At 62.0% G+C, this 57,671-nt stretch carries 41 protein-coding genes and 3 pseudogenes (2 of these 44 running past the window's edge); 20 read left to right on the top strand and 24 right to left on the bottom strand.

Annotated elements, in window-relative coordinates:
- The 5 genes from peaA to ACF8R4_RS16715 form a co-directional block, all read left to right on the top strand.
- Window positions 1-116, top strand: partial view of a quinohemoprotein amine dehydrogenase subunit alpha gene (gene peaA / locus ACF8R4_RS16735; protein ID WP_392492953.1) — the 3' portion only. The gene continues 1,450 nt to the left of window position 1, outside the view; 116 of the gene's 1,566 nt are visible here — the last part of the coding sequence; the start codon falls outside the window, past its left edge; its stop codon occupies window positions 114-116.
- Between the two features lie 48 nt (window positions 117-164).
- On the top strand, window positions 165-1,595 hold the full coding sequence (gene peaB, locus ACF8R4_RS16730; protein ID WP_104834658.1) for a quinohemoprotein amine dehydrogenase maturation protein: 1,431 nt from the start codon (window positions 165-167) through the stop codon (window positions 1,593-1,595).
- Window position 1,596: 1 nt separating this feature from the next.
- The gene (qhpC, locus tag ACF8R4_RS16725) at window positions 1,597-1,920 is read left to right on the top strand and encodes a quinohemoprotein amine dehydrogenase subunit gamma (RefSeq protein ID WP_012272119.1); all 324 of its coding nucleotides are present in this window, start codon (window positions 1,597-1,599) and stop codon (window positions 1,918-1,920) included.
- Window positions 1,921-1,952: 32 nt separating this feature from the next.
- Window positions 1,953-3,074, top strand: a complete 1,122-nt coding sequence (peaD, locus tag ACF8R4_RS16720; protein WP_060500959.1) for a quinohemoprotein amine dehydrogenase subunit beta — start codon at window positions 1,953-1,955, stop codon at window positions 3,072-3,074.
- A gap of 76 nt (window positions 3,075-3,150) precedes the next feature.
- Window positions 3,151-4,824: a fatty acid CoA ligase family protein gene (locus tag ACF8R4_RS16715; protein WP_060500957.1), complete on the top strand. Its 1,674-nt coding sequence runs from the start codon at window positions 3,151-3,153 to the stop codon at window positions 4,822-4,824.
- Between the two features lie 51 nt (window positions 4,825-4,875).
- Here the strand turns inward: ACF8R4_RS16715 and mobA are convergent, their stop codons facing one another.
- The 3 genes from mobA to ACF8R4_RS16700 all read right to left on the bottom strand — a co-directional run bounded on the left by mobA (window position 4,876) and on the right by ACF8R4_RS16700 (window position 9,828).
- Entirely contained in the window at window positions 4,876-5,451 is a 576-nt protein-coding gene (gene mobA / locus ACF8R4_RS16710) for a molybdenum cofactor guanylyltransferase MobA (protein ID WP_060500955.1), read from the bottom strand.
- Between the two features lie 61 nt (window positions 5,452-5,512).
- Window positions 5,513-8,641, bottom strand: coding sequence for a multidrug efflux RND transporter permease subunit (locus tag ACF8R4_RS16705; RefSeq protein ID WP_392492951.1), 3,129 nt, complete (start codon window positions 8,639-8,641; stop codon window positions 5,513-5,515).
- Window positions 8,642-8,652: 11 nt separating this feature from the next.
- Window positions 8,653-9,828 (bottom strand): efflux RND transporter periplasmic adaptor subunit, encoded by a 1,176-nt coding sequence (locus tag ACF8R4_RS16700; RefSeq protein WP_392492950.1) that lies wholly within the window; start codon window positions 9,826-9,828, stop codon window positions 8,653-8,655.
- 159 nt (window positions 9,829-9,987) lie between these two features.
- Between ACF8R4_RS16700 and ACF8R4_RS16695 the strand changes: the two genes are divergently transcribed.
- Together ACF8R4_RS16695 and ACF8R4_RS16690 are read left to right on the top strand one after the other, a co-directional pair.
- Window positions 9,988-10,689: a response regulator transcription factor gene (locus ACF8R4_RS16695; protein WP_060500948.1), complete on the top strand. Its 702-nt coding sequence runs from the start codon at window positions 9,988-9,990 to the stop codon at window positions 10,687-10,689.
- A gap of 6 nt (window positions 10,690-10,695) precedes the next feature.
- Complete coding sequence (locus ACF8R4_RS16690; RefSeq protein ID WP_392492948.1) at window positions 10,696-11,994, top strand: ATP-binding protein; 1,299 nt, start codon at window positions 10,696-10,698, stop codon at window positions 11,992-11,994.
- Here ACF8R4_RS16690 and ACF8R4_RS16685 read toward each other — a convergent pair.
- The 4 genes from ACF8R4_RS16685 to nrfB form a co-directional block, all read right to left on the bottom strand.
- Complete coding sequence (locus tag ACF8R4_RS16685; RefSeq protein WP_060500945.1) at window positions 11,969-13,060, bottom strand: diguanylate cyclase; 1,092 nt, start codon at window positions 13,058-13,060, stop codon at window positions 11,969-11,971. The two genes, ACF8R4_RS16690 and ACF8R4_RS16685, sit on opposite strands and share 26 nt — an antisense overlap.
- A gap of 136 nt (window positions 13,061-13,196) precedes the next feature.
- Window positions 13,197-14,036 (bottom strand): DUF4434 family protein, encoded by an 840-nt coding sequence (locus tag ACF8R4_RS16680; RefSeq protein WP_104834663.1) that lies wholly within the window; start codon window positions 14,034-14,036, stop codon window positions 13,197-13,199.
- The gene (locus ACF8R4_RS16675; protein ID WP_200929386.1) at window positions 14,036-17,041 is read right to left on the bottom strand and encodes a phage receptor; all 3,006 of its coding nucleotides are present in this window, start codon (window positions 17,039-17,041) and stop codon (window positions 14,036-14,038) included. Before ACF8R4_RS16675 ends, ACF8R4_RS16680 begins: the two co-directional genes overlap by 1 nt.
- Complete coding sequence (gene nrfB / locus ACF8R4_RS16670) at window positions 17,038-19,212, bottom strand: cyclic di-3',5'-guanylate-activated glycosyltransferase NrfB (protein ID WP_164524572.1); 2,175 nt, start codon at window positions 19,210-19,212, stop codon at window positions 17,038-17,040. Before nrfB ends, ACF8R4_RS16675 begins: the two co-directional genes overlap by 4 nt.
- Window positions 19,213-19,404: 192 nt before the next feature.
- Here nrfB and ACF8R4_RS16665 point away from each other — a divergent pair, with 192 nt between their 5' ends.
- Together ACF8R4_RS16665 and ilvA are read left to right on the top strand one after the other, a co-directional pair.
- The gene (locus ACF8R4_RS16665) at window positions 19,405-19,836 is read left to right on the top strand and encodes a PACE efflux transporter (protein WP_060500938.1); all 432 of its coding nucleotides are present in this window, start codon (window positions 19,405-19,407) and stop codon (window positions 19,834-19,836) included.
- A 181-nt stretch (window positions 19,837-20,017) separates the two neighbouring features.
- Entirely contained in the window at window positions 20,018-21,577 is a 1,560-nt protein-coding gene (ilvA, locus tag ACF8R4_RS16660; RefSeq protein WP_082426453.1) for a threonine ammonia-lyase, biosynthetic, read from the top strand.
- A 137-nt stretch (window positions 21,578-21,714) separates the two neighbouring features.
- Here the strand turns inward: ilvA and ACF8R4_RS16655 are convergent, their stop codons facing one another.
- The 3 genes from ACF8R4_RS16655 to ACF8R4_RS16645 all read right to left on the bottom strand — a co-directional run bounded on the left by ACF8R4_RS16655 (window position 21,715) and on the right by ACF8R4_RS16645 (window position 25,157).
- On the bottom strand, window positions 21,715-22,896 hold the full coding sequence (locus ACF8R4_RS16655) for a hypothetical protein (protein ID WP_164524571.1): 1,182 nt from the start codon (window positions 22,894-22,896) through the stop codon (window positions 21,715-21,717).
- 63 nt (window positions 22,897-22,959) lie between these two features.
- Window positions 22,960-23,427: a VOC family protein gene (locus ACF8R4_RS16650; RefSeq protein WP_060500934.1), complete on the bottom strand. Its 468-nt coding sequence runs from the start codon at window positions 23,425-23,427 to the stop codon at window positions 22,960-22,962.
- Window positions 23,428-23,537: 110 nt separating this feature from the next.
- Window positions 23,538-25,157, bottom strand: a complete 1,620-nt coding sequence (locus ACF8R4_RS16645; protein ID WP_392492946.1) for an NADP-dependent glyceraldehyde-3-phosphate dehydrogenase — start codon at window positions 25,155-25,157, stop codon at window positions 23,538-23,540.
- 457 nt (window positions 25,158-25,614) lie between these two features.
- On the opposite strand from ACF8R4_RS16645, the gene ACF8R4_RS16640 reads away from it, so the two are divergent.
- The 3 genes from ACF8R4_RS16640 to ACF8R4_RS16630 all read left to right on the top strand — a co-directional run bounded on the left by ACF8R4_RS16640 (window position 25,615) and on the right by ACF8R4_RS16630 (window position 28,792).
- Window positions 25,615-26,769 carry a hypothetical protein gene (locus tag ACF8R4_RS16640; protein WP_104834670.1) on the top strand — a complete coding sequence of 385 codons (1,155 nt, stop codon included), beginning with the start codon at window positions 25,615-25,617 and terminating at the stop codon, window positions 26,767-26,769.
- Between the two features lie 73 nt (window positions 26,770-26,842).
- On the top strand, window positions 26,843-27,961 hold the full coding sequence (locus tag ACF8R4_RS16635) for a glycosyltransferase 61 family protein (protein WP_060500927.1): 1,119 nt from the start codon (window positions 26,843-26,845) through the stop codon (window positions 27,959-27,961).
- A 42-nt stretch (window positions 27,962-28,003) separates the two neighbouring features.
- Window positions 28,004-28,792 (top strand): AraC family transcriptional regulator, encoded by a 789-nt coding sequence (locus ACF8R4_RS16630; protein ID WP_060500925.1) that lies wholly within the window; start codon window positions 28,004-28,006, stop codon window positions 28,790-28,792.
- On the opposite strand, the gene ACF8R4_RS16625 is transcribed toward ACF8R4_RS16630, so the two are convergent.
- The gene (locus tag ACF8R4_RS16625; protein WP_060500923.1) at window positions 28,785-29,366 is read right to left on the bottom strand and encodes a LysE family translocator; all 582 of its coding nucleotides are present in this window, start codon (window positions 29,364-29,366) and stop codon (window positions 28,785-28,787) included. The genes ACF8R4_RS16630 and ACF8R4_RS16625 overlap by 8 nt on opposite strands.
- Before the next feature lie 270 nt (window positions 29,367-29,636).
- Here ACF8R4_RS16625 and ACF8R4_RS16620 point away from each other — a divergent pair, with 270 nt between their 5' ends.
- The gene (locus ACF8R4_RS16620) at window positions 29,637-31,208 is read left to right on the top strand and encodes a TerC family protein (RefSeq protein ID WP_060500921.1); all 1,572 of its coding nucleotides are present in this window, start codon (window positions 29,637-29,639) and stop codon (window positions 31,206-31,208) included.
- Here the strand turns inward: ACF8R4_RS16620 and rarD are convergent.
- Complete coding sequence (gene rarD / locus ACF8R4_RS16615) at window positions 31,171-32,058, bottom strand: EamA family transporter RarD (RefSeq protein ID WP_060500918.1); 888 nt, start codon at window positions 32,056-32,058, stop codon at window positions 31,171-31,173. The genes ACF8R4_RS16620 and rarD overlap by 38 nt on opposite strands.
- A 33-nt stretch (window positions 32,059-32,091) precedes the next feature.
- Window positions 32,092-33,678, bottom strand: coding sequence for an EAL domain-containing protein (locus ACF8R4_RS16610; protein WP_392492942.1), 1,587 nt, complete (start codon window positions 33,676-33,678; stop codon window positions 32,092-32,094).
- Between the two features lie 299 nt (window positions 33,679-33,977).
- On the opposite strand from ACF8R4_RS16610, the gene hppD reads away from it, so the two are divergent.
- Window positions 33,978-35,054, top strand: coding sequence for a 4-hydroxyphenylpyruvate dioxygenase (hppD, locus tag ACF8R4_RS16605; protein WP_016714000.1), 1,077 nt, complete (start codon window positions 33,978-33,980; stop codon window positions 35,052-35,054).
- A 22-nt stretch (window positions 35,055-35,076) separates the two neighbouring features.
- Here hppD and ACF8R4_RS16600 read toward each other — a convergent pair whose 3' ends face one another.
- Entirely contained in the window at window positions 35,077-35,883 is an 807-nt protein-coding gene (locus ACF8R4_RS16600; protein WP_060500914.1) for a CSS-motif domain-containing protein, read from the bottom strand.
- Window positions 35,884-36,016: 133 nt separating this feature from the next.
- Entirely contained in the window at window positions 36,017-36,703 is a 687-nt protein-coding gene (locus tag ACF8R4_RS16595) for a type 1 glutamine amidotransferase domain-containing protein (protein ID WP_060500913.1), read from the bottom strand.
- Between the two features lie 194 nt (window positions 36,704-36,897).
- On the opposite strand from ACF8R4_RS16595, the gene ACF8R4_RS16590 reads away from it, so the two are divergent.
- Window positions 36,898-38,961 carry a PAS domain-containing sensor histidine kinase gene (locus ACF8R4_RS16590; RefSeq protein ID WP_164524569.1) on the top strand — a complete coding sequence of 688 codons (2,064 nt, stop codon included), beginning with the start codon at window positions 36,898-36,900 and terminating at the stop codon, window positions 38,959-38,961.
- A 5-nt stretch (window positions 38,962-38,966) separates the two neighbouring features.
- Here ACF8R4_RS16590 and ACF8R4_RS16585 read toward each other — a convergent pair.
- The 6 genes and pseudogenes from ACF8R4_RS16585 to ACF8R4_RS16560 all read right to left on the bottom strand — a co-directional run.
- Window positions 38,967-39,664: pseudogene (locus ACF8R4_RS16585) on the bottom strand (response regulator); the annotation flags it as partial.
- A 10-nt stretch (window positions 39,665-39,674) separates the two neighbouring features.
- Window positions 39,675-40,730: a tetratricopeptide repeat protein gene (locus ACF8R4_RS16580; RefSeq protein ID WP_392492939.1), complete on the bottom strand. Its 1,056-nt coding sequence runs from the start codon at window positions 40,728-40,730 to the stop codon at window positions 39,675-39,677.
- A 288-nt stretch (window positions 40,731-41,018) separates the two neighbouring features.
- Window positions 41,019-42,434, bottom strand: a complete 1,416-nt coding sequence (locus ACF8R4_RS16575) for an efflux transporter outer membrane subunit (protein WP_104834675.1) — start codon at window positions 42,432-42,434, stop codon at window positions 41,019-41,021.
- The gene (locus tag ACF8R4_RS16570) at window positions 42,431-45,610 is read right to left on the bottom strand and encodes an efflux RND transporter permease subunit (protein ID WP_200929382.1); all 3,180 of its coding nucleotides are present in this window, start codon (window positions 45,608-45,610) and stop codon (window positions 42,431-42,433) included. The genes ACF8R4_RS16575 and ACF8R4_RS16570 overlap by 4 nt, the downstream gene beginning before the upstream one ends.
- Window positions 45,611-45,622: 12 nt before the next feature.
- Window positions 45,623-46,864 carry a multidrug efflux RND transporter periplasmic adaptor subunit MexE gene (gene mexE / locus ACF8R4_RS16565; protein WP_019099270.1) on the bottom strand — a complete coding sequence of 414 codons (1,242 nt, stop codon included), beginning with the start codon at window positions 46,862-46,864 and terminating at the stop codon, window positions 45,623-45,625.
- Between the two features lie 464 nt (window positions 46,865-47,328).
- Window positions 47,329-47,457, bottom strand: a pseudogene (locus ACF8R4_RS16560) (transposase); the annotation flags it as partial.
- Between the two features lie 404 nt (window positions 47,458-47,861).
- Here ACF8R4_RS16560 and ACF8R4_RS16555 point away from each other — a divergent pair.
- Window positions 47,862-50,174 carry a phosphatidylinositol-specific phospholipase C domain-containing protein gene (locus ACF8R4_RS16555; RefSeq protein ID WP_392492937.1) on the top strand — a complete coding sequence of 771 codons (2,313 nt, stop codon included), beginning with the start codon at window positions 47,862-47,864 and terminating at the stop codon, window positions 50,172-50,174.
- Between the two features lie 219 nt (window positions 50,175-50,393).
- Here the strand turns inward: ACF8R4_RS16555 and ACF8R4_RS16550 are convergent.
- The 3 genes and pseudogenes from ACF8R4_RS16550 to gspG form a co-directional block, all read right to left on the bottom strand.
- Window positions 50,394-50,580: pseudogene (locus ACF8R4_RS16550) on the bottom strand (IS3 family transposase); the annotation flags it as partial.
- Window positions 50,552-51,742, bottom strand: a complete 1,191-nt coding sequence (locus tag ACF8R4_RS16545) for a type II secretion system F family protein (RefSeq protein ID WP_060499876.1) — start codon at window positions 51,740-51,742, stop codon at window positions 50,552-50,554. The gene ACF8R4_RS16545 and the pseudogene ACF8R4_RS16550, both read right to left, overlap by 29 nt.
- 11 nt (window positions 51,743-51,753) lie before the next feature.
- Window positions 51,754-52,179 carry a type II secretion system major pseudopilin GspG gene (gspG, locus tag ACF8R4_RS16540; protein WP_003253843.1) on the bottom strand — a complete coding sequence of 142 codons (426 nt, stop codon included), beginning with the start codon at window positions 52,177-52,179 and terminating at the stop codon, window positions 51,754-51,756.
- 185 nt (window positions 52,180-52,364) lie between these two features.
- Here gspG and ACF8R4_RS16535 point away from each other — a divergent pair, with 185 nt between their 5' ends.
- The 4 genes from ACF8R4_RS16535 to ACF8R4_RS16520 all read left to right on the top strand — a co-directional run.
- Window positions 52,365-52,958 (top strand): lytic transglycosylase domain-containing protein, encoded by a 594-nt coding sequence (locus tag ACF8R4_RS16535; RefSeq protein ID WP_060499939.1) that lies wholly within the window; start codon window positions 52,365-52,367, stop codon window positions 52,956-52,958.
- Window positions 52,959-53,108: 150 nt separating this feature from the next.
- On the top strand, window positions 53,109-54,569 hold the full coding sequence (locus ACF8R4_RS16530; RefSeq protein WP_164524565.1) for a HAMP domain-containing sensor histidine kinase: 1,461 nt from the start codon (window positions 53,109-53,111) through the stop codon (window positions 54,567-54,569).
- A 284-nt stretch (window positions 54,570-54,853) separates the two neighbouring features.
- Window positions 54,854-56,347, top strand: a complete 1,494-nt coding sequence (locus ACF8R4_RS16525; protein ID WP_060499940.1) for a sensor histidine kinase — start codon at window positions 54,854-54,856, stop codon at window positions 56,345-56,347.
- Window positions 56,316-57,671: the 5' portion of a sigma-54 dependent transcriptional regulator gene (locus tag ACF8R4_RS16520; protein WP_104834679.1), read on the top strand. 72 nt of this gene lie beyond the right edge of the window; only the first 1,356 of its 1,428 coding nucleotides appear in the window; its start codon is at window positions 56,316-56,318; the stop codon falls past the right edge of the window. The genes ACF8R4_RS16525 and ACF8R4_RS16520 overlap by 32 nt, the downstream gene beginning before the upstream one ends.

Raw genomic sequence — 57,671 nt, 5'->3', positions numbered from 1 at the left:
TGACCAACAACGCTGGCAACCTGAAGGTCATCGCCACCCTGGCCGACGGTGGCCAGACTGGCGAAGGGCACATGATCGTCACCGTTCAGCGCTGGAACAACCCGCCGCTGCCGTAACGGCAGGGCGCAACGGTTTTCCAACGGATCGATTATCGGGAGGTCGCCATGGGCGCACTACTGAACCTGGTCGAACGCAACCTGCATGAAGTGCAGGTTGATGCCGACCGCATGCTGTTCCATATACCCAGCAGTTCGCTGTTTGCCACAGATGCCGTGACCGGCAGCATCATCGACGCCTTGCGCCAGCAAGGTTGTTCGGCCGAGGAGCTGATGCAGCGCCTGGGCCAGCAGTTTGCCGGCGACGATATCCAGGACACCCTGCGCGAGCTGATCGCGCTGGAGCTGGTCAGCGACGGCTCGCCGCTGACCCCGGAAATCGCCCTCAGGCAGGTCGAGCGCACCGCGCTGAATACCGTGGTGCTGAACGTCAACACCGGCTGCAACCTCAGTTGCACCTATTGCTACAAGGAAGACCTGGACAAACCGTCCGCCGGCAAGAAGATGAGCACCGCCACCGCCGAAGCCTCGGTGGAGATGCTGCTCAAGGAATCGCCCAACGAGGAGCGCTACAGCGTGGTGTTCTTCGGTGGCGAGCCCTTGTCCAACCGGCCGTTGATCGAGCATATGGTGGCTTACTGCGAGCGGCGTTTCGCCGAGGCGGGCAAGGCGGTGGAGTTCATCATGACCACCAACGCCACGTTGTTGACCGAAGAGATCATCGACTGGCTCAATGCCCACCGCTTCGGCTTGTCGATCAGTATCGACGGCCCCAAGACCGTGCACGACCGCAACCGCATCACCGTGGGCGGGCAGGGCACCTATGACGTGGTGCGGCGCAAGGCCGACCTGTTGCTGTCGCGCTACACCAGCCGCCCGGTGGGCGCGCGGGTCACGCTGACCCGTGGCATCACCGACGTCGAGACCATCTGGAACCACCTGTTCAACGAAATGGGCTTCGCCGAAGTCGGCTTTGCCCCGGTCACCTCGGGCGACATGGCCGACTTCAACCTCACTGGCGAAGAGCTGGTGCAAGTGTTCGCCAATATGAAAGCGCTGGGCCGCAAGTACCTGGAGGCCGCGCTGGAACACCGCAACATCGGGTTCTCCAACCTCCACCAGCTGATTACCGACATCCACGAAGGCCACAAGAAGGCGCTGCCGTGCGGTGCCGGGCTGAAGATGCTGGCGGTGGACCACGAAGGCGAGCTGAACCTGTGCCACCGCTTCACCGGCTCCAGCCTGCCGACCTTCGGCAACGTGCACCAGGGCGTGAAGCAGGCGCAGCTCAACGACTTCCTGTCGCAGCGCCTGGACCGCAGCAACACCGGCTGCGAGAGCTGCCGTATCCGCAACCTGTGCTCTGGCGGCTGCTACCACGAAAGCTATGCGCGCTACGGCGACCCGCAGCACCCGACGTATCACTACTGCGAACTGATGCGCGACTGGGTCGACTTCGGCATTGAAGTCTACAGCCGCATCATGGCCGCCAACCCGGCCTTCATCGATCGCTACATCACCCCGCGGAAGGCGCACTGACATGAAGCACTTGAAGCCCCTGAACAACAAGGCGCGTATCCTCGAACAGGCCGCTGCCGAAGACCGCGTCGAAGAAGTCATGGCCATGAGTGCAGTGGCCGGCTGTACGGCCACCACCGACCCGGGTTGGGAAGTGGACGCCTTTGGTGGCGTGAGCTCGCTGTGCCAGCCGATGGAAGCCGACCTGTATGGCTGCTCCGACCCTTGCTGGTGGCCGGCCCAGGTGCCGGACATGATGAGCACCTATCAGGACTGGAACGCCCAGGCCACCAACTCGGCGGATGACTGGCGCAACCTCGGCACTGTGTTCCCGAAAGACAAGTGACCGGCCCAACAAGAATGACAAGGGGAAACCGCATGAAAGCTGGACGCTGCGCGCCACTCGCGCTCACCATCGCCGCCATGGCGTGTACCGGCCTGGCACAGGCCGACGATACCGCGCCGGCACTGAAGGCTGGCCACGAATACATGATCGTGACCAACTACCCGAACAACCTGCATGTGGTCGATGTGGCCACTGATACGGTGTACAAGAGCTGCGTCATGCCCGACAAGTTCGGCCCCGGCACCGCAATGATGGCGCCGGACAACCGCACCGCCTACGTGTTGAACAACCACTACGGCGACATCTACGGCATCGACCTGGACACCTGCAAGAACACCTTCCACGCCAACCTGTCCAGTGTGGCGGGTGAAGTGGGCCGGTCGATGTACTCGTTCGCCATCAGCCCCGACGGCAAGGAAGTGTACGCCACGGTCAACCCGACCCAGATGCTGAACGACCACTACGTGGTCAAGCCGCCACGGCTGGAAGTGTTCAACACTGCCGATGGCTTGCAGGCCAAGCCAGTGCGTACCTTCCCGATGCCGCGTCAGGTTTACCTCATGCGCACCGCCGACGATGGCACCTTGTATTTTGCCGGGCCGGACATCTACAAGATGGACGTGAAGACCGGCAGGCATTCGGTGGCCTTGCCGCTGCGCAACTGGAACCGCAAAGGCTACAGCGCCCCGGACGTGCTGTACTTCTGGCCGCACCAGAACCCGCGCCACGAGTTCTCGATGCTGTACACCATTGCCAAGTTCAAGGACGCCAAGCAGGACCCGAACGAGGCCGAGCTGTTGTACGGCTACCTGAGCGTCGACCTGAAGACCGGCAAGACCCACACCCAGGAGTTTGCCGACCTGACCGAGTTGTATTTCACCGGCTTGCGTTCGCCCAAGGACCCGAACCAGATCTACGGCGTGCTCAACCGCCTGGCCAAGTACGACATCAAGCAGCGCAAGCTGATCAAGGCGGCTAATCTGGAGCACACCTATTACTGCGTCACGTTCGACAAGAAGGGCGACAAGCTGTACCTGGGCGGCACCTTCAACGACCTGGCGGTGTTCAACCCGGAGACGCTGGAGAAGGTGAAGAACATCAAGTTACCGGGTGGTGACATGTCGACCACGACGCCTCAGGTGTTCATCCGTTAAACCGGAGTTGCCTTCTTCGCGGGCTTGCCCGCGAAGAGGCCAGTACAAACACTATAAAAACAACAAGAGAACACCCATGCCCCAGCCAAGCTACTCCAAGGGTAACCAGGACAAAGCCCTGCTCAGCCAGTGCATCGGTGATGCCTTCGACACCACCGTCGCCCGCTTCCCCGATCGCGAAGCTTTAGTAGTCCGCCACCAAGCCTTGCGCTACACCTGGCGCCAACTGGCCGCTGCAGTCGACCAGCACGCCCGAGCCCTGATGGCCTTGGGCGTGCAACCCGGCGACCGCCTGGGCATCTGGGCACCCAACTGCGCCGAGTGGTGCATCACCCAGTTCGCCAGTGCCAAGGTCGGCGCGATCCTGGTCAATATCAACCCGGCCTACCGCTCCAGCGAGCTGGACTACGCCCTCGGCCAGTCCGGCTGCCGTTGGGTGATCTGCGCCGACGCGTTCAAGACCTCCGATTACCACGCCATGCTGCTGGGCCTGGTGCCGGGCCTGGGCACAGGCCAGCCGGGGGCGCTGATCTGCGAGCGCTTCCCGGAGCTGCGCGGCGTGGTCAGCCTGGCCACCGCACCACCACCAGGCTTTCTGGCCTGGCATGAATTGCAGGCCCGTGCCGATGCAATCAGCCGTGAGGCCCTGGCCGAGCGCCAGGCGCAACTGCACTGCGACGACCCAATCAACATCCAGTACACCTCGGGTACCACCGGGTTCCCCAAGGGCGCGACCCTCAGCCACAGCAACATCCTCAACAACGGGTACATGGTTGGCGAAAGCCTGGGCCTGACCGAGCACGACCGGCTGGTGGTGCCGGTGCCGCTTTACCACTGCTTCGGCATGGTCATGGCCAACCTTGGTTGCATGACCCACGGCAGCACCCTGATCTACCCCAACGATGCCTTCGACCCACTGGCCACGCTACGCGCTGTGGCAGAGGAAAAGGCGACCGCGCTGTATGGCGTGCCGACCATGTTCATCGCCGAACTGGACCACCCACAACGCGCGGAATTCGACCTGTCGAGCCTGCGCACCGGGATCATGGCCGGTGCCACCTGCCCGATCGAAGTGATGCGCCGGGTGATCGGCGAAATGCACATGGCCGAGGTGCAGATTGCCTACGGCATGACCGAGACCAGCCCGGTGTCATTGCAGACCGGGCCGGACGATGACCTGGAGCGCCGTGTGACCAGTGTCGGCCGCACCCAGCCACGGCTGGAGAACAAGGTGGTCGACGTTGACGGCAACACCGTTCCGCGTGGCGAGATAGGCGAGCTGTGTACCCGTGGCTACAGCGTGATGCTCGGTTACTGGAACAACCCCAAGGCCACCGCAGAAAGCATTGATGGTGAAGGCTGGATGCACACTGGCGACTTGGCGGTGATGGACGAGCAGGGCTATGTGCGCATTGTCGGGCGCAGCAAGGACATGATCATTCGTGGCGGCGAAAACATCTACCCGCGTGAGCTGGAAGAGTTCTTCTTCACCCACCCGGCGGTGGCCGATGTGCAGGTGATTGGCGTGCCATGCAGCAAGTATGGCGAAGAGATCGTGGCCTGGGTGCGGCTGCACCCGGGGCATACCGCCAGTGAGGATGAACTGCGTGAGTGGGCGAGGGTGCGGATTGCGCACTTCAAGGTGCCCCGGTATTTCCGCTTTGTCGACGAGTTTCCGATGACGGTGACGGGCAAGGTGCAGAAGTTCAGGATGCGTGAGATCAGTGTCGAGGAGTTGTCGGCCGGATGACTTACTGCCTGTTCCGGCCTGTTCGCGGGCTCGAACAGGCGGTAGATGACTTCAGCCTTGTAGCAACTCCGGACTGTTGAAATTGCTTAGCCGGGGATCACTGTCGGGACATTCCAACCCCTGAATCACATCGCGCAGCAAGGCCTTCTGCAAACTCCGCTCACCCGCTGCCCATGCCTGCTCCAGCAACGGCAGCACCCGCCGTGGCAGCACGCTGAACATCGGCTGCCAATACCCCCCTTGGCGCACCATCGCCGCACTGTCACTCGCCACCGCCAACCGCAGCAAATCCTCGATCAACACCCGGTCAACCTGCGGCGCATCGCACGCCAGCAGCACCACCCACTCATGCCGCGCCACCTTGAGCCCGGCAATCACCCCCGCCAACGGCCCCGGGAAGCCCGCCTCGGCATCGCCCACCAACTGGTCGGCATACGCCCGGTAGGCCTCCTGATTGCGGTTGCAGGAAATCACCAGATCATCGCTTAATGGCCGCACCACCCGCTGCACATGCGCCACCAGCGGTTCGCCCTTCCATTCGATCAGCCCCTTGTCACGGCCGCCCATGCGCTGGCCACGGCCGCCGGCAAGGATGAGGGTGGAGCAGGGGGGGATTGCATCAGGCATGAAAAAGGGCTCCGGGCAGTCATTGCCGGGAACCCTCCCATTTCACGCGGGGCTTGTCCAGTCAGCTTTCGCCGCCAACCGGTTGCGTGTCGGCGTTACGCGCCTGACGACGCCCAGCCAGCCGCATCACCACCACAAAGAACACCGGCACAAACACCACCGCCAAGGTGGCGCTGAGCATGCCGCCGATCACCCCGGTACCGATGGCCTGCTGGCTGGCCGAGCTGGCGCCGCTGGCGATGGCCAGCGGTACCACGCCGAGGATGAATGCCAGCGAGGTCATCACGATGGGGCGCAGGCGCAGGCGGGCGGCCTGCACCGCAGCGTCGACGGCATCCACGCCCTGGTCGACCAGGTGCTTGGCGAACTCGATGATCAGGATGGCGTTTTTCGCCGACAGACCGATCAGGGTAATCAGTCCAACCTTGAAGAACACGTCATTGGGCATGCCGCGCAGGGTCACGGCCAGCACCGCACCCAGTACGCCGAGGGGCACCACCAGCAGCACGGCGGTGGGAATCGACCAGCTTTCGTACAGCGCTGCCAGGCACAGGAATACCACCAGCAACGACAGCGCCATCAGCATCGGTGCCTGGCTGCCGGACAAGCGCTCCTGCAGCGACAGCCCCGTCCATTCCAGGCCGGCGCCAGGCGGCAACTGGGCGACCAGGCGCTCGACTTCCGCCATCGCCTCGCCCGAGCTGTAGCCTGCTGCCGGTTCGCCGGAAATCGACACCGCCGGGTAGCCGTTGTAACGGGTCAGCTGCACCGGCCCGCTGACCCACTTGGCCTGGACGAACGCGCCCAGTGGCACCATCTTGCCGCTGTTATTGCGCACGTGGATTTTCAGCAAGTCTTCGACCTGGCTACGCTGGTCGCCTTCGGCCTGCACCACCACCCGCTGCATGCGGCCCTGGTTGGGGAAGTCGTTGACATAGCTGGAGCCCACCGCCACGTCCAGCACCGAGCCGATATCGGCAAACGAAACGCCCAGGGCATTGGCCTGGCGGCGGTCGATTTCCAGTTGCACCTGCGGGCTTTCGGCCAGCGATGCTTCACGCACGTTGGTCAATACCTTGCTTTTGCCGGCATTGGCCAGCAGCGTGTCGCGGGCAGCCATCAACGCGGCGTGCCCCATGCCGCCACGGTCCTGCAGGCGAAATTCGAAGCCGGTGGACTCGCCCAGGCCGTCGATAGGCGGCGGCAGCACGGCATAGGCCACAGCGTCCTTGAGCTGGGTGAAGGCCATGGTCGCGCGGTCGGCAATCGATTGGGCGCTGTCGTCGGCACCACGCTCGGACCAGTCCTTGAGCGTGGTGAATGCCAGTGCTGCGTTCTGCCCGCTACCCGAGAAGCTGAAACCCAGGATCAGCGTGGTGTTGCCTACGCCCGCTTCCTCGGCGTTATGCGCCTCGATCTGCGCGGCCACCTGTTCGGTGCGCATGCGGCTGGCGCCGGGTGGCAGCTGAATGTCGGTAATGGTGTAGCCCTGGTCTTCGGTGGGCAGGAACGCTGTGGGCAAATGGCTGAAACCGTAGCCCAGCACCGCCAGCAGCACCGCGTACACCAGCAGGTAGCGGCCGCTGCGCTTGAGCGCCTGCATCACCCAGCGTTGGTAGCCATTGCTCAGGCTTTCGAAGCGGCGGTTGAACCAGCCGAAGAAGCCTTTGCGCTCATGGAGCTCACCCTTGGCGACCGGTTTGAGCAAGGTGGCGCACAGCGCCGGGGTCAGGCTGAGGGCCAGGAATGCCGAGAACAGGATCGACACCGCCATCGACACCGAGAACTGCTGGTAGATCACCCCCACCGAACCTTGCATGAAAGCCATGGGCAGGAACACCGCCACCAGCACCAGGGTGATGCCGACGATCGCGCCGCTGATCTGGCCCATGGCCTTGCGCGTGGCCTCTTTGGGCGGCAGGCCTTCTTCGGCCATGATGCGTTCGACGTTTTCCACCACCACGATGGCGTCGTCGACCAGGATGCCGATGGCCAGCACCATGCCGAACAGGGTCAGCACGTTGACGGAGAAGCCCATGGCCAGCATGACCGCGAAGGTGCCCATAAGCGCCACCGGCACTACCAGTGTGGGGATCAACGTATAGCGCAGGTTCTGCAGGAACAGGAACATCACTGCGAACACCAGCAGCATGGCTTCGAAAAGGGTGTTGATGACCTGCTCGATCGACACCTTGACGAACGGTGAGGTGTCGTAGGGGATGTCGTACCTGACGCCTTCCGGGAAGTAGCGCGCCAGGTCCTGCATTTTCGCCCGCACCAGGGTGGCGGTTTCCATGGCGTTGGCCCCCGGCGACAGCTGCACGCTGAACGCGGTGGCCGGCTTGCCGTTCAGGCGGGTGCCGTACTGGTATTCCTGGGCGCCGATCTCGACCCGGGCGACGTCACCGACAGTGACCGTGGAACCGTCCGGGTTGGCGCGCAGGACGATGGCGTTGAACTCCTCCGGTGTGCTGAGCTGGCCTTTGACCACCACGTTGGCGGTAATTTCCTGGGTGTCACGGGTGGGCAGGTCGCCAATGCTGCCGGGCGCGACCTGGGCGTTCTGCGCGGCGATGGCCTCGGCCACGTCGTTGGGCGTGAGGTTGAAGCCGATCAGCTTGCGCGGGTCGATCCAGATGCGCATGGCGCGTTCCGAACCGTACAGCTGGGCTTTACCGACGCCCTTGAGGCGGCGGATTTCGTCCATCACGTTGCGCGCGAGAATGTCCGACAGCGCGGTTTCGTCGAGTTTGCCATCTTCGGAGGTGAGGGTGGCCAGCAGCAGGAAACCGGTAGACACCTTTTCTACCTGCAGACCCTGCTGGGTGACCGGGCGCGGCAGGCGCGACTCGACCACCTTCAGGCGGTTCTGCACGTCAACCTGGGCCAGGTCCGGGTTCGTGCCCGGGGCGAAGGTGGCGGTGATGGTGGCGCTGCCCAGGCTGCTTTGCGACTCGAAGTACAGCAGGTTGTCGGCACCGTTGAGCTCCTGCTCGATCAGGCTGACCACGCTTTCGTCCATGGTCGCGGCGGAGGCGCCTGGGTACACGGCGTAGATTTCCACCTGCGGCGGGGCCACGTTCGGGTACTGGGCTACCGGCAGCTGCGGGATGGCCAGCGCGCCGGCCAACAGGATGAACAGTGCGACCACCCAGGCGAACACCGGGCGGTCGATGAAGAATTGCGGCATGAATCAGGCCCTCACTGGCCGGTGTGCTGTGCGATGGGCGCTGCGCCCGTTGCGTTGTCGACCTGCACCTGGTCACCGGCCTTGACGTGTTGCAGGCCTTCGACCACTACCTGCTCGCCTGGCGTCAGGCCTTCGCTGACGACCCAGCGATCACCCTGGGCGCTGCCCAGTACCACCTGGCGGTCGCTGACCCGGGCCTGAGCGTCGACCACCAGCACCTTGGGCACCCCGGCACTGTCGCGCAGGATGGCCCGCTGCGGCACGCTCAGGCCTTTGGGCTGTACGGCCTGCTCCAGGCGCACACGCACATAGCTGCCGGGCAGCAGGTCGAGGTCCGGGTTGGGGAACTCGCTGCGCAGGGTGATCTGGTTGGTGCTGGGGTCGACACTGATGTCGGAGAACAGCAGCTTGCCTGGCAGCGGGTAGGCACTGCCATCGTCCTGGATCAGCGTGGCGCGGGCCTGGCCGTCACCCACCTGCTGCAGCTCGCCTGCGCGCAAGGCCCGGCGCAAGGCGTTGAGCTCGCGGGTGGACTGGGTGACGTCGGCGTGGATCGGGTCCAGCTGCTGGATGGTCGCCAGCGGCGTGCTTTCGTTTTGCCCGACCAGGGCGCCTTCGGTGACCTGGGCACGGCCGATACGGCCGGAAATCGGCGCGGTTACCGTGGCGTAGCCGAGGTTCAGGCGGGTGCGCTCCAGGGCGGCCTTGGCGGCGGCCACGTCGGCGTCGGCCTGCAGGAAGCTGGCCTTGGCGTTGTCGTATTCCTGGCGGCTGACGGCCTTGTCGTCGACCAGCTCGCGGTAACGCTGCTCTTGCAGGCGTGCCTGGTACAGGGTGGCCTCGGCCTTGGCCAGGGTGGCCCGGGCACTGTCGTGGTCGGCCTTGAATGGCGCCGGGTCGATCAGGAACAGCACATCGCCTTGCTTGACGTCGGTGCCCTCGCGGTAGACGCGTTTGAGTACCACGCCCGCGACCCGTGCGCGCACTTCGGCGGTGCGCGGTGCCAGGATGCGGCCGCTGAGTTCGCTGATTATTGCCAAGGGCTGCAATTGCAGGGTTTCGACCCGCACCTGCGGGGTAGGGGCCTTTTCGTCTTGCTCGGCGCTGTCGCCACAGCCAGCCAGGGACAAGCTCAGAAACGCCAGAAGCGCCACTGGGCGCAGGCGAGGGGAGAAAGTAGTAGGCATGCGGATCTTCCGATGATGACCGGGTATATGCTACGGCAGCTGTTGCACTGACGGCTGTTAATACCTGTAGGGTGAGTGTGAAAAAGTGTGAAGATCAATCCTCCGGGCCAGTAGGGTTATATATTCTGCGTACACCTGTACCCAGATTCCCAAGCACCTATGCCGAATATTTTCCTGGTCGAAGACGACAGCGCCCTGTCCGAACTGATCGCCAGCTACCTTCAACGCAACGACTTTCATGTCCAGGTGATCGCCCGGGGCGACCATGTGCTGGACGAGTACCGCCGACAAAAGCCGGACCTGGTCATCCTTGACCTGATGCTGCCGGGCATCGACGGCCTGCAACTGTGCCGCTTGCTGCGCCAGGAGTCGCAGAGCCTGCCGATTCTGATGCTGACGGCCCGTGATGACAGCCATGACCAGGTTTTGGGCCTGGAAATGGGGGCCGATGATTACGTCACCAAACCCTGCGAACCACGCGTGCTGCTGGCCCGGGTGCGTACGCTGCTGCGTCGTAGCAGCATCAATGAGCCGCGCCTGGACAACGACCTGATCCTGATCGGGGGGCTGCGCATCGACCTGGCCGAGCGCACGGTTAGCTGGCGCGGCGAAGAAGTGGAGCTGTCCAGCGGTGAGTACAACCTGCTGGTGGTGCTGGCGCGTAATGCGGGCGAGGTGATGAACCGCGACCGTATCCTGCAACAACTGCGGGGTATCGAGTTCAATGGCACCGATCGCTCCGTGGACGTGGCCATCTCCAAACTGAGGCGCAAGTTCGACGACAGCGCCGGCGAAGCGCGCAAGATCAAGACCGTGTGGGGCAAGGGTTACCTGTTCAGCCGTGTCGAGTGGGAGTGCTGATCGACCATGCTCAAGATCCTGGTGCGGCTGTACCTGGTGATCATCGTTGCCTACGCCGGTGCGTTGCTGTTCATCCCCGACACCATTGTCGGCCTGTTCCGCGACCGCTTCATGGCCTACAACCTGGACCAGGCCAAGGGCGTGCAGGCGTTGATCGTGCGCCAGTTCCGGCAGGCCCCGCGCGAGCAGTGGCCAGCCGTGGAGCAAGAACTGGCCAGTGATTTCGCGCCGCTGGAATTGCAACTCCTGCGCATGGACCAGGCCGGCCTGAGCGATGAAGAACAGGTGCGCCTGGAGCATGGTTTGTACGCGGTGCGCATTGCCGAGTGGGGCTACTACGAAACCGTGCTGGCACCGCTGGACAAGGAATGGCTGGTGCGCCTGCACTCACCGCCAGACCCGCTGGACATCAACGTGTTGTCGTGGGGGGTGACCGTGCTGATTGGTGCGGCCATGCTGGGGTGTCTGCTGCTGTGGGTATGGCCGCACTGGCGCGACCTGGAGCGCCTGAAGGAAACCGCTCGGCGCCTGGGCCAGGGGCAGATGGCCGAACGTACGCATATTTCGCCGCATTCCAACATTGGTGAGTTGGCTGGCGTGTTCGACACCATGGCCAGCGACCTGGAGCGCCACGTCAACCAGCAGCGCGAGCTGCTGAATGCAGTGTCGCACGAATTGCGCACACCCCTGACCCGGCTGGATTTCGGCCTGGTATTGCTGTTCGACGAGGTGCCGCCGGCCAGCCGCAAACGCCTGCTGGAACTGGTGGGGCATGTGCGTGAGCTGGATGAACTGGTGCTGGAACTGCTGTCCTACAGCCGGCTGTACAATGCCGACCAGGCCCGCGAGCGGGTCGAAGTGTCGTTGCTGGAGCTGGTCGACAGCGTGCTCGGTGGTTTTGCCGAGGAACTCGACGGCCGGGGTATCCGTTGGGAAGTGCAGGCCGAGGGTAATCTGCCCCGGTTCGTGCTGGACCCGCGCTTGACGGCGCGTGCGGTGCAGAACCTGGTGCGCAATGCCATGCGTTATTGCGATGAAAGCCTGTTGTTGCGGCTGCGGCTGGAGGGCGATGGTGCCTGCCTGCTGACCGTGGAGGATGACGGCATTGGCATACCGGTTGAGGAGCGCGAGCGGATTTTCCAACCGTTCTACCGCCTGGACCGCAGCCGGGATCGCAACACCGGCGGGTTTGGCCTTGGGTTGGCGATCAGCCGGCGAGCGATCGAGGGGCAGGGCGGCACCTTGACGGTGGCGCAATCGGCGCTGGGTGGTGCGCAGTTCAGGATTCGGCTGCCAGCCGGGTAGTCCACAACACAAACCGGTCCTTGCCCGTGTGCTTGGCTTCATACAGCGCCTGGTCGGCCTTGATCAGTGCCATGGTCAATGTATCGCCCGCGCTCACCTGCGCCAGGCCGATACTGATGGTTACCGGATGTGTGCCTGCATCTTCACGCACTCTGCGTACCAATGCCTCTACCTGCTGTTCAGCACTTTGCTGGTCCAGCCCCTCAAGAAAAATGGCAAATTCCTCACCGCCCAATCGGGCAAACCCGGAACCGGCCATGGCCGCCTTGATGTGCAGTGCCACGCGTCTGAGCACTTCATCACCCACGTCGTGGCCAAAACGGTCATTGACCTTCTTGAAGTTGTCTATGTCGACCATCGCCAGATACTGCCCGGGCGTCGCCCGTTTCAATTGCTGCTCTGTTTCGGCCATGAACGAGCGGCGGTTGGGGATTTCGGTCAGGGCGTCGACATAAGCCTGCTCAAGCAGCACCTTCGACAGGTAGAAGTTGTGCAGTTTGGCCTTGCGGATTTGCAGGTAGCTGTAGCTCACCAGGCCGCTGAGGAAAATGGCGTAGCTGATGAGCATGGCGCCTTCGAGGGCGCCCGGTTCAATGCGCGTGTGGTAGAAAGGGTTGAGCATCACCCAGGTGATGACCATGGCGCAGAAGAACGACCAGCGTCGCACCGGCTGCACCGACACGGCGTACAGCACGGTGGAGACGCCGAGCACCAGCCACACCGGGCGCAGGGCTACCGGGATGCCTTCGATCACCAGGCGCATGCCCAAGGTGATGACGGCAATGAACAGCAGGTTGAGCACGTCGAAGTGATGGCTGCGGCGTGTGAAGTGCAGCACGATGGTCAGGCAGCCCAGCAGGGCGATGAACAGGTAGGACAGCCAGGTGAAACCCTGGCCGCCGAGGAAGCTGACGATCAGGTCGAAGACCAGCCAGATCAGGATACTGATGCAGAACACCAGCAGGCAGAACGGGCGCATGGACTCGAATTCGTGCTGGCGGAATTCGGCGCGCAGGGCGGCGGGGGCGACCTGCTGGCGTACGTGTGCTTCGATGGTTTTGAACATCGGGGGCTCCTGGGAGTACTGCTTTGCCAGGCCCGGCCCTATCGCGGGTAAACCCCCACAGGTCCCCCACAGCGTTCGAGTGCTGTGCGGTCTGTGTGGGAGCGGGCATGCCCGCGAACAGGCCGGGCCTGGTGGCTCAATTCTGTGGCAGAACGTTCCGCGCCCAGGGCCGGTAGCGCAAGGCAAACACCGCCTCGGCATGGCACCCGCTACCCAGCTTCGGTTCGGCGGGCTCAGCCCTGAATGCCTGCCCTGGTCCGCTCACCTGGCGGAACGCCTCGCGCACCACGCCCACCCGGCACGGCAAAGCCTGTTCATAGCCTTGGCGTACCAACGCGGGCAAACGCCCGGTCCCGGCGCCATCCTGCCACCAGACAGTCAAGCCCAACCCGGCCAGTTGCTCCAGCCACGCGGCGTTGATTCTTGGCGACAATTTGCCCGCGCTGAACGCACTGATATGCAACGGTTTGTCCAGCTGGCGGTTGAAGGCCTGCAACTGGCTGTACAGCGCATCGCGCCGTTCAGCCTCACGAAAGTGCTGGTCGTCCAGCTCCATCGGCAGGTACCAACCGTCCACCGGCAACTGCCAGGTCTGGCGCAATTGCTGGTACTGACTGAGCGAGCGACCCAGCTGCGCTTTCCAGTAGCTGTTCATCCCTTCGCCGTCCAGTTCGTCGAGGCGCTGGTAGTAGGCCGGGTCCATGTACAACCCCACGATCAGTTGCAGGCCTTGGGCACGTGCGCTACGCAGGCTGTTTGCCAGCCAGCCCTGGGCACCGCCAAAATCGCTGTCACCATACGCGCTCCACTGCACGATCAGGGTCTTGCCACCCTGCGCCACGGTGGCGTGCCACAGCTGTTGCCACTGGGCAGGGGTGATACTGGCGTCGCGGTTCAGGGGTTGGTAGAACAGGCGCTGGTCAGCTGTGGCCGGCAGGCACAGGGCAAGCAGGCAGAGGGCGAGGATCGTACGCATCAGAAGGTCATCTCCGCACCGACCAGCACGCCGTTGGCGCGCTCGTAAAGATTGCCGCCCAGCGACTGCTGGTATTCGGCACGCACTTTCAGCGAGCCGCGGTAGGCGTTGTAGCGGTCGTCATCGAACCACCACTGCCAACGCACACCCACCCCCGCACGGGCGTCCTGGCGCCAGTCGTTGCTCGGGTCCTGGCTGGAGAACTCGACAAAGCCGTAGGGCATCAGGGTTTGCGGTGAGCTGCTGGGCAGCTTCCAGGCATGCCCCTGCTGGTAGCGCGACAGCCAGGCATGGTCGCCGGCACGTGTCCACCAGGCGGCGTCGAGGTAGAGGAAGCGCTCGTTCCAGTCGTCTTCATCCACCCGCCAGTCGTTGCGCCAGTCACCTTGGTCAAGGAATGAGGCCGTGGCGCGCAGCAGCAGGTCGTTGCTCGACTCGGCGTTGTGGCGCAGGTCGCCCCAGTTGCCGCCGACCTTGGCCGGGCTCAACAACTGCCCCAGGCTCAGGCTGCGATAGTGTTCTTCGTCGATCTGCCGCTGGTGATACAGCTCGGCGTACAGGTTGAGGTTGGCCTGGCCGAGCGGCTTGTAGCGCAGGCCAACACCGGTACCCATGCTTTGCGCGTAATCGGTACGGCCCTGACCACCGAACAGTACCCGGCCATACACCGACAGGGTGCTGCCGTTGCGGCTGGGCTCTTCACCCAGGGCGTGGTCCCACATGACCAGCTGCACGTTCTGCGATTGTGCGCGGCGCGAGCTGCCGCTGCGCTGGCCGTTGTCGAGGAACTTGTCGTTGGTCGAGGTGCCGGCGGGCGACCAGGTGCTGGCTAGGGTGATGGTGTCACGCCGTGACAGGGCTTCGTGGGCCCTGCGCTGGCGGTATTTGCGGGCTTCCAGGCTGCCGTATTCGTCGTCACCGTCGACCAGGTTCTGCTCCACATCGAGGATACGGCGCAGTTCGCGGCGTGCCGAGGCGCTGTCTTCGGCTTCGTCGTAGCGCAAGGCCAGCGTTTCGCCGAGGCGGTAGTCCTCGGGGAAGTCGTGGGTCGCCTGCTCCAGGTACGGGATCGACTGGCGGCGCTGGGCCTTGTCTGTGGCGCCGGCCAGGCGCATGCCGTAATCGGCGCGGTAGCGTGGCTGATCGGGGGCCAGGCGCACCGCTTCGGCCAGCCAGGCCATGCTTTGCGCGCTGTCGCCGGCCAGCTGCGCGGTGCTTGCGGCCGCGTAGTAGTGGTCGGCGCGTGGGTTGCTGGCCAATGCCTGGCGCTGGAAGCCCAAGGCGGACGGGTAATCGCCCTGGCGCTGGGCAATGGCGGCGCCCAGCGCCCAGTCATCAGCACTGTGGTGCGCGGCGGCGTCCCAGTAGCGTCGAGCGGCTTCTGCATCGCCGGCATTCAGCGCACCACGGGCGGCGGTGAGGCGGGCGTTGTCGGTCCAGGCGCTGTCCGGGACGCTGCGCCAGATGGGCAGGGCCGCCTCGGAGTCGCCCGCCGCTTCAAGGGCATAGGCCAAGGGCAGGCGATCGCCGCTGCCGCCCAAGCGTTCGGCGGCCTGGTAGTAGACCACCGCTTCGCCGGGCTGGTCAGGCATGGCGCAGCGGCCCAGTGCGCGGTACTGGCCGGGTTCGCTCGGGGTGGCCGGTATCGCCTGGTGCACGGCATCGCACTGACCGGCTTCGGCCAGGCGGCTGAGTAACTGGGCGCGGGTGTTGGCATCCACTCGTGGTATCAGGCCAAGCATGCGGCGGCTGTCCAACGGCCCGTCAGTACGTGTATACAGGTTGCCCAGGCGTTGCAGCAACGACGGGCTGAGGCGGCCTTGGCGGCGGTCGTAGGCGTGCTCCAGCAGTTCCCGGGCGTGTGCCACCTGGCCTTGTTCCACCAACAGGAAGGTGGCTTGCTCCAGCGCGGCCAGGTCGTCGCTTTGGCGGTAGCGCTTTTCCCATTCGCTGGCGGTACGCGGTTGCGGCGGCTGTGGCGGGTCGCCGTACAGGCGTTGCTTGAGCACGGCGTAGGCGCGTGCATCGGCCGTGGTCGTGCAGCCTTTGAACTGCTCGCGGGCCAGATCCGGATCATGGCGCGACAGCCAGTCCACGGTCTCCAGGCAGGGGCGCTGCAGGGCGTTGCTCAAGCGCATTACCATTGCCGCATCATCGCCTTCGCGGGCCAGCTCCCACAGTTGCTGGCGCTGCTCGGGTTGATTCAACTGATCGGGCGGCAGCGACTGCAACCAGCGTTGGGCCTGTTGGTTGTGGCCGACGGCAATGGCGCGGTTGGCCATGGCCAGGCGTGCCTGGCTGGCTGCCTGAGGGGAGGGTGCGCTGGCCAGCAGCGTGTTCAGCCCTTTTTCGTCCACCTGCTGGATATATGCATTGGCCAGGCGTTGCCAGTCTCCGGCGGGTAACTGGCCCTTGTCGGCGAGCGGCTGCAGTTGCTCGATGGTTTCCTTCCAGTTGCGCAGCTGTTCGGCAAAGCTGGCACGGGCCAGGCGCAGTACCTGACCATCATCGCGCGGTGGCAGCTGGTTCAGCCATTCCAGCGCTTTGCCAGCACCCCCGAACTTGGCCAGGCTCAGGCTGTAAGCCTGCCACAGGCGCACCCGGTGCATGGCATCGCTGGTGGCCAGCCATTGCTCGACCTGGCTGGCTGGCGGTGGGTCCTGCTCGATCCACGTCAGGCGAAGTTCGAGCAGCGCGTCGGCGTATTCGGGGCTGCCTTGCAGTTGTTCGGCCAGTGCTTCGGCGTCCTTGTAGCGGCGTTGGTGAGCCAGGGCTTCTACCAGCAGTGCGCGGGCTTCGTCGTTGTTCGGCACGCGGCCCAGCACGTGACGGGTCAGGCGCTCGACCTCGGCCCAGTTGTCTTTCCTGGCCTCACGATAACTGCGGTCCATGAACGGAAAGCTGGTGAACCGCTGGAAATCGGTCATCGGTGCCGAGGCGGCGACGGGCAGTGCGGCGGAGCACAGCAACAGGCCAGTGAAGGTGAGAGTAAAACGCGGCTTCATGCCACCTCCCGGGTCAGGTCAAGGGCAGCCTGCTGTTCGCTGGCCTGTTCGTCGAGTGCTTGCTGCAACACCTGCTCGGTGATGATGCCGCGCGCGATCAGGTGCTCGCCCAGGCTCTGGTGTTCGGGGTCGAAGTCGATCAGTGCCTGGTTGAACAAGGTGACGGGCACCATACCGCGCACCTGCAGCAAGGTACCGAGCATGACCTGGTGGTGGCTGACCCGTTCCAGCAGCGCCTCGTCGTCCTGATGGCGTGCGAGCGTGGCCAGCATGTCGCGGGTTTCCGGCTTCTGCCAGGGGCTTGGGTAGTGGTAGCGCAGGCCCAGGGTTACCCGGCCTTGTGGTGCCAGGCGCACGCGTACCGGGCGTTTGAGGTGGCGGCTGATTACCCCCAGTGACACTTGGCTGACCGGGCTTTCGCTGGCCAGGATCAGCGTGTCGCCGTCCTCGGCCACCGGCAGCACGCCGTAGTGCGTCGCCAGTTTGCGCGGCAGTTTGGCGATCAGTAGCGGTTCGAGCTTGAACGGGTTCAGCGGAGCCCATGGTATGTCTAGCTGCTCGGCCAGGGTGGCCACCAACTGTTCGCTGTTTACCCAGCCACGCAGCAGCAGTTCGCGGCCCAGGCGCCGGCGCACAGGGCTGTTGATTGCCTGTTGCAACTGCTCGTCGCTGATCAACCCTTTGGCCACCAGTCGCTGGCCCAGTGGCGTGCGGGCAGGGGCGGCGATGGCGGGGAACTCGTGTGTGGTCTTGTCCCAGGCCACGCGCCGAGAGTCACCCATCTCCATGACCTGGCGCAGGGCACGCAGGTTGGCGAAGAAGTTGACGAAGTTGCTCCACATCATGCGCGGTGCCGACAGCAGGCCTTCGCCAATGCCGTAGAAACGGGTAACGAACCAGCCGCGCTGGAACAGGCGGTTGAACAGCATCAGGCCGTTGAGCCAGAGCAGGGTCGAGAGCAGCCAGCTGTCGCTAAGGATCGACATGAAGCGCCACGAATCCGGCGCAATCACCGTGACCAGCCACATGGCCAGCAACACCAGCAGCAACAGGTTGACCAGAAAACTCAGCAGGTAGGCGAACAGCCCACGGCGGTCGCGCCAGAGGAAGTAGTTGAGCGCGCCCTTGCGGCTCCAGCCCAGGTTGCTGGTGCCCTGGAACACGATGCCGACGATCCACCGCGACTTTTGCCGAATGGCATGCTGCCAGTCCCGCGGGAAGTGCTCGCGTACGCAGATTACCTGGGAAAACTCCCGGCTCATGCCCGGGCGCCATTCCTGTTTCAGGGTCAGCGCCGGGTCGCTGATGGAGTAGCGGGCGAAAATGCACTTCATGCCTTTTTGCTTCAGGCGAAAACCAATGTCGTAGTCTTCGGTGAGGCTTTGCACGTCGAAGGCGATGCCGTCGCCGTCTTCCAGCAGCGCACTGATAGCGCGACGGCTGAAACAGGTGCCGACCCCGGCACTGGGCACCTGGCCGGTGAGTGCTTCGCGAACGATAACGTCCTTGCCGTGGTTTTCGGCGAACTCGTCGACATAGTGGCCGGCGGTAAAGCCCTTCCATTCGGGTGCGTAGGGGTACACCGGGATCTGGATCATGTCCTTTTTCGGCAGCAGGTAATTGAACAGGCGCAGCTCCATGGGCGAAATCACGTCTTCGGCGTCGTGCAGGATAAAACCGGCGAACTCGATACGGGCGTCCTGCTGAAAGCGCAGCAGCGCGTCGATGATGTTGTTCAGGCAGTCGGCCTTGCTGGTGGGGCCGGGGCGGGCGCATACCACCTTGTGCACGTTGGGGTAGTGCAGGCACACCGCGTCGACATCGGCCTGGGTTTGCGGGTCGTTCGGGTAGGTGCCGACAAAGATCTGGTAGTTTTCGTAGTCGATGGTGGAGGCCGCCAGGCGCGCCATTTCACCAACCACGCCCACTTCGTTCCAGGCCGGGACCATGATGGCCAAAGGTTTTTCCGGGACTTCGTACAGGCGTTTCTCGTCGGCCTTCTCGAACCTGTCGTAGATGCGAAAACGCCGGATCAGCTTTCGCCCCCAATAGCACAGGTCGATGAACAGGTCGTCCAGGCCCAGCAGGAACATCAACGAGGCGAGAATGATCGCCAGGATCTTCAGGCCGAACAGCACATAGGTGAGAAAATCGATGAATGCCAGGCTCATGCGGCAGTCACCGGCAGAATGGAATAGGCCATCGTCTGTATCCTCGCTCGGTTCCCTCGACGAAGTTGTACGACATGTCGCCGTTTGTACGGGATAGATACAAGCAGCCGAATGCGAGGTTGTCCAAATTTGGGCTTTTTCTTGTGGGCCACATCTTGTAGTTTTACAGGTCGTTTACCCAGGGAGCTGAACATGCAAGGCAAGGCGCGCAAGATCGTCCAGGCCATTCTTTACGAAGCCATCGCTGTGGCCTGCGTGGCGCCTGCGCTGGAGCTGGCGTTCGGTGCCGGCATGGCGCATTCGACCGTGCTGTCGGTGCTGATGTCGGGCATCGCGATGAGCTGGAACATGGGCTACAACTGGGTGTTCGAACGTTGGGAGGCGCGCCAGCACCAGCGGGAGCGCACTTTCATGCGGCGCTTGCTGCATGCACTGGGTTTCGAGGGGGGGCTGGTGGTGATTTTGCTGCCGCTGGTGGCGTACTGGTTGGACGTCAGCCTGTGGGCGGCACTGCTGACCAACCTGGCGTTGTTCGTGTTCTTCTTCGTTTACGCCTTTGTCTTCCAGTGGGGGTTCGACAAGGTGTTCGATGTGCCGCTTTCGGCGCAGCAAGCCAAGTGTTGACTTTGTGCCGCGCTACCGGCTAAGTTCCTACCCCATGAATACATTCCCGCACGTGAACGCCATTATTATTACCGCCATTATCAGCTTGGCGGGCTAGCGCGTACGTGCACCGAACCCGCCCTGGAGGCGGGTTTCTTCTCTCTGACTCCTGGGCAAACTGAAAACAGCCAAGGAGTCATCGATGACCAGCTTCAGCGTCCCGCGTACTGCCGTCACCCCCCAGCAACTGCTGTCGGAGCAGGTGCGGCGCATTCTTGCCGCCCCGGTGTACGACCTGGCCATCGAAACGCCTCTGCAAGCCGCGCCTGCCCTGTCTGCCAGCCTGGGTAACCAGGTATTGCTCAAGCGCGAAGACCTGCAGCCTACCTTCTCGTTCAAGATCCGTGGTGCCTACACCCGGCTGTCGCGCCTGACCCGTGCGCAGCGTGAGCGCGGGGTCATTACCGCTTCGGCCGGCAACCATGCCCAAGGCGTCGCCCTGGCAGCCTCGCACCTGGGCATGAAAGCCACCATCGTCATGCCCACCACCACGCCATCGCTGAAGGTGGAAGGGGTGCGTTCACGTGGCGGCCATGTGGTGCTGCACGGTGAAAGCTTCCCGCACGCCCTGGCACACGCGTTGAAGCTGGCCGACAGCGAAGGCGCTACCTTTGTGCCGCCGTTCGATGACCCGGACGTGATCGCCGGGCAGGGCACGGTGGCCATGGAAATCCTGCGCCAGCGCCCGGGTGCGCTGGATGCCATCTTCGTACCGGTCGGTGGTGGCGGTTTGATCGCCGGCATTGCTGCCTATGTGAAGTACCTGCGCCCAGAGGTGAAGGTGATCGGCGTGGAGCCGGAAGACTCCAACTGCCTGCAGGCTGCCATGGCCGCTGGCGAGCGGGTGATCCTGCCGCAGGTCGGTACGTTTGCCGATGGTGTAGCGGTGGCGCAGATCGGCGCCCATTGTTTCGAGCTGTGCCGGCACTTCGTCGACGAGGTGGTGACCGTGAGCAGCGATGAGCTGTGTGCGGCGATCAAGGACATCTATGACGATACCCGTTCGATCACCGAGCCGTCCGGCGCCTTGGCGGTGGCCGGGATCAAGAAATACGTGGCACGCGACGGCGTACAGGGGCAGACCCTGGTTGCCATCGATTCCGGGGCGAACGTCAACTTCGACCGCCTGCGCCATGTGGCCGAGCGGGCGGAGCTGGGGGAACAGCGCGAGGCGATCATCGCTGTGACCATTCCGGAACAGCCGGGGAGCTTCCGCGCGTTTTGCCAGGCGCTGGGCAAGCGGCAGATCACCGAGTTCAACTATCGCTATTACCCCGGTAAAGAGGCGCGCTTGTTTGTCGGGGTGCAGACCCACCCTGTTCACGATCCGCGTGAGCAGTTGCTGGCCAACCTGCGCGAGCAGGGTTACAGCGTGCTGGACCTGACCGAAAACGAGCTGGCCAAGCTGCATGTGCGCCATACCGTGGGTGGCCATGCTGCACCGGGGGCTGATGAGCGGGTCATGCGCTTCGAATTCCCCGAGCGGCCTGGGGCGTTGTTGGGCTTTCTGGAGCGGCTGGGCAAGCGCTGGAACATCAGCCTGTTCCATTACCGCAACCATGGCGCGGCAGAGGCCCGGGTTTTCGCGGCGTTGGAGGTGCCGGGGGACGAGGTAGCGGGGTTGCCGTTGGCGCTGGATGAGATGGGGTATCGGTATTGGGATGAGACCGATAACCCGGCTTACAAGCTGTTCCTGGGCTGACTTGAAAGCTTGAGGCTGCCTGTACTGGCCTCATCGCCGACAGCAAGCTCTCACAGGGACCGCGCAATGCTGAAGAGCTATGCAGTACTTGTGGGAGCTGGCTTGCCGGCGATGGGCCGCAAAGCGGCCCTGGGATTTCAACGCTCCCGCATGAAAAAGCCGGCAACGAATCTGCTGAAGGTTTCCATGCTCTTGAAGTCGGCATAACGCTTGAAATTCTCGGCATCCGGCTCAGGCCCAATCGGCTGTTCCAGCAACGACACGGACAGCACCCGGTCCCGGTCGGAGGTCAGCACCAGTTCATCCATGACCTGCCCGCCAATCACCGGCCTGCGCATTTGCACTTTCACACCTTTGCTGGCCATCCAGTCAATCAACGACACCAGCGCCTTGAGCGGCTCGCGCTCTTCGTCGCGGTACACCGGGAACAGGTGAGCGCGGGACAGTACCGGTACGCTGGCCACATGGATCAGCTCATAGAAATGGCTGCCGGCGCTGGTCGGCGAGTAGATCATCAGCGCCAGGAGCGGCCCGGTGGTACGGCTACCGCCCCAATACAGGTGGTGCCCCTGGAAATCGAAGCCGTCTTCATTACGGTTGTTGAACAGCTTGCGCCCTTTGATCTGGTCGACACAGTCCAGCAGCAAGCCGTGCCGGCGGTGGTTGCCGAACACAGAGGCATCGCGCAGGCGGGCCTTGAGCATCATCATGTGCTTCATGTCCAGGCGGGTTTCCAGGTAGTTGCTGGCGGGCACCCGCTCCAGCAGCGGGTAGCGACTGGCAACGCTGCGCAGTTCGGCAAACTGGGTGGTCAGGTCCTTTTTCAGGTGGGTGGCATACAGGTTGAGGCCGCTGGTTTCGATCCAGGTCAGCAGCAGCGACAGCAGGCGCTGTTGTTCCCGGCGGTCGTTGCCCTCGCCGCTGGCACTGCTGGTGGCGCTGCGGAAGTCGCCGATCAGGCGTAGCGGCGTGTCGGGTGGCAGCCAGGCCGCAGGTGGGGCAGGGTCGTTTTCACGCTCGGCTGCCTCCCGCTCGTCCTTGGTGAACGGGCAGCCAGGCGCGTGTTCTGCCGTGCCCGGGTTGTTCTTGAGAAACAGCGTGCCGGTACTGCCGTTAAGGGTGACATTGAGCACCGGCAAGGCGTCGTTGCGGCAGTCACAGGCCAGCCACTGGTTTGCGTTGCGCACGTTCATCAGCAGCTGGTTGGCCTGCAGCAGGCGCGGGCCGCCAAGGCTACCGGTGGCAAAGCCGACCAGCAGCTCTTCTTCGGCGGGGGTCAGGCTGCGCACCTGGGCGGCGGATTTGTCGATGATTCGCATGAAGCAGCTCCAAGCTACGAGCCCCAAGCTTCAAGCAAAGTCGCGCTGCTTTCAACTTGCCGCTCAGTTGCCGCCAAACAGCTTCGCGGCACGGGCACGAATTTCGTCCGGGGTGAGGTCCTCCTTGTGAGTGGAGACGAACCAGATGTTGCCGAACGGGTCTTTCAGGGTGCCGCTGCGGTCGCCGTAGAACTGGTCCGTCAACGGGTGCAACTGGGTGCCGCCGGCCGCCAATGCTTGAGCGTAGACCTTGTCGCAGTCTTCGACATACAAGTGCAGGCCCACGCCTGCGCCGCTGAGTTTCTGGCTGGCGGTAAGGCCGCCCTCCATGTCGCAGGGGTCGCCCAGCATCAGCGACGAATCACCGATTTTCAGCTCGGCATGGCCCACACGGCCACCTGGGGCATCGAGGCGGAACATCTCGACCGCGCCAAAGGCCTGCTTGTAGAACTCGATGGCCTTGGCGGCATCGTTGATGGCCAGGTACGGGGTAAGGCTGTGCTGGCCTTCGGGGATGGGTTTGGCTGCCATGTTCGACTCTCCTTCGCAGTGGGCGCCGGAGGGCGCCCTGTTGCTTAGAGTCGTTTGCACAGAGGGAAAATCGACAATGGCCCTAGATCGATTTCCTATAAGCGCGGCCGTCAGAAGATGTAGTCGGTGGTCAGGAAGGTCGACTGGCGGTTGCGGATGATTTCGCTGATCAGCGCCTTGTTGGCCTCCTGGAAGCGGGTGGCGACCAGAGTGCGGATGGAGAACACACGCAAGGCATCATGCACCGACAGGGTGCCTTCGGCGCTGTTCTTGCGGCCGTTGAACGGGTAGGTGTCCGGGCCACGTTGGCACTGCGCATTGATGTTGATGCGCCCGACCTGGTTGGCGAAGGTGTCGACCAGGCTGCCGATGGTAGCCGGGTCGTTGCCGAACAGGCTCAGTTGCTGGCCGTAATCGGAGTCCAGCACGTAGTCGATCACGGTTTGCAGGTCGCGGTAGGGCACTACGGGCACCAGGGGGCCGAACTGCTCTTCGTGGTACACGCGCATGGCCTGGCTGACCGGGTACAGCAAGGCTGGGTAGAAGAATGAGCCGCGGCTCTGCCCGCCACCTTCGTTGAGCACTCGAGCGCCCTTGGCCGTGGCATCGGCGACCAGGCCGTCGAGGTAGTCGACCTTGCCAGGCTCGGGCAGCGGTGTCAGTGCTACACCGGGCTCCCAGGGCATGCCGGGCTTGAGCGCGGCCAGTTTGCGCTGGAACTTGTCGAGGAAGGCATCGACCACATCCTCGTGGACAAACAGGATTTTCAGTGCCGTGCAGCGCTGGCCATTGAACGACAGCGCACCGGTGACCGCTTCTTCTACGGCGTTGTCGAGGTCGACCTGGGGCAGCACGATACCCGGGTTCTTGGCATCCAGCCCCAGCGCGGCGCGCAGGCGGTGAGGGCGTGGGTGCAGCTTTTTCAGGTCGCTGGCGGCCTTGTGCGTACCGATGAAAGCGAACACATCGACGTTGCCGCTGGCCATCAGCGCGCTCACGGTTTCCCGGCCTCGACCATAGATCACGTTGATCACCCCGGGCGGGAAGCTGTCACGGAAGGCTTCGAGCAGCGGGCGGATCAACAGCACACCGAACTTGGCGGGCTTGAACACCACGGTGTTGCCCATGATCAGCGCGGGGATCAGTGTGGTGAAGGTTTCGTTGAGCGGGTAGTTGTAGGGCCCCATGCACAGGGCGACACCCAGCGGCGCCCGGCGGATCTGGCCCAGCGTGCCTTGTTCAAGCTCGAAGCGGCTGGAGCGGCGGTCGAGGTCCTTGAGGGCGTTGATGGTGTCGACGATGTAGTCGCAGGTGCGGTCGAATTCCTTTTCCGAGTCCTTGAGGTTTTTGCCGATCTCCCACATCAGCAACTTGACCACGGCCTGGCGCTGCTCGCGCATGCGTGCCAGGAAGGTTTCGACGTGCTGGATACGCTCGGCCACACGCATGTTCGGCCAGGTACCACGGCCTTTGTCGTAGGCCTGAACGGCGGCGTCGAGCGCGGTAAGGGCGGTGTCGGCATCAAGCAGTGGGGCGCTGCCCAGCACCACTTGGCGTTCTTCGCCGCCTTCCTTGAGCCAGATGGGGCTGCGTACCGTGGCCAAGGGGCCGTCCCAGCGCCTGAGCTCGCCGTTCACCAGGTAATCACGTTGTTCCAGGGGGGCTTCCAGGCGCCAGATTTGCGGAATGCTATCGGCGTTGGGGAAGAGTGAATCGAGCAGACGGTCCATGGGTACTGCACCTCACTTAGCGGGGCGGGTTTCAAGCCGGGTGAATCGCTTCAGCTGCGAGCATGCACCGGCTGCCGAAAAAACACCAGTCTGGCTCAACAGGGCCCCTCGTGCTTGTCGACAGGCTGCCTTCGCATTCTAGGGTTGTTATGCAAAGACGGCATCAAGGGTTATCGATTGATAGCGAAGTGATAATTGCATCGGCGCGCACCGGGCACGGTTATAGCAAAGTGCTTGTCGGGTATGGACTTCATGCAGGAAATTTGACGCCATGAAACTTGATCTAAAGTTAGCGGGAGGCCGCTTGCCAAAGCGTTTGCAGGCATCTTAAATTGTTACTGAATGTGATAAATAAGTTTGAGCTCATACTATAAAAATCAAGACGTTAGGTGTTTTTGCTGATTTTTTCTCTTTTTCCGATAGACCATAGAGCACTTCAAAGGACGTCGAAGAAGAAATGAAAGAGACCTTGACGGCTGTGGCGCGAAAACTCCTGTCGCCCTCCATGCGCTACGAAATGAGGCTGCTGGCCAGCAAGGTGCGTGAAGTGCTGGCGCGTGCCTGTTTCTGGCGTTGGGAAGTTGCCAGGTTCCGGATGCAGCAGGAAAGCCCGTACGAAATCCTCTACATAGGGCGCAAGCAGCAACGGGAAATGGCCAAACTGCTGATTGGCGGCAAGGGCCAGGGCAGTGCGTCGATCGTGGAGGGTGCAAGCGCGACTGCGGCGGCCAACCATGTTGTGGTGATCAGCGAAGTGCCCACCTCAGGCGCGTTGTCAGTGCCGCATTATCTGAGTGCCGTGGTGCCGCTGGGGCGCCCGCTGGAAGACATCACGGCCCGGTACGACAGCGAACTGCGCCGCAGCATCCGCAAGAACCGCCCACTTTACCAGATGCGCCAAACCCTCTCGGACGACGAGATCGCCATGGCTGACCGAGACCTGCTGCGCCCCTATGCCACGGCCAGACAAGGCATTCATGCGGCACAGTTCCCCACCGACGAAGTGTTCCGGATCGCCAAGGGCGTTGGCCGGCTCGACCTGATTACCTTGGGCGATGAGGTAATCGGCTGCCATTTGGGGTGCGAAGTGGTGCGCGGCGGCAAGCGCTATTGGAGCACCTTGCGCTTTGGTTATTGCGAAGCGGTGTTTTCCGATGCCAAGAAGTTGCGTGAAGTGAACTCCATCACCACGTTCATGGCCCTTGAATGGGCACTGGAACAGGGTTTCGATTATTACGACATCGGCCTGTGCCTGGCGCGGCCAGATGACGGGCTGTTGAAGTGGAAGCGCCGGCGTGGCGGCGATATCGACTCGTTGGGCAACCATGCCTACCTGTTCGTTCGCTTGCCCAAGGCCGGCACGGCGAAGTTTTTGTGGGACACGCCGATGTTCGCGGTCGAAGGCGACAAGCTCACGTTGCACCTGGGGTTGCCCGAGGGGCCGAGTGAAGAAGAATTTGCCAGCCGCTACCACGAAATGGTGTTTGGCGGGCTGCACAAGATTTACCTGTATGGCGGCAACGGTGCGGGCGAACCGTTTGTGGAAGCATTGCGCAGCCGGTATGCCAACCTGCAATCCCCCCCCGCGATGGAAAGGGTGATGTCCAACTGAGTGTTAGCCAGGGATGCGTTGAGAGGGCGCGATGCGCCCGGTTTCTGATTTCGTTACCAAGGGAGGACGCTTCATGGGAAGCGACATCTCGCAGTTCAGTGCATCGCCCGCAGCCAAGCAGCACACCTGGACACTGGCTGCCTACCGCTACATGGCGCGAAAACGCCTGGGCAAGAACACGGCCATTGACCTCAAGAGTGTGGCTACCAGGAGCTGGGACATTGCGCCGGGCGAGACCACGGTGTCGCCACCGGCCATCTACCTGCCCGGCCAGCTGGAGCGGGTGACGGGCTGGGAGGGCAAGCGTTTTTACCCCTACGTACACCCTGCGCGCACCATGGAGGGCGGCATCAGTACGCTGCAAGGGCCAACCCGGGGTTACCTGATCAAGAATGTGTGGCTGGTCGATGGTGCGTTGTACAAGGGCAAGGCCAGCCATTGGTTGTCACTGAAACCCAGCACCTTTCCGGGCATCATCGTGGACAACGAAATCGATCGTGCAGCCATTTATTGCACGCAAAACGGCAACTCCTGGTTCGGCACCTGGCTGATGGAAGATTGCCCGACCTATGCGCTGGCCTGTAACGAAGGTATCCCGGTGACCACCGCCCCCTCGGCCAAATACCCGTTGTTCACCCAGGCCCCCGCCTATGAAGACTGGCTGGACATGAAGCCGCTGCGCCTGCGCAGTGCGTTTTTCCGTGAGCTGGTGCTGTTCGATGACCAGAGCAACAACCGTAGCCGCCACGCCCGCTACCGGGCCATGGGGGACAAGCTGCTGTCGCATGTGCCGCATGCCCCGCACCCAGGCGTGTTCCTGCTGCGGGGCGGCGACGGCGACCTGCGCCTGCTGCGCAATGAGCTGGAGCTTGCCGAGCATCTGCGGGTTACCCGTGGTTTTCGCGTGGTCAACCCGCTGAAGTCTGATGTACCGAGTATTGTCGCAGCCTGTGCCGGGGCAAACGTGGTCATTGGCGTAGAGGGTAGCCAGTTGGTACATGGCGTGAATGTGCTGCAGCCTGGCGGTAGCCTGCTGACCTTGCAGCCGCCTAACCGGTTTGTCAGCTACTACAAATACCTGACGGATCGCGACCACCAGCAGTTCGGCTTTGTGGTGGGGATACCGGAGGGCGATGGTTTCAGGATCGATATCGGTGAAGTGGAACGCACGCTCGATCTGTTTGCGCGATAACCGTGTAGTATCGGGGCATCTGAGCAACGCGTGGGCGAGAGGATGATAGAGGCATCACGGTTCTGGCGTGACCCTGCGTTACCCTTCGTCGAAGCCCGGCGGGTAGGGGACGGGCGGCAGGTGTGTTATGCCGCTCATTCCCACGAGAGCTTTTCCATCGGTGTGATCACCGGTGGACGCAGCACTTACCTGAACGGGGGCCTGCGCATTGAGGTGGGGGCCGGCACCACGGTGCTGATGAACCCGGGCGTGGTGCATACCTGCAACCCCATCGATGGCGAGCCTTGGTCCTACCTGATGCTGTTTGTCGACATGCCTTGGTTACAGGCGCTGGGTTTCACCTTGCCGACGCAAACCTGGAGTAGCTCGCCTGCGCTGTACCAACGTTTGATGCAGGCTTTTGCCGACCTGTTCGACGCCAGCGTGCCTGACAGGGAGGCGCGCCTGGCGACCCTGTTTTGCGCATTGCCGGGCTTTCTCTCGGGTGAAACTGGCGAGGGTGAAGCAGGTAACCCACGGCTGGACGCGGCGGCAGCCTTCATACGTGCCCATCGTAGCGATCCGCTGAGCCTGGAAGACATCTGCACCGCCTGCGGCCTGTCACGTTCCTACCTGATTCGTGCATTTGGCCAACGCTTCGGGCTGACGCCGCATGGCTACCTGCTCGATCAGCGCGTACAGCTGGCCAGGGCGCAGCTGCGCCAAGGCCGCGCGATTGCCGAGGTGGCGCAGGAGGCCGGGTTTGCCGACCAGGCGCATCTGCAGCGGGCATTCAAGCAGCACCTGGCGGCGACACCGGGGCATTACCGCGATGCCGCTGGCGTCAGATAACCAGGTAGACAGCACTGCCTACCAGCAACACCGCCAACCCTCGATTGAGCAAGCGCACGTGCCGTGGGTTGCCCAGATACTGGCGAATCATGCTCCCGGCCCATGCCCAACACGCAACCGAAACAAAACAGATCGGGCCATAGATCCAGGCAAAGAGCCACAGCAGGTGCTGTTCACCCCCCGTGTAAGCGCCGACCCCGGCCACTGCCGCCAGCCAAGCCTTGGGGTTTAACCATTGCATTGCCGCGCCGTGCCAGGCTGAAGGCGCTGTTGTCGAGTGTGTGCCGGTCAGCCGGCCGTCGTCGCGGGCCAGCTTCCACGCCATGTACAGCAGAAACGCCACGCCGCCCCAGTGCAACAGCAGGCCCAGTAGCGGCCAGCGCAGCAGCAGTTGATGCAGGCCCAGCCCGACCAGCACCAGCAACAGGCAGAAGCCCAGCGTGGCGCCGGCCACATGCGCCAGGCTGGCGCGTAAGCCATGGTTGGCGCCGCTGCCCAGAGCAATGATGTTGACCGGGCCGGGGGAAATCGACGCCGCCAGTGCGAAGGCGGCCATGGACAGGGACAGGCTCATGAGAAAGATCCGGTGGCTGGAAGGAACCGTGATTTTCAGCCCTTGGCTGTCGAGGGTATTGAAGAAAAGTACCCCCTAAATGCCGCCCCACACCTGATACAGGTTTTGTAATAGTTTTGCGCTATCACAGAAACCAGTGCTGCTTGTAGGATCATTTTCCCAATTTGTTAACAAGGTCTATATGAGCACCTTCGCGGAGCCCCCCAGTTTTCGGCCTTTCTGGCCATCCTTCCCCCGTCCTCGTGACGCTTCCCCTGTGAGTACCCGCTAATGGAATGGCTAGCCGATCCCACGGCCTGGCTAGGCCTGTTGACGCTTATCGTCCTTGAGCTGGTGCTGGGTATCGACAACCTGGTGTTCATCGCCATCCTGGCAGACAAACTGCCGCCGCATCAGCGTGACCGCGCGCGGGTGATTGGCCTGAGCCTGGCATTGATCATGCGCCTGGGCCTGTTGGCCAGCATCTCGTGGATGGTCACCCTCACCGCGCCGCTGTTCGAAGTGTTCGGCAAGAGCTTCTCCGGCCGGGACCTGATCATGCTGTTCGGTGGTGTGTTCCTGCTGTTCAAGGCCACCATGGAACTGCATGAACGTCTTGAGGGCCATGTAACCCAGGCCAGTGGTACGCTGCGTCATGCTGCGTTCTGGCCGATCGTGGCGCAGATCGTGGTGCTTGACGCGGTGTTCTCCCTGGACGCGGTCATTACCGCGGTGGGCATGGTCGAGCATCTGTCGGTAATGATGATCGCCGTGATTTTCTCGATCGGTATCATGATCGTTGCCAGCAAACCGCTGACCCGCTTCGTCAACGCCCACCCCACAGTCATCATGTTGTGCCTGGGCTTCCTGATGATGATCGGTTTCAGCCTGACCGCCGAAGGCCTGGGCTTCCATATCCCGAAAGGCTACCTGTACGCGGCCATCGGCTTCTCGATCCTTATCGAGCTGTTCAACCAGCTGGCCCGTGCCCGCCGCAAGCGCAGCTTGCAGCAGCACCGGCCGTTGCGTGAACGCACTGCCCATGCCGTGCTGCGCCTGCTGGGTGGCCGCCGTGTCGAGGCGGACGAAGTGGGTGAGGAAATCGCCGACCTGGTCGAGGGGGGTGAGGAGCAGGTGCTGTTCGACCGCCGTGAGCGGGTGATGATCAGTGGCGTGCTGAACCTGGCCGAGCGGCCTATCCGTACGGTGATGACCGCCCGTGCCGAGGTCGACATGATCGACCTGGGGCAACCGGCCGACGCCATTACCCAGGCCCTGGCCAACTCGCCGTACTCGCGCCTGCCGCTGATCCGCAATGGCCGTGTCGACGAGCCTCTGGGCTTTGTGCACAAGAAGGAATTGCTCAAGGAGCTGCTGTCGGGCAGCCAGCCGGACCTGGAAGGCATGGCGCGTGTGCCGCTGAATTTGCTGGAGAGCTTCAGCATTCTCAACGCCCTGGAGCAGATGCGTGGCCAGTCGACTCACATCGCCTTCGTGGTCAACGAGTTCGGTGACTTCACCGGCCTGCTGACCATGACCGACATCCTTGAGTCGATTGCCGGTGAACTGCCGGATGCCAGCGAGGTTGAAGGCCCCGGCATTGTCCAGGAGGGCGAGGGCTTCGTGGTCAGTGGTGCGCTGAACCTGAGCCAGGTCCATGCGCGTACCGGCTTCAGTGCCCGTGCTACCGAGGACTACCAGACCCTCGCCGGCCTGGTGATGAGCCTGCTCGACCGCCTGCCGATGGTGGGTGACCGCCTGGCCTGGAATGGCTGGACGCTGACCGTGGAGGCGGTGGAAGAGCGGCGGGTGCGCCAGGTTCGGCTTACACCGAACGGCGACGCTGACGCAGCAGGTGCTTGAAACCCTCGAGCACCAGCACCAGCACCGCGGCCCAGATCGGCAGGTAGGTCAGCCACTGATCCGGGCCGATGGTTTCGCCCAGCAGCAACGCCACGCCCACCAGCAGCACGGGCTCGACGTAGCTGAGCAGGCCGAACAGGCTAAATGGCAGCATGCGGCTGGCGAGCACGTAGGCGATCAGGGCCGAGGCGCTGATCGCCCCAAGGATCGGGATCAACGCATACAGCCCAGGGTGGGCTTGCAGGTCAGCGCTGGAAAGCGGGCCCTGGATAACGAAGTACAACGCCCACGGTAGCAGCAGGCACATGTCGCACCACAGCCCGCCCAGGTGGTCGGTGCGGCAGCGTCGGCGCAGCACGAAATAGATCGGGTAGCCGATCGTCACCAACAGGGTTTCCCAGGCAAAACTGCCGTTTTGGTACAGCTCGTGGCCCACGCCCAGTGCGGCACAGGCCACGGCCACCTTTTGCAGGCGTGATAGACGCTCGCCGTACACCAGCCGCCCGGTCAGGACCATGGCCAGTGGCAGCAGGAAATAGCCCATCGACACTTCCAGGCTGCGCCCATGCAAGGGTGCCCAGAGGAACAGCCACAACTGTACGCCCATCAGCCACGAGGTACCGACCATGCCCAGCAACAGGACAGGCGTGCGCTTTACCCGGGCCAGCAGCTCGCCCACGCGTTTCCAGTCTTTCGAGACCAGCATGAACAAGGTGAGGCAGGGCAGCGTCAGCAGGGTGCGCCAGCCAAAGATCTCTTCGCCATCCAGTGGCGTGAGCAGCGAGGTATAGAAATACATCACAGCGAACAGACAGGACGCCATGACCGATGAAACGATGCCTTTTGACACGAGTGCCTCGAATAGGGGAGTTGAGCGGGTGGATCAGCCGCGCATGATCTCAGGGGCCGCGCCTTGCGGCAACTGCACAGCGCCCGGGCGTGTGGCCAGTGCCTCCAGGAACTGGGCGGCCGGCATGGGCCTGGCAAACAGGTAGCCCTGCTGGAAGTCCACCCCATGGCTGGCCAGGTAGTCGCGCTGGGTGTTCGTTTCCACACCTTCGGCCACGATACCCAGGCCCAGCTTGGCCGACAGGTCGATGATGCTTTCCAGAATGTGCACGGACAGCGCATCGCCGCCGATCATGGCGACAAAGCTCTGGTCGATCTTCAGGTAGTCGACCTGGAACTGGCGCAGGTAGTTGAGGCTCGACTGGCCGGTGCCGAAGTCGTCGAGGGCAATCATCACACCCATGGCGTGGAGCTTTTCGAACAGTTCCAGGGTCACCGGGGTAGGCTCGATGAGTTTGCGCTCGGTCAACTCCAGGGTCAGCACCACCCGGCCCGGCGGAAAGTGCTGCAGGAAGGTGCGGCAGTCGTCCAGCAGGCTGAGGTCGCGGCAATGATCGGCGGTGATGTTGACACCGATATGGAACCCGTCCTCCAGCAACCCCGCATAGGGCGCCAGGCTTTGCGCGGTCTGCATCATCAGCGCACGGGTCATGGCGACGATCTGCCCGCTGTGCTCGGCATAAGGGATGAACAGGTCGGGCCTTACCAGGCCCTCGCGCGGGTGGTTCCAGCGCATCAGCACTTCGGCACCGGCCCAGCGGTAGTCACCCTTGCGCACCACAGGCTGGAAATACGGCAGAAACTCGTCGGCCTGCAGCGCCCGGTCCAGCTCGGCGCGGGGAGAGGTGGCCCGGCGAATCTGCCAGCGGCATACCAGCGCCGCCACGGCACCCAGCACCAGCAGCAAGCTGATGAGGGCAGGGTAGTGGCTGCGTAACAGCTGGCCCTGTTTGCCGTTGCTGTAGCCGCCCTGCACGCTGAACGGGTAACGGGTCGAACCCAGCAGCACGTTGGCGCTGGCGGCGGCAGGTGGTACGCCTTTGTGCACGACACCGTCCTTGCCCATCCAGGCATCGCCCACGCGGATTTGCAAGTCTTCGTCAGGGCCGATCAGGCGCAGTGCCGTTAGCAGGTGGTCGCCATCCACCGTGGTGATTGCTCCTTTGTCGCCCTCGCTAACACGGTACACCAGCAGCGCGTGCCCCGGGGTGACCGAGTTGCCGTCCATCAGCCACAGTTTGCCGTCGATATAGTCACTGGCGTTGACCGGTTCGTCGAACTCGCCGAACAGCGAGGTGCAATACAGGTTGTTGTGCCTGAACAGGTTGGTCGAGCGCACGAAGGCGTTGCGGGTAACCTGGGCACGCAGCGTGAGCTGGGCCTGATCGCAGGGGCCGCCAGCCAGGGGCAGCAATGCATTGGCAGCACTGGACAGGTTGTCGAGGATGCGTTCGACGTGCTCCACCGCCTGGCGGGTGGTGGCCTGGCTGCTGGCCTGCATCTCGCGCTCGACCTGCCAGTTCATGATGGCCAGGCCGCACACCACTGGCAGCACGCCGACGCCCCAGGGCAACAGGGTACGCCAGCTGAATGCGGCGCGGCGTTTTACGGTAAGGGGCATGCTGACCTGGCTACGATGAGAGATAACGAGAGCATAGCCGTTTGTCGGCGCTCAGGACCAACTAAAACGCGACAAACCATTTTACGCAATGTAGAATCCGTTTACGAATACAACAATAAGGTCCTTCAGCTCCGAAGGATCAAGCCCGCCGAGAATGGGTCCATATGACATACCATGGGTTCAAGCTGATCATAGGTGACTTCCTCGCTCGCAGCGTGCGGGGCATCCCGTGCTCACCGCCGTTTCTGTTCCACATCCCACGCAATCAATAATTTTTCGCTGCAGATGAGGACACGAACATGGCTGATATCTTCGACAATCCAATGGGCCTGATGGGCTTCGAGTTCATTGAGCTGGCTTCGCCTACGCCTGGCGTACTCGAGCCGGTCTTCCAGATACTGGGTTTCACCAAGGTGGCTACCCACCGCTCCAAGGATGTGCACCTGTATCGCCAGGGTGGCATCAACCTGATCCTGAACAACGAACCCAAGAGCATCGCCTCGTACTTCGCGGCGGAACACGGCCCTTCGGTGTGCGGCATGGCGTTCCGCGTGCGCAATGCCCATGAAGCCTATGCCCGCGCCCTGGAGCTGGGTGCCCAGCCGGTAGAAATCGAAACCGGCCCGATGGAGTTGCGCCTGCCGGCAATCAAAGGCATTGGTGGTGCGCCGTTGTACCTGATCGACCGCTTCGACGAAGGCAGTTCGATCTACGACATCGACTTCAACTTTATCGAAGGCGTGGATCGCAACCCGGTAGGTGCGGGCCTTAAAATCATCGACCATCTCACCCATAACGTTTACCGCGGGCGCATGGCTTACTGGGCCGGCTTCTACGAGAAACTGTTCAACTTCCGTGAGATCCGCTACTTCGATATCAAGGGTGAGTACACCGGCCTGACGTCCAAGGCCATGACTGCGCCCGATGGCATGATCCGCATCCCGCTCAACGAAGAGTCGTCCAAGGGGGCCGGGCAGATCGAAGAGTTCCTGATGCAGTTCAACGGTGAAGGCATCCAGCACGTCGCCTTCCTTACCGACGACCTGCTCAAGACCTGGGACGCCCTGAAGGGCTTCGGCATGCGCTTCATGACGGCGCCACCACAAACCTATTACGAAATGCTCGAAGAGCGCCTGCCTGGCCACGGCGAGCCGGTGGATCAGCTGCAAGCGCGTGGCATCCTGCTCGATGGCGCTTCGCAGCCCGAAGACAAGCGCCTGCTGCTGCAGATATTCTCGGAAACCCTGCTTGGTCCGGTGTTCTTCGAGTTCATCCAGCGCAAGGGTGATGATGGCTTTGGTGAAGGCAACTTCAAGGCGCTGTTTGAATCCATCGAGCGGGACCAGGTGCGCCGTGGAGTGCTGAGCACCGACTGATCCAGCCTGAGGGGCGCCGCCATCATGCATGCTTGGCGGTCGCCTCACGGCTGTGGGCTCTCGCCCCGTACAGGCCCAGATACACGATCGAGCCGGTCACGATCCCTACCAGCATCAGTGAGGGAAAGATCTGCACCATTGACTGCTGAATTTCCTTGGCGGTGAAACCTTCGGCGTAACCGCCTTTTACCCTATACCCATACTTGTTCGACAGCGCGCTCGCAAAAAACTCGGGCTGCGAAGGGCGCTGTGTGTCTCGACTATCGCCTTTGCTCCAGATGTAGCGGTCGTCGAACTCCAGCAGCAGTGTCAGGCCATCCTGAAAAGCGTCCAGTTCGTTGCGTAGCAAAAGGGCATAGGCGGTCACGATTACCCCGCCATGATTCCCCTGCAAGTAATAGTTGACCAGCAGCTTGCGGCGCTTGTCGGGTTGCCCATAGGACAACTCGACCTGCTGGCCGGACCCGGCAAAGGACGATAGGTATTCCAAAGAATCTGAAGTGCTGCTGCAGGAGGCTTCATTACCTTCTACCAAGGTCAGCGATCGGATCATGGAGCGGCTCACAACTTGCTCCTGTAATGCGCTCTTGACCCTGTCGCATGGCTTGCCTGCGAGCGGCAAGGCGCGCTGGGCAGCTTCATGCATCCTGTTCAGCGCCTGGTCAATGCTGAACACAGCCTCCTGAACAGAGATGGCGGCGTTTTCCGAAAGCTTCATCTCCAGCTGAACAATCATCACCAACAAACCGGAAATCACAGGTACAAGGCCCACCGTGATGAGCAGCAACAGCTCCCGCAGGCGGTATCCTGCGTTCAGGATTTTCAACATAGGGCAATCGCTCTCCGGGCCGAAGCTGTTCGGGGTGAACAACTGAACCCTGAGCCTATGCATTCAATGGCCGATCGGCTGTAGTCCTTGTGCAGTATGCGGCAGAGGAAAACTACAAGGTTGATGTCAGGCTTTAGCTCGCCTTGAGTTTTGCCAGTACATGTTCGGCGAGCAGGGCGGTCGAGGCTGGGTTCTGCCCTGTGATCAATCGACCATCCTCGACCACGTATGGCATCCACGGATCATCATGCTTGCTGTACTCGCCGCCGCGGCCACCTAGCTCGTTTTCCGTCAAAAATGGGACTACTTTGTCCAGTTCGGCCAGTTGCTCCTCGATATTTGAGAAACCGGTCACCTTGCGGCCTTTCAGCAGCAAGCTTTTGTCGCTGAGCTTGATGTTGAGCAGGCCAACCACGCCGTGGCAGACCGCCGCTACAATGCCGCCTTTTTCGTAGACTTTGCGTGCCAGCTCCTGCAGGGGCGGGTTATCGACAAAGTCGTACATCACGCCATGCCCACCGGTGTAGTAGATGACGCCGTATTCGTCGGCCTTTACCTGATCGGGGCTCAAGGTGGTGCCCAGGCGCGTCATGAAGCGCTTGTCGTCATACCATTGCCAGTCCAGCTCTGGAGCCATCTGCAGGCTGTGCGGGTCGATGGGCACGTAGCCGCCCTGTGGGCTAACATAATCGACCGTGTAGCCGGCCTTTTCGACCTTCTCGACAAAGTGCACGGCCTCGCCCAGCCACAACCCGGTCGCCCGCTTGAGGGTTGGGTATTTGGCTGTATTGGTCAGCACTACCAGCATTTTCTTGCTCATGACCATGCTCCTCTCGGCAACCTAGACAGGCCGGTGCTCCCTGGCCCAAGGGAAAACCTAATCAGCATAGCTGCCCCCTGCAAGTGCGCCATGGTACGTGGTGCGTGCTGTGCTAACGTGAACAGATTCCACGGGTGAGCCTGCCTGTTCAGGTAGCACCGTGGCCAACCCGGAGCATTGCTGGAGTCACGATATTGGTCGCAAACAGTACGCCACGCGGGCCTTTGCAGCCGGTCATGCTGCAGCCGCCTGTTTCACAGCCGGTCGACTTGATGGCGCAGCGGATTGCACGGTTCGACTGGGGGCGTACTTCGCTCGGGCCATTGCCGCGCTGGCCGGCTTCGTTGCGTATTGCCGTCGACATGATGCAGTTGTCACCGTTCCCTTGTGCCGTGGTCTGGGGGGCTGACCTTTGTGTGGTGCACAACGAAGGTTACAGGATGCTGCGGGCAGTTCCGGACGCCTTGGGTGTCGCGTTCGATAGGCTGTGGCACGATGTCTGGCCGGCAGTGGGATCCCGGGTGTTCCAGGCGCTGGAGGGGCGCTCGAGTTTTGTCGAGGATCTCCCCCTGAGTGTTCCCGGCATCGCGGGCGAGGAGCCGATATGGTGCGCGTTCGGTTTTGCACCCTTGCATGATGAGCTGGGCAATGTGGCGGGTTTTCTGCATACGGTGATCGAAACGACAGCCAGTGTCGAGGCGCCCCACCATTGGCGCGCGCAGGCGCTGGGGTTTGAGCAGCCGGTCGAGCGCCATGTGGCTGAGCGCGAACAGTTGTGGCAACTGTCGCGCGACGCGATGATGACGGTGACTGCGGAACTGAAACTGCATGCCGTCAACCCGGCCTGGTACCGCATTCTGGGCTGGACCCAAGCGCAGGTGCAGGATATGCCGGTGCTGGACCTGGTGCACCCGGCTGATCGCGCCGACGTGCAGCTGGCAGTGTCCGGGCTGCTGCAAGACAGCAACACGGAACAGATCGAGACCCGCCTGCGGCACCGTGATGGTCATTACCTCTGGTTTCGCTGGAACGCGCGGTTTGATGGCAGGCTGCTGACGGCGGTTGGCCGAGACATTACCGGAGATCGCGACGAGCTTGCACGTCGGTCCAAGGCGCTGATGCGTAACAGCGAGCGTATGCAGGTGGTCGGCCAGTTGGCGAGGGGTATGGGCCACGAAATGAATAACCTGCTGTCCGGGGTCAACGGCAGCCTTGAGTTGTTGCAACGGCGCCTGCGGGAGGGACGCCTGGAGGGGGTGGATGCCTACGTGGAAGTAGCGCGCGAGTCGGTGCAACGCGCCACGGAACTGACTCACCGCCTGCTGGCGCTCTCTCGCCTTCAACCCTTGGCCACCCGGCCGCTGGACTTCAATCGGCAACTACGCCTTTGCGAGCCATTGCTGCTGAAGACGTTGGGCGCGGAGGTTGGCTTGCACTGGCAGCTGGATGTAGTGCCGTGGGCGGTGAACCTGGACGTTCATGAGCTTGAAAATGCCTTGATCAACCTATGCACCAACGCCCGGGAAGCGTGTCTGACGCAGGGCAGTGTCACGTTGCGTACGGTCAACAAGCGCTTGACCAGTGCTTTTCCGGATGCGCGGGGCCTCCCACCTGGCGACTACGTAGCCTTGTATGTCGAGGACGACGGCTCTGTTATGTCGGCAGCGGACATCGCCAGGGACTTTGAACCGTTCTTCACCACCAAACCCGTCGGGCGTGGGGCCGGGCTGGGGTTGTCGATGGTGTATGGTTTTGTCAGCCAATCGGGCGGGTATGTCTGGATCGAGTCTGTCCCGGAGCGGGGCACCAAGGTTTCCATGCTTTTCCCAAGGTGGCATGAGCCCGTTCCGGAAGAGCCAAAGCCCGCACCGCCCTCGCAGCGCGTGGCCCGGGGCGAACGCCTGCTGCTGGTGGATGACGAGGTGAATTTGCGCGTGGTCATGCACGAATACCTGGCCGAGCGTGGTTTCGACGTGACGGTAGCAGGCGATGCGAACACTGCCCTGGAACGCTTCCGCCATGCTGGCCCCTTCGACCTGGTGATCACCGATATCGGCTTGCCTGGCGTTTTCAGTGGCCGGCAACTGGCCAGCGCCATGCGCACGCAGATTGCGCAACAGAAAATCCTGTTCATTACCGGTTATGCGGACCAGCCCATCGAAGCGCAATTGCTCGATCAGCCGGGTACGGCGTTGATGAGCAAGCCATTTCTGCTGGCGGAGCTTGCCGACCAAGCGCTACGCATGCTTGATGAATAATGGCATCACGGCTTGCCAAGAATTTGCGACACTTGAGCCTGCAGTTGCTTCAGTTCGAACGGCTTGCAGATCAAATGCATGCCCGCCCCCAGGAAATACTCGCGGGCCATGGCCGTTTCCGCGTTCCCGGTGATGAACAGCACCGGCAAGTGTGGGCGCAGGCTGCGGGCAATCTCGGCCAGTTGCCGGCCGTTCATGCCGGGTAGGCCGACATCGCTGATCAGCAGATTCACCGTTTGTGTCGAGCGCAGCACCTTCAGTCCCTCGTTGGCGTTGGCGGCGCTGTGGCAGGTGAGCCCCTCATCGCGCAGCATTTGGCACAGCAACTGGCGCACATGTCGGCCGCCGTCAGGATGCACAGGTTGCGCCGGCTGACGCGATTGTCTGACCGGGCCGATATGACGCGGCAGGTAAAGGTCTACCTGGGTACCTTGGCCGATTGCGCAGCGCGGACTGGGTCATGTGCAACAGCTGGGCGTTTTCAAAGGGTGCCACCAGCAATACCAGGTTGCCCACCGGATGGTTGCTAACGCCGCTGGGCGACCAGCACGATAGGCAAATCCGACCAGCTCGGTTGTTGGTCGATGAAGGCCTGCAGCGATGCGCTCGGGCCTTGGCTGAACGCTTGTTCGGCGATGATTGCCAACCCTGCACCTTCGGCCAGGCGCGCCTGCAGGTTGGCCAGGCCGACCGCGCAAAAAGTCAGTCGTTACCTACAAGCCCTGTTGCAGCATGGGGTCGTCAGGGTTTTGCCGCTCCAGCTCGGCCAGCAGCACCTGCACGTTCTGAAGCTGGCCGGACTCCTTCGAGTACTGAATCAGCAGCACCCGCGCCCGGCGATTGGCTGGCTGGCGATTGAGCACGGTTTCCAGTTGCTTCTGTGCGGCGTCGAGTTGGCCCAGCTCATGCAGGGTAACGGCCAGGGTATAGCGGTAGTCGGCGTTGTCCGGCTCCAGCTCGACGGCGCGGGACAGGGCCAGCAAGGCATATTCGCGCTGTTCGTGGCGGTTTAGCCAAAGCCCTAGCTCGTACTGCAGAAAGGACGAGTCGGGGCTTAGCGCCAAGGCTTGCCCCAGCACCTGGCGGGAGGCATCGTGATGCCCCTGGCGCTCGAGCAGGCGTACCTGAGTAGCCAGGGCGTCGAGGTTACCGGGGGCGACCGCCAGCGCTCGTTGCAGGGCTGTGGCGGCCTGGGTGTAGTCGTTCTCGTGCAGATAAAGGCGCGCCAGGTGCACTTGGGCATCGGCATCCTCGGGCTGTTGCTCCAGCGCTTGCTGGTATTGCTCGAGGGCTGCTTGCAGCGGGCCGAAATACAGGCCAATGGCGTCGGGGTCGAGGCCCAGCAGGGCATCCACGGCGGCAAAACGCACGCTTTGCTCGTCGTCGTCCAGCAGCGGGCCGAGCACCAGGCTACGCTGCGCCGCCGGTAACAGACGGCGGATACCGGCAATGGCCGCTCGGCGCACCAGCGGGTCGGCATGCTCCAGGTCCTGGCGGGCGAGCTTCAATGCCTGGGGCGAGGGGTAATTGGGCAGTTCGGCGTACAGTGCTGCACGCCGGATGGCGGGCAAGTCATTACGTTGTAATTGCTGATACAGCACCCGTGCCGCACCGGGCTGGCCGTCGTGGGCCTGGCGCAGGGCCTTGGCGTAGCTGTGTGCCGGCAGGGTCGGTGCGGCTGGCGGGGTGTCGCGCCACAGGTAGCCGAACAGGGCCAATACCAGGATCAACAACAGCAGGGCGATCAGGTAGCGGTTGCGTCTGGGCATCGGACGGTCCGTGGCGGCGGGAAGGGCAGAGCTTGGGCCAGCTGGGGGGTAAATGCAACCGAGCCACCTTGGTTTGGGGCTCTGCGCAGCCCATCGCCGGCAAGCCAGCTCCCACAGGAATTGCGCATGGCTTGAAATCAACGCTGTCGAGGTGGGAGCTGGCTTGCCGGCGATGGGCCGCAAAGCGGCCCCGCTTTCTTTTGCCATAAAAAAGCCCCGCGGACCAAGGCCTGCGGGGCAAACGGTTGGGGGAGGAGCCAACCAAAGGAGTCGTTCAAGCGGGGTGTATCAGTGTGCGCTGGCCACGGTTTCCGGTTGCCAGCCACCGCCCAGGGCCTTGTAGATCGAGACAATGCCGCGGTACAGCTCGACTTCGCCCTGGGCCTGCGCATCTTCTGCGCTCAACCGTTCACGCTCGGCATCGAGCAGCACCAGGTAGTCGACCGTCCCTTCGCGATAGCGGATCGAGGCCAGCTCTGCCGCCTTGCGGCTGGCATCGCTCTGACGCATCAGCGACAGCAGCCGCTGCTGGGTCTTGTCGTAATCGCTGAAGGCATTGGCCGACTCTTCCAGGGCCAGCAATACCTGCTGCTCGTAATTGGCCAGTGCCCCTTCGGCATCGGCCTTGGCGCCGCGCAGGCGGGCCCGCACACTGCCCAGGTCGAAGGCCGCCCAGGTAATGCTTGGGCCCAGTGCCCAGGCATTGGCGGCCGAAGAGCCGATTTGGGAGCCACGCGCGGCGGTAAAGCCCAGGAAGCCGCTGAGGCTGACGCGGGGGAACAGGTCTGCCGTGGCCACGCCTACGTTGGCGGTGGCGGCCGCCAGTTGGCGTTCGGCGCTGCGGATATCCGGGCGGCGGCGCAGCAGTTCGCCCGGATCGCCTACCGGCAACGCCTTGGCGATGGCCGGCAGGGCCTTGGGCGACAGGTCTACGCTGAGTGCCTCTGGGCGCTGGCCGAGCAGGGTGGCAATGCGATGACGCGCCCGCGCCTGTTCAGCTTGCAGTTGCGGCACAGTGGCCTCGACCCCGGCCAGGCGTGCATCGGCACGCACCACGTCCAGGTCGTTGCCCACGCCGGCATCGCGCAGGGTTTCGGTAATGGTCCGCGATTCCTGCTGAGTCTTGAGGTTGGCCAGGGCGATCTTCTCGCGCAACTGGGCACCGCGTAGCTGCCCGTAGGCATCGACCAGCTCGGCGATCAGGCTGACCTGCAACTGCTGCAAGTCGGCGGCGGCTGCCGCTTCCTGGGCTTCGCTGGCCTCGATCTGGCGCTGGATGCGGCCAAACAGGTCAAGCTCCCAGGCCATGTCCAGGCCCAGGTCGTAGCGCTCGCTGTTCACCCGCTGCGTGGTCTGGCCGGGGATCTGACCCTTGCCAATGTCGCTGCTGGCACGGCTGGTGACCACCGGGAACTGGTCGTTCTCGGCGTCTTCACGGATCGAGCGGGCCGATTTCAAACGGGCGAAAGCCACGCGCAAATCACGGTTGCCGTCGAGCGAGGCCTGTACCAGCTGGTTCAGCACCGGGTCATCGAACTGCTTCCACCACAGGCTTTCGAAGCGGGTACGGTCGTAGGCGTTGGCCTGCACGTCGCTGTTCAGCTGCGCAGGTTCGGTGGCCGGGGCCTGGTAGTCCGGGCCTACCGCACAGGCCGCCAGGGCCAGTGCCAGCAGGCTTGGGGTCAGGGGTTTGAGCAGGTTCATGCAGGGTTCTCCAGCGAGTGAACGCGTGCGGCCTTGCGGGCCTGGCGACGCTCGACGAAACGGCGAATCAGGAAGAAGAACACCGGGGTCAGGAACAGGCCGAACACGGTCACGCCGATCATCCCCGAGAACACTGCCACACCCATGGCGTGGCGCATTTCGGAACCTGCACCGGAGCTGAACACCAGGGGCACCACACCCATGATGAAGGCGATCGAAGTCATCAGGATCGGCCGCAGACGCAGGCGGCAGGCTTCCAGCACGGCAGCCAGCGGGTCGAGGCCTTTGGCCTGTTCATCCTTGGCGAACTCGACGATCAGGATCGCGTTCTTGCACGCCAGGCCCACCAGTACGATCAAACCGATCTGGGTGAAGATGTTGTTGTCGCCACCCGACACGATCACACCGGTAATGGCCGACAGCAGGGTCATCGGCACGATCAGGATCACCGCCAGTGGCAGGCTCCAGCTTTCGTACTGGGCAGCCAGTACCAGGAACGCCAGCAGTACGCACAGCGGGAACACCAGCAGTGCAGTATTGCCCGAGAGGATCTGCTGGTAGGTCAGGTCGGTCCACTCGAAGGTCATGCCGTTGGGCAGTTCCTCTTTCAGCAGTTTCTCGATCGCAGCTTCGGCCTGACCAGAGCTGTACCCCGGGGCGGCGGCACCGTTGATTTCTGCGGTGATGAAGCCGTTGTAGTGCATGACCCGGTCTGGCCCGGAGGTGTCGCTGACCTTGAGGAAGGTCGCCAGCGGGATCATCTCGCCCAGGTTGTTACGCACCTTCAACTGGCCGATCTGTTCGGCATCGAGGCGGAACTGCTGCTCGGCCTGGACGTTGACCTGGTAGGTGCGGCCAAAGCGGTTGAAGTCGTTGGTGTACAGCGAGCCCAGGTAAACCTGCAGGGTGTCGAAGATGTCGGTGATCGCCACGCCGTGGGTTTTGGCCTTTTCCCGGTCGATGGCGGCATCGACTTGCGGCACGTTGACCTGGTAGCTGGTGAACAGGCCCGCCAGCTCCGGCACGTTGTGGCTTTTGGCGATGATGTTCTGGGTTTCCTTGTACAGCGCTTCGTAACCCAGGTTGCCACGGTCTTCGATTTGCAGGCGGAAACCACCAATCGTGCCCAGGCCCTGTACCGGCGGCGGTGGGAAGATGGCGATGTAGGCATCCTGAATGTCGGCGAACTGGGCATTCAGTGCAGCCGCGATGGCTGCCGCCGACTGGCTCGGGTCTTTGCGCTCATCGAACGGTTTGAGCGGGGTGAACACGATGCCGCTGTTCGGGCTGTTGGTGAACCCGTTGATCGACAGGCCCGGGAAGGCTACTGAGTCGGCAACACCGGGTTGCTTCAGGGCAATTTCGCTCATGCGCTTGATCACCGCCTCGGTGCGGTCAAGGCTGGCCGCGTCTGGCAGCTGGGCGAAGGCCACCAGGTACTGCTTGTCCTGGGCTGGCACGAAACCGGTCGGGGTGGACGAGAAGCCCAGGTAGGTCAGGCCCATCAGGCCAGCGTACACGAACAGGGCGATGCCGCTGGAGCGGATGACACGGCGCACACCACCGACGTAGCGGTTGGAGGCGCGGTCGAAGAACCGGTTGAACGGGGAGAACAGCCAGCTGCCCAGCAGCTTGTCGAGGAACCGCGAGAAACGGTCCTTGGGCGCATGGTGGTCCTTCAGCAACACGGCAGCCAGGGCCGGCGACAGCGTCAGCGAGTTGAATGCCGAGATCACGGTGGAAATGGCGATGGTCAGGGCGAACTGCTTGTAGAACTGCCCGGTAAGGCCGGAAATGAATGCAGCAGGTACGAACACGGCGCACAGCACCAGGGCGGTGGCGATGATCGGCCCGGTCACTTCGCTCATGGCCTTTTGCGTGGCTTCCAGCGGTTTCAGGCCCAGCCCGATATTACGTTCGACGTTTTCCACCACGACGATGGCGTCGTCCACCACGATACCGATGGCCAGCACCAGGCCGAAGAGTGACAAGGCGTTGAGCGAGAAGCCGAACAGGTGCATGACTGCAAAGGTACCGATCAGCGACACCGGCACAGCCAGCAGCGGGATGATCGAGGCGCGCCAGGTTTGCAGGAACAGGATCACCACCAGTACCACCAGCACCAAGGCTTCGAACAGGGTGTGTACCACTGCTTCGATGGAACCGCGCACGAAGATGGTCGGGTCGTAGACGATGCTGTAGTCCATCCCTTCCGGAAAGTCCTTCTTCAGCTCGGCCATTTTTGCCCGCACTTCGTCGGAGATCTCGATGGCGTTGGAACCGGGGCGCTGGAAGATCGGGATGGCCACGGCCGGCTGGTTGTTCAGCAGCGAACGCAGGGCGTACTGGCTGGAGCCGAGTTCGACCCGCGCGATGTCCTTCAGGCGGGTGATTTCGCCATCGGCACCGGCACGGATGATGATGTTTTCGAACTCTTCCTCGTTGACCAGACGGCCCTGGGTGTTGATCGACAGCTGGAAGCTGGTGGAGCCGGGGGCGGGCGGTGCGCCCAGCTGGCCTGCGGCCACCTGGCGGTTCTGCTCGCGGATTGCAGCGACCACATCACTGGCGGTGAGGTTGCGCGAAGCGGTCTTGTTCGGGTCCAGCCACACGCGCAGCGAGTAGTCGCCCATGCCGAAGAGTTGCACGTCGCCCACGCCGCCCAGGCGCGCCAGCTCGTCCTTGATGTTGAGGATGGCGTAGTTGGACAGGTAGAGCATGTCGTAGCGGTTGTCCGGCGAGGTCAGGTGCACGACCATGGTCAGGTCGGGCGAGGCCTTGTCGACGGTGATACCGATGCGGGTCACTTCCTCGGGCAGCTTGGGCTGGGTGCGGGTGACGCGGTTTTGCACCTGTACCTGAGCGTTGTCCAGGTCGGTGCCCAGGGCGAAGGTGATGGTCAGCGTCAGCTTGCCGTCCGCGGTGGACTGGGAGGACATGTACAGCATGTTCTCCACACCGGTAATGGCCTGCTCCAGCGGCGCGGCGACGGTTTCGCCGATGACCTTGGGGTTGGCACCGGGGAAGTTGGCGCGCACCACCACGGTGGGTGGCACCACTTCGGGGTATTCGCTGATCGGCAGCTGGAACAGCGAGATGGAGCCCGCGATCAGCAGCACCAGCGACAGCACCGCGGCGAAGATTGGCCGGGTAATGAAGAATTTCGAGAAGTTCATCGGTGTGGTCCCTTAACCGCGTGGCGCCTGGGCGCTGGCGACTTTCACGTTATTGCCCGCCACCTTCGGCGCCGGGTTGCTGGCCTCCAGGGCTTGGCGCTGCTGGGCGAGGGCGGCGAGGGTCTGTTCGCTGGCCATCTGGGTTTCTTCCGGCGTGACAGGTGAACCAGGGCGCACGCGTTGCAGGCCCTTGACCACGATGCGGTCATCCTTGCCCAAGCCACTGCGCACGATGCGCAGGCCTTCGAGCTTCGGCCCCAGCTCCACGGCGCGGTAGGCAGCCTTGTTGTCCTTGTCCATGACCAGCACGAACTTCTTGCCAAGGTCGGTGCCCACGGCTTCGTCGTTGATCAGCACGGCGTCGTACTGGGCGCTGCCCACCAGTTTCAGGCGCGCATACAGGCCCGGGGTGAACTGGCCGTCGCTGTTGTCGAACACCGCACGGCCACGGATGGTGCCGGTGCGCGGATTGACCTGGTTGTCGACGAAGTTCATCTGGCCCAGGTGCGGGTTGCCGCTTTCGTTGGTCAGGCCCAGGTACACCGGGGTGCTCTGGCCACGCTGGCCTTCGCGTGCCAGCTGGGTGTACTTGAGGTACACGCGCTCGTCGGCGTCGAAGTAGGCGTAGACCTTGTCGGTGGACACCACGCTGGTCAGCGGGGTGACATCGGCGCTGACGATGTTGCCGGCGGTGAACTCGGCGCGGCTGACACGGCCACTGATAGGCGCGGTGACGCGGGTAAAGCTGAGGTTAAGGCGTGCCAGGTCGAGCTGGGCCTGAATGGCATCGACCCCGGCACGGGCTTCGGCGGCAGCGCTGCTGCGCGACTCGGCCAGCTCGGCGGAGATGGCGTTGCTGTCACGCAGGCGTTCGCCACGGCGGGCCTCGTTGGCACTGCGAATGGCAGTGGCCTTGGCCTGTTGCAGCTGGGCTTCAAGGCGGCGGACTTCAGCCTGGAACGGGCGTGGGTCGATCTGGAACAGCAAGTCGCCTTTCTTGACCTGGGCGCCTTCGGTGAAGGCCACCTGGTCGATCTGGCCGGAGACCCGTGGGCGTACTTCGACGGTTTCCGGGGCTTCGAGGCGGCCGGTGAACTCGTCCCATTCGTTGATCGGTTGCTCGATCACCTTGGCCACACTGACCTTTGGCGCGGCGGGAGCCTGCACGGCGTCTGGGGTTCGACCGCAAGCGCTGATCACCACCACTGCCAGGGCAGCGAGGGGAAAGCGCAAAGGTTTGAGTGATTGTTCCATGGAGAACTCCGCCAATGTATGAGTAGTGGGCGGAGTGTGAGTGTGTTGCGCGTGAGGCACGAATCGAACGGGGCGAAGGTTATTATCACGCTGAATGATATGTGCGGGTCATTCATAGATGTCGGGCATGATTGGGGTTGAGTTGTACCCCGTTCGTGCCGGGGGCGTCAAACTATGCGTATGCGGTCACGGTCACCTGGGGAGGCTCGTGCCGCGAAGGAGGCGCAACGCGCCCCTTGGCACGATCTGCTCAGGAAGCAGAGCATCCAGCTCAGGTCATTGAGCATCAGTCGGCCTTTTATCAAAGCGAGACTTTGTCATGGTTTCGATGAAGTGATCATTGGGGAAACCCCGATCAAGTTTGCCCGAGCGCAATGAGCTACGTCTCGACCGGGTCAGAACCAGGGCTTTGCCCTCGTTCTTGCACGCTACAGGCGCACCTCTCCCGTAGCGCTTATAACTACCTACGCCGTCCACAGATTCGACAGCGCAAACAGCCCGCTCAGTTGCGCCGTGTTCTTGGCCAAGCCACGAAAGCGAGTCGTCACATAACCGAACTGGCGCTTGATCACCCGGAATGGGTGCTCCACTTCGAAATCGGAGAAGCTCATCTGACTCATGAGCAAGGCTTGCGTTCGGAGAATACCTAGCATTTTTGCTAGTTGCCTTGTGCAAGGCTACTCGGCAGAGTGGATGCGCAAGCAGCGGAAAAGCGGGTTCCGCATGAAGCTTAAATATACGCGATCCTTTAGATGTATTTATTGTCACTGTTTTTCCGGGTTTTGGTGCCCCTTTATGTTCATGCGCTCCGTAGCCGCTGAGGGCAGCCTTTAGCGGGGTGCCAATGCTGAATTATATAGCGCATATAGAGTTCTGAGATATTGCTAAGTGGAATGTCTGGGGGGGCAAATTTTCTACATTTTTTTTCGTGCTTTTGTATTGGCTATGGGCCTAGCGGATAATTACGCTAAGCAGAAAAGTGCAGAGGAGGAATATCATGATGAACGAGATTGCTTCGTGTGGTGTTGGGCTAAGGAGGTTTGAGTCGTTCATGCGCCTTCTCCGAGAAGCTCGTTGGAGTGGAGGTGCTCCTATATATCTGGCGCGTTGGTTGTTAGCGCTGCTCATAATGTTGTTGAGCGGTCTCGTGTCGGCGCAGCAGTCTAGTATCAATAACGCCCGGCCAGGTACGGTAGTGGACAAATCACGACCATTCAGTGACTATCAATGGGTGATGTCCCATAATTCATTTGTTACCAACACCTGGACGGGCACCCCTAACCAAGACCTGTCGATTTCAGAGCAACTAGCCCATGGAGTGAGGGGGCTTATGCTGGACACCTATAATAATCCAGTTCAGCTGTGTCATCCCAAGTTTGATTGTCAAACTACCTTGGCCGCAGCTCTGAATACCGTGGCTGCGTTTCTGGCGGCAAATACAGATGCCGTAATAACTATTCATTTTGAGGACTACGCTAGCAGAACAGCCATGCAGAATGCGTTCAATGCTGTTCCGACTTTAAAAAACTTTGTTTTCAATCCAAAAGGGCGGTGGGGCGGGCGCTCTCAGTGGCCAACGTTGCAAGAGATGGTTGACGCTAATCAGCGGCTCATTCTCATCACGCAAAAATCGGAAAATGCGGGTGCTTATGCAAACAACGTTTATATGTTTCATGATAAGGCTATTACCGTCGAGAACTACTGGTCTTTGGGTGGTACTATTTTTAGTCACGATTTAAGTTGCAAGACACGTTGGTCTGATATCCCCTTGAATACAAAGCGAGCCAGTCACACTGACTTCGATGGCTGGTCGCGGCTTTTTGTTATGAACCACTATCATGGTGTTCCCTTAAGTCTGCATAGTGGCGACGACAATGAAATTGGAGGTCGAGTGGGGCTCGTAGATCGGATTAATGGACAGTGCAAGCCAGCCGCTGAGCGAGCCCCCAATTTTATTGCGGTCGATTTTGTTGAACAAGGCGATGTTCTGGAGTATGTCGAGGCCCATAATAATGGGGGCATTGTTGCCTATGAGGGTAATAATGTAAGCCAATCTCTTGTTTGTACGTTCTCCACTGCGTTTGATCGGACCGTTAACTTGCAGGGGAGCGATCAGGCTCGGCTCGGATGCGAAAATGACGAAATGCGATCTTTTTCTATGTCAGGGGTAAAAAAGGGGACGCAAATTACATTTTATGACAGTCCGGATGGTAACCTGCAAGACGATTACGCAGTTGTCGACATTAAGCGCGATATTGGCCGTGACAAAGTGGTGAAGGTTAATACCTTCGAGCAGCCATTCTATAGCAATGATGATTATCAGATCGTTTGGGTCAAAAATAATGGGCTCGACGGGAAGGTAAGTCGAATCAAGGTGGAAAACGATGTGTCCTTCGATTTTTCAGGTGCGTCAATTGTTTTGTATGAAGGCAGGGACGGTAGTCAGAACAATGTTTGTACCATTAAGCTGGATGGTGACTATGCATTCAATTTTCCTAGCAGTCGGGGGTGCGATAATGATGAGGCTGTTTCCGCTCGCTTGCTCAAGGCAAGGAAGAATACGGTCATCCATTTTTATGGTAATTGGAACTCAAATACCTGTGATCAGGGCTGTGCAACCATAACTGTCAAGGAGGATGTAACCACGCCTGTCACAATTCCCAGGTTTGAAAACAATTGGACCAGCCCTGATCGCAAGGTCCAAGTTGTTCGTTCGGGCGGAACACAGCAACTTGATGGCAAAATATCATCGGCTCGGGTATCAATTGATCCCTTTGCTGGTCAGAACGTCGTACCAAAGGCAGCATCATCGGCTTCAGACGGATTTTGGGGGGGGTGGGGGCCACTCCGGAAATGCCAGGCCGGAAAATTTGTTTGGGGCTTCAGGCTGAAGAGTGAGCCTTACATGGGGAAGGGAGATGACACGGCTTTGAATGCCATCGAGATGTACTGCTCTAGGGATACTTCATTGCCAATTAAAAGTAAGGAAGGGCCATGGGGCTCACAGGTTACCGGTCCTGTCTTCTGTCAGCAAAGTGACGGCCCAGTGACCGGATTTAAGATTCGCATCGAACAGTATAAAGGCAATGATGATGATACTGCCGCCGGCAATGTGCGATTGTACTGCAGAAACGGGAAAGAGTTGGCGCTGGAACCGGGGGCTCAATGGGGAGAATGGAGTCAACGCTTCTCTTGCCCGACGGGTCAATCTGCAAATGGTTTTGCAACCCGTGTCGAGGATCCTTTTGATGGGGACGACACGGCACTCAATGGTATGCGATTGCACTGCGAGCTAAATGAGACACCCTAGTCGAGATGACAAGAGGGTGGGTCGTGTCTTTCCGGACACTGATTACGGTGATCACACCGCTTGCTGCTCCATCGCTATTGGCGACCGGTAGTTGTTGCGGCGCTGGAGCCAGATGGGGTGTATCGCATGAAGAAGCTGGTCATATCCTGCCTGGCTTCTTCAATTTCCTTGTAACCCTTGCTGGGAACATCCTTTTGCCAATCTCAGCTACTGAGTTGGGCTGCCTTGGTCTGAATGAATCATCACTTGCTGCTGTGGCTTGGGGCGCCACACGACGCATCACCAATGCGTCGATCGCCAGGTCGCTGCACATGCTGTGGTTGATTGACCAGCCAATCACCTGGAAGGAAAACAGATTCAGCACTGCCCCCGTCGCCTCAATGAATGCTTGAAGCCAGTTCGAATATCGGCATGTACATCAGGATCACGATCAGGCCGATCAGCAGGCCGATGAAGGTCATCAGCAGCGGTTCGAACAGTTTGACGAACCATTCCACCCAGCGGCCGATTTCCTGGTCGTGGAAGTCGGCGCAGCGCTCCAGCATCTCGCCCAGGTTGCCGGACTGCTCGCCGGCCCGCAGCAAGCGCAGCGACACCGGGGTAGCCAGGTGCCCGGCCTCCAAGGCATCGGACAGCGGCAGCCCTTCGCCCACCCGCTGGCTGGCCTGTGCCAGGCCTTGGCCTGCGGCACTGCCGAGCAGGCCGCGCGCCATGCCCATGGCGGTGAGGATGGGAATGCCACCTTGCAGCAGGATGCCCAGCGAGCGATAGAAGCGCGCCAGTTCGTACATCATCAAACGTTGATGCAGCGCTGGCAGCCGGCGCAACTGACAGGATGCCCAGCGTCGTACCCGAGGGTGGCGGCGCAGCAGCCACAGCGCCGTGACGCCACCTGCAGTGCCCAGCGCTAGTGGCAGTTGTTGCGCGTGCAGGAACAGACCGATCTGCATCAACACCCGTGACAGCCAGGGCAACTCGGTGCCCATGCCTTCGAACACCTGGCTGAAACGCGGCACCACGTAGCCGAGCAGGAACAGCACCACGCCGCCGCCTACCAGCAACAGCAGCAAGGGGTAAACCGATGCGCCCACCAGCTTTTGCCGGACCAGGTCCAGGCGCTGGCGATAGCTGATGTAGCGGGCGAGGGCGTCGCCCAGCGCACCGGTGCGTTCGCTGGACTGCACCAGCGCCACATACAGCGGCGGGAACACCCGGGGTTGCTGGCCCAACGCCTGGGACAGAGAGCGGCCTTCGTACAGCTGGCGCACCAGCTCGCTCAGCACCTTGCGTGTGGCCGCAGCAGGGGCTTTTTCTGCCAGGCTTTCCAGTGCGTCGATCAACGGCAGGCCGGCATTGAGCAGGGTCGACAGCTCCTGGCTGAACAGCACCAGGTCAAACGCCGCCTCGCGGCGCCAGGCCATGCCGCGCAAGGCGCCACCGTTGCTGCGCAGGCTGAGCACGCGCAGGCCTTGATCCTCGGCCTGGCGGCGGGCCTGGTCGGCGTCCTCGGCGTCGATCTGCAACTGCACCACACCCTGTCTGCCCAGGGCCTTGAGGCTGTAGCGCATGGTCGTTCTCCTTACTGCCAGCTGGTAATTTCGGCGTTTTCCCCGTCACCACCCGGCTGGCCGTCCTTGCCCATCGAGAGCAGGTCGTATTCACCGCCGTTTTCGCCGGGCTGCCGGTAGATGTATGGGCGGCCCCATGGGTCTTGCGGCACGGCCTTTTGCAGGTACGGGCCGGTCCAGCGAGCCTCGCCACTGGGGGCGACCACCAGCGCCTGCAAGCCTTGCTCACTGTTGGGGTAGTGGCCGACTTCCAGGCGGTACAGGTCCAGGGCCTTGCTCAGCCCCTCGATCTGCGCCCGTGCGACCTTGGCCTCGGAGCGGCCGAGCTGGCTGAAGTACTTGGGCGCGACGATGCCGGCCAACAGGCCGAGCACCACCAGTACCACCAGGAGTTCAAGCAGGGTGAAGCCACGTTGCGGGTTGGTTCTGCGCTGCATGGTGAAGCCCTCCACTGCATGGGAACACGCGTTGACAGGCACCATGCAACAGCCATGCACGTCTGCCTCGGGGCCTTGCGCCATGCGGCACAGGAAGCGGCACAGTGCTTGCGTCGTGGTCATTGACCTCGGGTTTTCCGGGGCATTTCCCCCACATCGGGGGCCACGACGAAGAGGCGACCGACATGCGTGGACTCATCCTCGGTTTGATCTGGCTGACGGCAGGGGTTGCCCAGGCTGATGTGTACATCTCAATCGATGCCAAGGGTGGCTACGTACTGACCAACGTCCATCGGCCCGGACGCCACTATGAAAAGGTGATCAACGAACCGCTGGCCCAGGCTGGCCCGGCCAACGCGCAGATGATCACTGGGCGCCCCTATGCCGAGGTGGTCGCCACTGCGGCACGCATCCACAATGTGCCCCCGGCGTTGTTGCACGCGCTGATCAAGGCCGAGTCCGGCTATAACCCCAAGGCCCGTTCGCCGGCGGGTGCGGTGGGGTTGATGCAATTGATGCCCGATACCGCTCGCGAAATGGGCGTGGAAGACCGCCTGGACCCGCAAGACAACGTGCAGGGCGGGGCCCGCTACCTGAAGCGCATGCTGACCCTGTTTGACAACGACATCACCCTGGCCGTGGCGGCTTACAACGCGGGGCCGGATGCCGTGTTGCGGCGCGGTGCGGTGCCGCCGTATGCCGAAACCCGCCGTTATGTACCTGCGGTGCTGCGCGAATACCGCAAATTGCAGGGGTTGGCAGATGATTCGCCTTTCTAGAGCTGCCTTTCAGGTCCATGCGATCTGTGTGGGAGCGCGTGTATGAAGTGAAAAAAACGTTACCCTTCGGCGGATGCCATCAATTTAACACTATGGTTTCCCCAACTCTGCGCTATAACCTTCTGAAGGTGCCCAGATGTGGAGTCCGCCATGGACATCGCCCCTCGTTCCGACGCCATCGAAGTGCCTGCCGGTAACGAGCTGGCTGCCCCGCGCAAGCCGTTCAACCTTTTGCGCTGGTATGCCTGGGTCAGCCTGGCCATCATCCTGTCGGTGGCTGCCGGGCTGGGGCTGATTTCCACCCGTTTCATCATCGATGAGAGCGTGGAGCGCGATGCCTTGCTCACCGCGCAATTCATCACCTCCATCGCCGACGCCGAAGTACGCCATGTGTCGATCCCCAACGTGCGCACCATGGGTGAGCTGATAGACCCGCGTACCGACCGCAGCAACCTGCCCGATGTCGACCCGGATGCCCGGCGCAAGGCGCGCGGCGAATTTCTCGACCATATCGCCCACCTGCCAGACATGCTGCTGGCCAATATCTATGCGCCGGACCGTACGGTGATCTGGTCCAGCAACCCGGCGCTGATCGGCAAGCTGATCAATGGCGACGATGACCTGGAGCGTGCTTTCGAATACAAGATGCGGGTTTCGGCCAGCTACCATAACTTCGAACAGGCCCGCGCCGAGCAGAAATTCGTTACCCCGCCCGAGCAGCTGTTCATCGAGAATTACATTCCGCTGTTCGATGCCGATGGCGAGAACGTCACGGCGATGGTCGAAATCTATAAAGAGCCCCATGACCTGATCGTGCGCATCGAGCATGGCCTGATCCTGATATGGCTGGCGATTACCGTGGGGGCCGCGCTGGTCTATATCGGCCTGTACGGCATCATGCACCGTGCCGCGCGGTTGCTGGCAGTGCAGCAGAAGCGGCTGATTAACAACGAGACCTATGTTGCACTGGGCGAGGTGTCGTCGGCGGTGGCCCACAGCCTGCGCAACCCGCTGGCAAGTATCCGTTCCAGTGCCGAGCTGGCCCAGGCGTTCGACGACGGCCCGGCCCAACGCCAAGTCAACGAAATCATCAGCCAGGTTGATCGGATGTCGCAGTGGATCCGCCAGATGCTGCAATCACTGCGCCCGCTGAACGACGAGGCCGTGGCGGTCGACTTGCCACAGGCGTTGCAGGAAAGCTTGCAAATTTATGCCGTGCCGTTGACACGCAGTGGGGTAAGCCTTGACCTGCAACCGTTACCGGCAGTGCAGGTATTGGGGCACCCGACGTTACTGCGGCAGGTGTTCAGCAGCCTGGTTGCCAATGCCCTGGACTCGATGGAGCAGGGCGGGCGTCTGCGTATCGAGGTGGTGCGCCAGAACCGGCGCTGCCTGACACTGCGCCTGTCCGACAATGGCAAGGGCATGAGCGAAGAGCAGCAGCGCATGGCCTTCCGGCCGTTCTTCACCACCAAACAGGGTGGGCTTGGGGTGGGGCTGGTGCTGGTGAAACGCATCATGGAGCGCTTCGGCGGTTCGGTTCGGCTCAGCAGCAGCGAGGGCCATGGTACGCGGGTATCGTTGACGTTCCGCTTGGTTCCTAGCTTATAACAAGCATTAAGTAAAATCTCTAAGTCATTGATTTTTATGGGTTTCATAATGTTTGGGTGATAATTACCCAAATGTGGGGAATCTTCCTCAGGTCGTATTTGGAAATACTTTATAACTTGCTGATTTTTATTGATTTGTTTTTGGTTGGCTGAGTTCTTGCTACGTGATGTGCGGAGCGCAACACGCAACACAAGGCAGCTATCAGGCTGCCCAGGCGGGGTGCTTTCAATTGGCTGTTGGCCTTGAGGCATTTCTGAACGGACGCCCTGTGCGGGAACCACGCGATGCAGATGCTGGAAAACGAAGTTCGCGACAAGCCCGGTGCGACCGCCAGCGGTCTGGCTGTGCCATTGCGTGAGTTCAACCTGCTGCGGTGGTTCTCGGTTATCAGCCTGTTGATCATCACCGCCGTGGCGGGCGGGTTGGGCTATGTGTCAACGCGTTTTGTGGTTCGCGACAGCGTGCAGCGCGATGCCATGCTTACCGCGCAGTTCATTCAGGCCATGGCGCAGGCCGAGGTGCGCCATTCGCAGTTGCCGCCAGGCACCACCATGGGTGAGCTGCTAGACCCGCGTCTGGACCTGCAGCACCTGCAGTTCACCCCCGCACTGGCCGAGTCGACCCGGGTCGAGTTCCTGGACCATGTCGAGCACTTGCCAGATACCTTGCTGACCAACGTCTACGCCCGCGACCGCACCATCGTCTGGTCCACCAACGCCGAGCTGATCGGCCAGCGGATAGAAGCCGATGGCGACCTCGACCGTGCTTTCCGTTCGCGCAAGCCAGTTTCGGCCAGCTACCACAAGGCCGAGGACGATCGCGAAGAACAGAAGTTTCAGCGTGAACCGCGTTACCTGTTCATCGAGAACTACATTCCGCTGTTCGACAGCCAGGGCGAGCAGGTATTGGCCATGGTGGAAATCTACAAAGAGCCACAGGACCTGGTGCGGCGCATCCAGTGGGGTTATGTGCTGATCTGGGCGTCGACCTTGGTGGGCGGGTTGCTTATCTATTTCGGATTGTTCTGGATCGTGCGTCGGGCGGCGCAGATGCTGCAGCTGCAACAGGACCGGCTGGTGGCCAGCGAAACCTACGTGGCGCTGGGCGAAATGTCGTCGGCGGTAGCCCACAGCTTGCGCAACCCGCTGGCCAACATCCGCTCAAGCGCCGAGCTGGCCCAGGAAACCGCCAACGTTGCCGCGCAGAAGAACATCACCGATATCATCAGCCAGGTCGACCGTATGTCGCGCTGGGTACGCGACCTGCTGGTGTCGTTGCGCCCAACCAGCGATGAACCCGAAGCCGTGGACCTGGTGGCCGCCATCGAAGACACCCACCTGGCCTTCGCCCAGCAGCTTGAACGAAACGGCGTGCGCTTCCATTTCGAGGGGCCTGACGTGCAGTGGGTGGTCAGCCAGCCGTTGCAGCTGACGCAAATTCTCAACAGCCTGTTTTCCAATGCCCTGGAGGCCATGCCCTGCGGCGGTATGTTGAATGCCCAGGTCAATGTGCAGGGTGGCCTGCGTGCCGAATTCGTGCTCACCGACACGGGCAAGGGCATGAGCCAACAGCAGGAACGGATGGTGTTCAAGCCGTTCTTCACGACCAAACAGGGTGGTCTTGGTGTTGGCCTGGCCTTGGTCAAACGCATCATGGAACGTTTTGGCGGCTCGGTCAGCCTGAGCAGCCGCGAAGAGGAAGGAACCCGCGTCAGCCTTACATTCAATATCGCAGCGGGAGGGGACCATGGAGCACAGCATCCTGGTAGTCGAGGATGATGAAATTCTCGCCGACAACATTCGCACCTACCTTAGCCTCAAGGGCTACGAGGTCACCGTATGCCATAGCGCGGAGCTGGCGCTGGAGCAGATCGAGCGGGCCCGGCCCGACGCGGTGCTGACCGACAACTCGCTGCCAGGCATGAGCGGGCACGACCTTCTGCGGACCTTGGTGGTAAAGGTGCCGGACCTGAAAGTGATTATGATGACCGGCTACGGCAATGTCGAAGATGCCGTGCAGGCGATGAAGGAGGGCGCCTTCCATTACCTGAGCAAGCCCGTGGTGCTGGCCGAACTCAAGCTGACCCTGGACAAGGCCCTGGCTGCCGAGCGCATGGAGCGCACGCTGTCTTTCTACCAGGAGCGAGAGGCGCAGAAGTCCGGGTTGCAGGCGTTGATCGGCGAGTCGCCAACGATGCTGACCCTCAAGCACACCCTGCGCCAGGTGCTGGATGCCGAACGGCGGATGGCCAGTGACGACCTACCACCGGTGCTGGTCGAAGGCGAAACCGGCACCGGTAAGGAACTGGTGGCCCGCGCCCTGCATTTCGATGGCACGCGCAGCAAGGGGCCGTTCATCGAGTTCAACTGCGCCTCGATCCCGGCCAACCTGCTGGAGGCCGAACTGTTTGGCCACGAGAAGGGTGCATTCACCGACGCCAAGGAGCGCCGGGTAGGCCTGGTGGAAGCGGCCGATGGCGGCACCTTGTTCCTCGACGAGATTGGCGAGATGGACCTCGTGCTGCAGGCCAAGCTGCTCAAGCTGCTGGAAGACCGCAGCATCCGCCGGATTGGTGCGGTGAAGGAGCGCAAGGTTGACCTGCGGGTGATCAGTGCCACCAACTGCAACCTCGAGCAGATGGTGCAGCAGGGCAAGTTCCGCCGCGACCTGTTCTTCCGCCTGCGCATCATTGCCCTGAAGGTGCCGCGCCTGTATGCCCGTGGGCAGGACATTCTGCTGCTGGCGCGGCATTTCCTGGCCCATCATGGCCGGCGTTATGGCAAGCCGAACCTGCGTTTTTCCGCCGAAGCCGAGAGCCTGATGCTGGGCTACAGCTGGCCAGGCAATGTGCGCGAACTGCGTAACATGCTGGAGCAGACCGTGCTGCTGGCACCGAACGAGGTGGTGCAGGCGCACCAGCTGAACCTGTGCATGACGTTGATCGACGAGCCATTGGCCGCTCAGCAGGCGCCGGCAATGTTCGAAATGCCACGGCACGAGCCGGAGCCAGGCACCAGCCTGCCCGACATGGAGCGCGAGCTGGTGTGCAAGACCCTGGACCGTACGGACTGGAACGTGACCAAGTCGGCGCGGATGCTGGGG

The sequence above is a fragment of the Pseudomonas sp. FYR_2 genome, assembly GCF_043106425.1.
GTDB lineage: Bacteria > Pseudomonadota > Gammaproteobacteria > Pseudomonadales > Pseudomonadaceae > Aquipseudomonas > Aquipseudomonas monteilii.
This window is presented reverse-complemented; position numbering and strand designations above follow the sequence as displayed.

Excerpts from the sequence above, each read along its gene's own strand:
- peaB (WP_104834658.1), top strand. The coding sequence starts at position 165 with ATGGGCGCACTACTGAACCTGGTCGAACGCAACCTGCATGAAGTGCAG.
- qhpC (WP_012272119.1), top strand. The coding sequence starts at position 1,597 with ATGAAGCACTTGAAGCCCCTGAACAACAAGGCGCGTATCCTCGAACAG.
- peaD (WP_060500959.1), top strand. The coding sequence starts at position 1,953 with ATGAAAGCTGGACGCTGCGCGCCACTCGCGCTCACCATCGCCGCCATG.
- ACF8R4_RS16715 (WP_060500957.1), top strand. The coding sequence starts at position 3,151 with ATGCCCCAGCCAAGCTACTCCAAGGGTAACCAGGACAAAGCCCTGCTC.
- mobA (WP_060500955.1), bottom strand. The coding sequence starts at position 5,451 with ATGCCTGATGCAATCCCCCCCTGCTCCACCCTCATCCTTGCCGGCGGC.
- ACF8R4_RS16705 (WP_392492951.1), bottom strand. The coding sequence starts at position 8,641 with ATGCCGCAATTCTTCATCGACCGCCCGGTGTTCGCCTGGGTGGTCGCA.
- ACF8R4_RS16700 (WP_392492950.1), bottom strand. The coding sequence starts at position 9,828 with ATGCCTACTACTTTCTCCCCTCGCCTGCGCCCAGTGGCGCTTCTGGCG.
- ACF8R4_RS16695 (WP_060500948.1), top strand. The coding sequence starts at position 9,988 with ATGCCGAATATTTTCCTGGTCGAAGACGACAGCGCCCTGTCCGAACTG.
- ACF8R4_RS16690 (WP_392492948.1), top strand. The coding sequence starts at position 10,696 with ATGCTCAAGATCCTGGTGCGGCTGTACCTGGTGATCATCGTTGCCTAC.
- ACF8R4_RS16685 (WP_060500945.1), bottom strand. The coding sequence starts at position 13,060 with ATGTTCAAAACCATCGAAGCACACGTACGCCAGCAGGTCGCCCCCGCC.
- ACF8R4_RS16680 (WP_104834663.1), bottom strand. The coding sequence starts at position 14,036 with ATGCGTACGATCCTCGCCCTCTGCCTGCTTGCCCTGTGCCTGCCGGCC.
- ACF8R4_RS16675 (WP_200929386.1), bottom strand. The coding sequence starts at position 17,041 with ATGAAGCCGCGTTTTACTCTCACCTTCACTGGCCTGTTGCTGTGCTCC.
- nrfB (WP_164524572.1), bottom strand. The coding sequence starts at position 19,212 with ATGAGCCTGGCATTCATCGATTTTCTCACCTATGTGCTGTTCGGCCTG.
- ACF8R4_RS16665 (WP_060500938.1), top strand. The coding sequence starts at position 19,405 with ATGCAAGGCAAGGCGCGCAAGATCGTCCAGGCCATTCTTTACGAAGCC.
- ilvA (WP_082426453.1), top strand. The coding sequence starts at position 20,018 with ATGACCAGCTTCAGCGTCCCGCGTACTGCCGTCACCCCCCAGCAACTG.
- ACF8R4_RS16655 (WP_164524571.1), bottom strand. The coding sequence starts at position 22,896 with ATGCGAATCATCGACAAATCCGCCGCCCAGGTGCGCAGCCTGACCCCC.
- ACF8R4_RS16650 (WP_060500934.1), bottom strand. The coding sequence starts at position 23,427 with ATGGCAGCCAAACCCATCCCCGAAGGCCAGCACAGCCTTACCCCGTAC.
- ACF8R4_RS16645 (WP_392492946.1), bottom strand. The coding sequence starts at position 25,157 with ATGGACCGTCTGCTCGATTCACTCTTCCCCAACGCCGATAGCATTCCG.
- ACF8R4_RS16640 (WP_104834670.1), top strand. The coding sequence starts at position 25,615 with ATGAAAGAGACCTTGACGGCTGTGGCGCGAAAACTCCTGTCGCCCTCC.
- ACF8R4_RS16635 (WP_060500927.1), top strand. The coding sequence starts at position 26,843 with ATGGGAAGCGACATCTCGCAGTTCAGTGCATCGCCCGCAGCCAAGCAG.
- ACF8R4_RS16630 (WP_060500925.1), top strand. The coding sequence starts at position 28,004 with ATGATAGAGGCATCACGGTTCTGGCGTGACCCTGCGTTACCCTTCGTC.
- ACF8R4_RS16625 (WP_060500923.1), bottom strand. The coding sequence starts at position 29,366 with ATGAGCCTGTCCCTGTCCATGGCCGCCTTCGCACTGGCGGCGTCGATT.
- ACF8R4_RS16620 (WP_060500921.1), top strand. The coding sequence starts at position 29,637 with ATGGAATGGCTAGCCGATCCCACGGCCTGGCTAGGCCTGTTGACGCTT.
- ACF8R4_RS16610 (WP_392492942.1), bottom strand. The coding sequence starts at position 33,678 with ATGCCCCTTACCGTAAAACGCCGCGCCGCATTCAGCTGGCGTACCCTG.
- hppD (WP_016714000.1), top strand. The coding sequence starts at position 33,978 with ATGGCTGATATCTTCGACAATCCAATGGGCCTGATGGGCTTCGAGTTC.
- ACF8R4_RS16600 (WP_060500914.1), bottom strand. The coding sequence starts at position 35,883 with ATGTTGAAAATCCTGAACGCAGGATACCGCCTGCGGGAGCTGTTGCTG.
- ACF8R4_RS16595 (WP_060500913.1), bottom strand. The coding sequence starts at position 36,703 with ATGAGCAAGAAAATGCTGGTAGTGCTGACCAATACAGCCAAATACCCA.
- ACF8R4_RS16580 (WP_392492939.1), bottom strand. The coding sequence starts at position 40,730 with ATGCCCAGACGCAACCGCTACCTGATCGCCCTGCTGTTGTTGATCCTG.
- ACF8R4_RS16575 (WP_104834675.1), bottom strand. The coding sequence starts at position 42,434 with ATGAACCTGCTCAAACCCCTGACCCCAAGCCTGCTGGCACTGGCCCTG.
- ACF8R4_RS16570 (WP_200929382.1), bottom strand. The coding sequence starts at position 45,610 with ATGAACTTCTCGAAATTCTTCATTACCCGGCCAATCTTCGCCGCGGTG.
- mexE (WP_019099270.1), bottom strand. The coding sequence starts at position 46,864 with ATGGAACAATCACTCAAACCTTTGCGCTTTCCCCTCGCTGCCCTGGCA.
- ACF8R4_RS16555 (WP_392492937.1), top strand. The coding sequence starts at position 47,862 with ATGATGAACGAGATTGCTTCGTGTGGTGTTGGGCTAAGGAGGTTTGAG.
- ACF8R4_RS16545 (WP_060499876.1), bottom strand. The coding sequence starts at position 51,742 with ATGCGCTACAGCCTCAAGGCCCTGGGCAGACAGGGTGTGGTGCAGTTG.
- gspG (WP_003253843.1), bottom strand. The coding sequence starts at position 52,179 with ATGCAGCGCAGAACCAACCCGCAACGTGGCTTCACCCTGCTTGAACTC.
- ACF8R4_RS16535 (WP_060499939.1), top strand. The coding sequence starts at position 52,365 with ATGCGTGGACTCATCCTCGGTTTGATCTGGCTGACGGCAGGGGTTGCC.
- ACF8R4_RS16530 (WP_164524565.1), top strand. The coding sequence starts at position 53,109 with ATGGACATCGCCCCTCGTTCCGACGCCATCGAAGTGCCTGCCGGTAAC.
- ACF8R4_RS16525 (WP_060499940.1), top strand. The coding sequence starts at position 54,854 with ATGCAGATGCTGGAAAACGAAGTTCGCGACAAGCCCGGTGCGACCGCC.